Source organism: Peribacillus sp. NPDC097264, assembly GCF_050277925.1.
Taxonomy (GTDB): Bacteria; Bacillota; Bacilli; order Bacillales; family DSM-1321; genus Peribacillus.
Genome location: NZ_JBNNSR010000008.1, coordinates 1 through 57,671, shown reverse-complemented (window position 1 = coordinate 57,671; position 57,671 = coordinate 1). Strand labels below are relative to the sequence as shown.

The 57,671-nt window shown below is 38.8% G+C and carries 60 protein-coding genes and 1 pseudogene (1 of these 61 running past the window's edge); 18 read left to right on the top strand and 43 right to left on the bottom strand.

Features of this window, described 5'->3' with window-relative positions:
• From ACQKL0_RS14190 to ACQKL0_RS14175, 4 genes are all read left to right on the top strand, one after another.
• Positions 1-91, top strand: partial view of a DUF5344 family protein gene (locus tag ACQKL0_RS14190; protein WP_427590717.1) — the final stretch only. It extends 188 nt beyond the left edge of the window; the window shows 91 of its 279 coding nt (coding positions 189-279); its start codon lies beyond the left edge, outside the window; the stop codon is at positions 89-91.
• Positions 92-106: 15 nt separating this feature from the next.
• A complete protein-coding gene (locus tag ACQKL0_RS14185; protein ID WP_427688200.1) occupies positions 107-1,660 on the top strand; it encodes a ribonuclease YeeF family protein in 1,554 nt (517 codons plus the stop codon).
• A 2,198-nt stretch (positions 1,661-3,858) separates the two neighbouring features.
• Positions 3,859-4,668 (top strand): hypothetical protein, encoded by an 810-nt coding sequence (locus ACQKL0_RS14180; protein WP_427688198.1) that lies wholly within the window; start codon positions 3,859-3,861, stop codon positions 4,666-4,668.
• Between the two features lie 77 nt (positions 4,669-4,745).
• Positions 4,746-5,081 carry a hypothetical protein gene (locus ACQKL0_RS14175; protein ID WP_427688197.1) on the top strand — a complete coding sequence of 112 codons (336 nt, stop codon included), beginning with the start codon at positions 4,746-4,748 and terminating at the stop codon, positions 5,079-5,081.
• Between the two features lie 52 nt (positions 5,082-5,133).
• Here ACQKL0_RS14175 and ACQKL0_RS14170 read toward each other — a convergent pair whose 3' ends face one another.
• Positions 5,134-6,408, bottom strand: coding sequence for an Nramp family divalent metal transporter (locus tag ACQKL0_RS14170; protein ID WP_427688195.1), 1,275 nt, complete (start codon positions 6,406-6,408; stop codon positions 5,134-5,136).
• A 247-nt stretch (positions 6,409-6,655) separates the two neighbouring features.
• Here ACQKL0_RS14170 and ACQKL0_RS14165 point away from each other — a divergent pair, with 247 nt between their 5' ends.
• Entirely contained in the window at positions 6,656-7,441 is a 786-nt protein-coding gene (locus ACQKL0_RS14165; RefSeq protein WP_427688193.1) for an IclR family transcriptional regulator domain-containing protein, read from the top strand.
• A gap of 45 nt (positions 7,442-7,486) precedes the next feature.
• Here ACQKL0_RS14165 and ACQKL0_RS14160 read toward each other — a convergent pair whose 3' ends face one another.
• The 14 genes from ACQKL0_RS14160 to ACQKL0_RS14095 all read right to left on the bottom strand — a co-directional run bounded on the left by ACQKL0_RS14160 (position 7,487) and on the right by ACQKL0_RS14095 (position 19,051).
• Entirely contained in the window at positions 7,487-7,675 is a 189-nt protein-coding gene (locus ACQKL0_RS14160) for an IDEAL domain-containing protein (RefSeq protein ID WP_427688191.1), read from the bottom strand.
• 236 nt (positions 7,676-7,911) lie between these two features.
• Positions 7,912-8,199, bottom strand: coding sequence for a hypothetical protein (locus ACQKL0_RS14155; protein WP_427688190.1), 288 nt, complete (start codon positions 8,197-8,199; stop codon positions 7,912-7,914).
• Positions 8,200-8,211: 12 nt separating this feature from the next.
• Positions 8,212-8,577, bottom strand: coding sequence for a hypothetical protein (locus ACQKL0_RS14150; RefSeq protein ID WP_427688188.1), 366 nt, complete (start codon positions 8,575-8,577; stop codon positions 8,212-8,214).
• A 36-nt stretch (positions 8,578-8,613) separates the two neighbouring features.
• Positions 8,614-8,823, bottom strand: a complete 210-nt coding sequence (locus tag ACQKL0_RS14145; RefSeq protein WP_402957981.1) for a DUF4083 family protein — start codon at positions 8,821-8,823, stop codon at positions 8,614-8,616.
• A gap of 298 nt (positions 8,824-9,121) precedes the next feature.
• Positions 9,122-10,765, bottom strand: a complete 1,644-nt coding sequence (locus ACQKL0_RS14140; protein WP_427688373.1) for an AMP-binding protein — start codon at positions 10,763-10,765, stop codon at positions 9,122-9,124.
• Between the two features lie 266 nt (positions 10,766-11,031).
• The gene (locus ACQKL0_RS14135; protein ID WP_427688186.1) at positions 11,032-11,469 is read right to left on the bottom strand and encodes a MaoC/PaaZ C-terminal domain-containing protein; all 438 of its coding nucleotides are present in this window, start codon (positions 11,467-11,469) and stop codon (positions 11,032-11,034) included.
• A 149-nt stretch (positions 11,470-11,618) separates the two neighbouring features.
• Positions 11,619-13,085 (bottom strand): GntP family permease, encoded by a 1,467-nt coding sequence (locus ACQKL0_RS14130; RefSeq protein WP_427688185.1) that lies wholly within the window; start codon positions 13,083-13,085, stop codon positions 11,619-11,621.
• Positions 13,086-13,153: 68 nt separating this feature from the next.
• Complete coding sequence (locus tag ACQKL0_RS14125; protein WP_427688183.1) at positions 13,154-13,942, bottom strand: enoyl-CoA hydratase/isomerase family protein; 789 nt, start codon at positions 13,940-13,942, stop codon at positions 13,154-13,156.
• A 134-nt stretch (positions 13,943-14,076) separates the two neighbouring features.
• Entirely contained in the window at positions 14,077-15,630 is a 1,554-nt protein-coding gene (locus tag ACQKL0_RS14120) for a long-chain-fatty-acid--CoA ligase (protein WP_427688182.1), read from the bottom strand.
• A gap of 305 nt (positions 15,631-15,935) precedes the next feature.
• A complete protein-coding gene (locus ACQKL0_RS14115; protein ID WP_427688180.1) occupies positions 15,936-17,303 on the bottom strand; it encodes a sigma-54 interaction domain-containing protein in 1,368 nt (455 codons plus the stop codon).
• 243 nt (positions 17,304-17,546) lie between these two features.
• Positions 17,547-18,059 carry a GNAT family N-acetyltransferase gene (locus ACQKL0_RS14110; RefSeq protein ID WP_427688178.1) on the bottom strand — a complete coding sequence of 171 codons (513 nt, stop codon included), beginning with the start codon at positions 18,057-18,059 and terminating at the stop codon, positions 17,547-17,549.
• 147 nt (positions 18,060-18,206) lie between these two features.
• On the bottom strand, positions 18,207-18,368 hold the full coding sequence (locus ACQKL0_RS14105; RefSeq protein WP_402873704.1) for a YvrJ family protein: 162 nt from the start codon (positions 18,366-18,368) through the stop codon (positions 18,207-18,209).
• Between the two features lie 210 nt (positions 18,369-18,578).
• Positions 18,579-18,797, bottom strand: coding sequence for a DUF2922 domain-containing protein (locus ACQKL0_RS14100; protein WP_402873702.1), 219 nt, complete (start codon positions 18,795-18,797; stop codon positions 18,579-18,581).
• 35 nt (positions 18,798-18,832) lie between these two features.
• Positions 18,833-19,051, bottom strand: a complete 219-nt coding sequence (locus tag ACQKL0_RS14095) for a DUF1659 domain-containing protein (protein WP_427688176.1) — start codon at positions 19,049-19,051, stop codon at positions 18,833-18,835.
• Between the two features lie 209 nt (positions 19,052-19,260).
• Between ACQKL0_RS14095 and ACQKL0_RS14090 the strand changes: the two genes are divergently transcribed.
• Both ACQKL0_RS14090 and ACQKL0_RS14085 read left to right on the top strand, forming a co-directional pair.
• Complete coding sequence (locus ACQKL0_RS14090; protein ID WP_402873700.1) at positions 19,261-19,653, top strand: thiol-disulfide oxidoreductase DCC family protein; 393 nt, start codon at positions 19,261-19,263, stop codon at positions 19,651-19,653.
• 98 nt (positions 19,654-19,751) lie between these two features.
• Positions 19,752-20,171 (top strand): hypothetical protein, encoded by a 420-nt coding sequence (locus tag ACQKL0_RS14085; protein ID WP_402958015.1) that lies wholly within the window; start codon positions 19,752-19,754, stop codon positions 20,169-20,171.
• Positions 20,172-20,266: 95 nt separating this feature from the next.
• Here the strand turns inward: ACQKL0_RS14085 and ACQKL0_RS14080 are convergent, their stop codons facing one another.
• Positions 20,267-20,773, bottom strand: coding sequence for a hypothetical protein (locus ACQKL0_RS14080; protein WP_402958017.1), 507 nt, complete (start codon positions 20,771-20,773; stop codon positions 20,267-20,269).
• Positions 20,774-20,966: 193 nt separating this feature from the next.
• Here ACQKL0_RS14080 and ACQKL0_RS14075 point away from each other — a divergent pair, with 193 nt between their 5' ends.
• The 3 genes from ACQKL0_RS14075 (at position 20,967) to ACQKL0_RS14065 (ending at position 23,675) form a co-directional block, all read left to right on the top strand.
• Positions 20,967-21,617 (top strand): DUF4247 domain-containing protein, encoded by a 651-nt coding sequence (locus ACQKL0_RS14075; RefSeq protein WP_427688175.1) that lies wholly within the window; start codon positions 20,967-20,969, stop codon positions 21,615-21,617.
• 17 nt (positions 21,618-21,634) lie between these two features.
• On the top strand, positions 21,635-22,048 hold the full coding sequence (locus ACQKL0_RS14070; RefSeq protein WP_402958021.1) for a DUF350 domain-containing protein: 414 nt from the start codon (positions 21,635-21,637) through the stop codon (positions 22,046-22,048).
• Positions 22,049-22,127: 79 nt separating this feature from the next.
• The gene (locus tag ACQKL0_RS14065; RefSeq protein WP_427688173.1) at positions 22,128-23,675 is read left to right on the top strand and encodes a polyamine aminopropyltransferase; all 1,548 of its coding nucleotides are present in this window, start codon (positions 22,128-22,130) and stop codon (positions 23,673-23,675) included.
• A gap of 506 nt (positions 23,676-24,181) precedes the next feature.
• Here the strand turns inward: ACQKL0_RS14065 and ACQKL0_RS14060 are convergent.
• The 3 genes from ACQKL0_RS14060 to ACQKL0_RS14050 all read right to left on the bottom strand — a co-directional run bounded on the left by ACQKL0_RS14060 (position 24,182) and on the right by ACQKL0_RS14050 (position 25,469).
• Positions 24,182-24,400: a DUF2922 domain-containing protein gene (locus ACQKL0_RS14060; protein WP_402873702.1), complete on the bottom strand. Its 219-nt coding sequence runs from the start codon at positions 24,398-24,400 to the stop codon at positions 24,182-24,184.
• Between the two features lie 35 nt (positions 24,401-24,435).
• Complete coding sequence (locus ACQKL0_RS14055; RefSeq protein WP_402873680.1) at positions 24,436-24,654, bottom strand: DUF1659 domain-containing protein; 219 nt, start codon at positions 24,652-24,654, stop codon at positions 24,436-24,438.
• Between the two features lie 278 nt (positions 24,655-24,932).
• Positions 24,933-25,469: a PadR family transcriptional regulator gene (locus ACQKL0_RS14050; protein ID WP_427688171.1), complete on the bottom strand. Its 537-nt coding sequence runs from the start codon at positions 25,467-25,469 to the stop codon at positions 24,933-24,935.
• Positions 25,470-25,780: 311 nt separating this feature from the next.
• Here ACQKL0_RS14050 and ACQKL0_RS14045 point away from each other — a divergent pair, with 311 nt between their 5' ends.
• Positions 25,781-26,455 (top strand): hypothetical protein, encoded by a 675-nt coding sequence (locus ACQKL0_RS14045; protein WP_402873672.1) that lies wholly within the window; start codon positions 25,781-25,783, stop codon positions 26,453-26,455.
• Positions 26,456-26,503: 48 nt separating this feature from the next.
• Here the strand turns inward: ACQKL0_RS14045 and ACQKL0_RS14040 are convergent, their stop codons facing one another.
• From ACQKL0_RS14040 to ACQKL0_RS14030, 3 genes are all read right to left on the bottom strand, one after another.
• Positions 26,504-26,758, bottom strand: coding sequence for a sigma-G-dependent sporulation-specific acid-soluble spore protein CsgA (locus ACQKL0_RS14040; RefSeq protein ID WP_427688170.1), 255 nt, complete (start codon positions 26,756-26,758; stop codon positions 26,504-26,506).
• Positions 26,759-26,965: 207 nt separating this feature from the next.
• The gene (locus tag ACQKL0_RS14035) at positions 26,966-28,135 is read right to left on the bottom strand and encodes an acyl-CoA dehydrogenase family protein (RefSeq protein WP_427688168.1); all 1,170 of its coding nucleotides are present in this window, start codon (positions 28,133-28,135) and stop codon (positions 26,966-26,968) included.
• A gap of 1 nt (position 28,136) precedes the next feature.
• A complete protein-coding gene (locus tag ACQKL0_RS14030; RefSeq protein ID WP_402986850.1) occupies positions 28,137-29,048 on the bottom strand; it encodes an alpha/beta fold hydrolase in 912 nt (303 codons plus the stop codon).
• Positions 29,049-29,391: 343 nt separating this feature from the next.
• Here ACQKL0_RS14030 and ACQKL0_RS14025 point away from each other — a divergent pair, with 343 nt between their 5' ends.
• Positions 29,392-31,188, top strand: a complete 1,797-nt coding sequence (locus ACQKL0_RS14025) for a V4R domain-containing protein (RefSeq protein WP_427688166.1) — start codon at positions 29,392-29,394, stop codon at positions 31,186-31,188.
• 94 nt (positions 31,189-31,282) lie between these two features.
• Here the strand turns inward: ACQKL0_RS14025 and ACQKL0_RS14020 are convergent, their stop codons facing one another.
• From ACQKL0_RS14020 to ACQKL0_RS13960, 13 genes are all read right to left on the bottom strand, one after another.
• Complete coding sequence (locus tag ACQKL0_RS14020; protein ID WP_402986854.1) at positions 31,283-32,266, bottom strand: VOC family protein; 984 nt, start codon at positions 32,264-32,266, stop codon at positions 31,283-31,285.
• A 443-nt stretch (positions 32,267-32,709) separates the two neighbouring features.
• Entirely contained in the window at positions 32,710-34,185 is a 1,476-nt protein-coding gene (locus ACQKL0_RS14015) for an MFS transporter (protein ID WP_427688165.1), read from the bottom strand.
• Positions 34,186-34,700: 515 nt separating this feature from the next.
• Complete coding sequence (locus ACQKL0_RS14010) at positions 34,701-35,996, bottom strand: MFS transporter (RefSeq protein WP_427688163.1); 1,296 nt, start codon at positions 35,994-35,996, stop codon at positions 34,701-34,703.
• Positions 35,997-36,322: 326 nt separating this feature from the next.
• On the bottom strand, positions 36,323-37,723 hold the full coding sequence (locus tag ACQKL0_RS14005) for an MmgE/PrpD family protein (protein ID WP_402986859.1): 1,401 nt from the start codon (positions 37,721-37,723) through the stop codon (positions 36,323-36,325).
• Positions 37,724-38,338: 615 nt separating this feature from the next.
• Positions 38,339-38,542 carry a suppressor of fused domain protein gene (locus ACQKL0_RS14000; protein WP_427688161.1) on the bottom strand — a complete coding sequence of 68 codons (204 nt, stop codon included), beginning with the start codon at positions 38,540-38,542 and terminating at the stop codon, positions 38,339-38,341.
• Between the two features lie 300 nt (positions 38,543-38,842).
• A complete protein-coding gene (locus tag ACQKL0_RS13995) occupies positions 38,843-39,118 on the bottom strand; it encodes a hypothetical protein (protein WP_427688160.1) in 276 nt (91 codons plus the stop codon).
• 14 nt (positions 39,119-39,132) lie between these two features.
• Positions 39,133-40,758, bottom strand: a complete 1,626-nt coding sequence (locus ACQKL0_RS13990) for an RNase A-like domain-containing protein (protein WP_427688158.1) — start codon at positions 40,756-40,758, stop codon at positions 39,133-39,135.
• A gap of 50 nt (positions 40,759-40,808) precedes the next feature.
• Positions 40,809-41,006 carry a T7SS effector LXG polymorphic toxin gene (locus ACQKL0_RS13985; protein WP_427688156.1) on the bottom strand — a complete coding sequence of 66 codons (198 nt, stop codon included), beginning with the start codon at positions 41,004-41,006 and terminating at the stop codon, positions 40,809-40,811.
• Positions 41,007-41,351: 345 nt separating this feature from the next.
• On the bottom strand, positions 41,352-41,957 hold the full coding sequence (locus ACQKL0_RS13980; RefSeq protein ID WP_427688154.1) for an alpha/beta hydrolase: 606 nt from the start codon (positions 41,955-41,957) through the stop codon (positions 41,352-41,354).
• Positions 41,958-41,979: 22 nt separating this feature from the next.
• Positions 41,980-42,924 (bottom strand): ring-cleaving dioxygenase, encoded by a 945-nt coding sequence (locus tag ACQKL0_RS13975; protein WP_427688153.1) that lies wholly within the window; start codon positions 42,922-42,924, stop codon positions 41,980-41,982.
• A 137-nt stretch (positions 42,925-43,061) separates the two neighbouring features.
• Positions 43,062-44,045, bottom strand: a complete 984-nt coding sequence (locus tag ACQKL0_RS13970) for a ring-cleaving dioxygenase (protein ID WP_427688151.1) — start codon at positions 44,043-44,045, stop codon at positions 43,062-43,064.
• Positions 44,046-44,278: 233 nt separating this feature from the next.
• Positions 44,279-44,932 carry a 3-oxoacid CoA-transferase subunit B gene (locus ACQKL0_RS13965; protein WP_427688149.1) on the bottom strand — a complete coding sequence of 218 codons (654 nt, stop codon included), beginning with the start codon at positions 44,930-44,932 and terminating at the stop codon, positions 44,279-44,281.
• A 27-nt stretch (positions 44,933-44,959) separates the two neighbouring features.
• The gene (locus tag ACQKL0_RS13960) at positions 44,960-45,661 is read right to left on the bottom strand and encodes a CoA transferase subunit A (RefSeq protein ID WP_402986869.1); all 702 of its coding nucleotides are present in this window, start codon (positions 45,659-45,661) and stop codon (positions 44,960-44,962) included.
• 135 nt (positions 45,662-45,796) lie between these two features.
• On the opposite strand from ACQKL0_RS13960, the gene ACQKL0_RS13955 reads away from it, so the two are divergent.
• Positions 45,797-46,687, top strand: coding sequence for a LysR family transcriptional regulator (locus ACQKL0_RS13955; RefSeq protein WP_427688147.1), 891 nt, complete (start codon positions 45,797-45,799; stop codon positions 46,685-46,687).
• Positions 46,688-46,791: 104 nt separating this feature from the next.
• On the opposite strand, the gene ACQKL0_RS13950 is transcribed toward ACQKL0_RS13955, so the two are convergent.
• Positions 46,792-47,466 (bottom strand): nitroreductase, encoded by a 675-nt coding sequence (locus ACQKL0_RS13950; protein ID WP_402873635.1) that lies wholly within the window; start codon positions 47,464-47,466, stop codon positions 46,792-46,794.
• A gap of 981 nt (positions 47,467-48,447) precedes the next feature.
• On the opposite strand from ACQKL0_RS13950, the gene ACQKL0_RS13945 reads away from it, so the two are divergent.
• A complete protein-coding gene (locus tag ACQKL0_RS13945) occupies positions 48,448-48,825 on the top strand; it encodes an FAS1-like dehydratase domain-containing protein (RefSeq protein ID WP_427688145.1) in 378 nt (125 codons plus the stop codon).
• A 201-nt stretch (positions 48,826-49,026) separates the two neighbouring features.
• On the opposite strand, the gene sfnG is transcribed toward ACQKL0_RS13945, so the two are convergent.
• The 4 genes from sfnG to ACQKL0_RS13925 form a co-directional block, all read right to left on the bottom strand.
• Positions 49,027-50,091: a dimethylsulfone monooxygenase SfnG gene (gene sfnG / locus ACQKL0_RS13940; protein ID WP_427688143.1), complete on the bottom strand. Its 1,065-nt coding sequence runs from the start codon at positions 50,089-50,091 to the stop codon at positions 49,027-49,029.
• A 163-nt stretch (positions 50,092-50,254) separates the two neighbouring features.
• A complete protein-coding gene (gene ssuD, locus ACQKL0_RS13935; protein ID WP_427688141.1) occupies positions 50,255-51,382 on the bottom strand; it encodes an FMNH2-dependent alkanesulfonate monooxygenase in 1,128 nt (375 codons plus the stop codon).
• Positions 51,383-51,490: 108 nt separating this feature from the next.
• Positions 51,491-52,678: an acyl-CoA dehydrogenase family protein gene (locus ACQKL0_RS13930; protein WP_427688139.1), complete on the bottom strand. Its 1,188-nt coding sequence runs from the start codon at positions 52,676-52,678 to the stop codon at positions 51,491-51,493.
• 31 nt (positions 52,679-52,709) lie between these two features.
• Complete coding sequence (locus tag ACQKL0_RS13925; protein WP_427688138.1) at positions 52,710-53,060, bottom strand: hypothetical protein; 351 nt, start codon at positions 53,058-53,060, stop codon at positions 52,710-52,712.
• Between the two features lie 776 nt (positions 53,061-53,836).
• On the opposite strand from ACQKL0_RS13925, the gene ACQKL0_RS13920 reads away from it, so the two are divergent.
• The gene (locus ACQKL0_RS13920) at positions 53,837-54,448 is read left to right on the top strand and encodes a TetR/AcrR family transcriptional regulator (RefSeq protein WP_427688136.1); all 612 of its coding nucleotides are present in this window, start codon (positions 53,837-53,839) and stop codon (positions 54,446-54,448) included.
• Positions 54,449-54,615: 167 nt separating this feature from the next.
• Here the strand turns inward: ACQKL0_RS13920 and ACQKL0_RS13915 are convergent, their stop codons facing one another.
• Complete coding sequence (locus ACQKL0_RS13915; RefSeq protein ID WP_402873610.1) at positions 54,616-54,819, bottom strand: zinc ribbon domain-containing protein; 204 nt, start codon at positions 54,817-54,819, stop codon at positions 54,616-54,618.
• Positions 54,820-54,847: 28 nt separating this feature from the next.
• Positions 54,848-55,249, bottom strand: coding sequence for a DUF2500 domain-containing protein (locus ACQKL0_RS13910; protein WP_427688134.1), 402 nt, complete (start codon positions 55,247-55,249; stop codon positions 54,848-54,850).
• Between the two features lie 244 nt (positions 55,250-55,493).
• Here ACQKL0_RS13910 and ACQKL0_RS13905 point away from each other — a divergent pair, with 244 nt between their 5' ends.
• Together ACQKL0_RS13905 and ACQKL0_RS13900 are read left to right on the top strand one after the other, a co-directional pair.
• Entirely contained in the window at positions 55,494-55,733 is a 240-nt protein-coding gene (locus ACQKL0_RS13905; protein ID WP_427688132.1) for a helix-turn-helix transcriptional regulator, read from the top strand.
• Positions 55,723-56,067: a DUF2178 domain-containing protein gene (locus ACQKL0_RS13900; protein WP_427688130.1), complete on the top strand. Its 345-nt coding sequence runs from the start codon at positions 55,723-55,725 to the stop codon at positions 56,065-56,067. Before ACQKL0_RS13905 ends, ACQKL0_RS13900 begins: the two co-directional genes overlap by 11 nt.
• 189 nt (positions 56,068-56,256) lie before the next feature.
• Here the strand turns inward: ACQKL0_RS13900 and ACQKL0_RS13895 are convergent, their stop codons facing one another.
• Positions 56,257-56,982 (bottom strand): ZIP family metal transporter, encoded by a 726-nt coding sequence (locus ACQKL0_RS13895; protein ID WP_427688128.1) that lies wholly within the window; start codon positions 56,980-56,982, stop codon positions 56,257-56,259.
• Positions 56,983-57,162: 180 nt separating this feature from the next.
• Here ACQKL0_RS13895 and ACQKL0_RS13890 point away from each other — a divergent pair.
• A pseudogene (locus ACQKL0_RS13890) lies at positions 57,163-57,671 on the top strand (hypothetical protein); the annotation flags it as partial.

The following is a 57,671-nucleotide window of genomic DNA, read 5'->3' as shown; positions in this document are numbered from 1 at the left end:
CTTAAAAGCTAATAACCAATCCGTACGAACGGCCATACAAGAGGTAGAACAGGTTGACCAACAGCTTTCAACTTCTATAAACGCACATTAGAATATGGAGGATACAATGAGGACACTTCATTCTCAATCTTTACATAGTGGAATAGATGGATTACTAAGCAAAGTAAAAGCCCAAAGGAAACAGGCGAATGAATTGGAGAAGGTTATTCATGAATTTTCCAATCTCGATGATTCCTTAAAAGGAAAAGGTGGTTCAGCGATACGCGCCTTTTATCAAGATTGGCATATCCCTTTCCTTTCATTCTATGACTCTTCTCTTAAAAACTATGAAGTAGTCCTGACGGCTCTTAAAGAGGCTTCTACTCAACTGGAGTCTGACTCAAGCGGTTTTATCCGCCAAAGCTTTCTTGAAGGCGAACTCACGACAGGATTAAAAAATGCACATAATGTCACGATTGATTTAGTCGATGAAGCCAACACTACCCTGGATAAGGTAAGTGATATCGTTGCCATCGAAAAGCTCAATGACCAGACATTTCTCACCCATTATCAAAGGGCTACTTCTAGAATAAAGGAAACGATTGATAACTTGGGTACGTTCGATACAAGCCAAACAAAAGAACTAGCATCCGTAGAGGATGATATACAATTGATGCACAACTATCTTAACGAAATTCAAGGTATGTTCAGTAGCGGTAATTTCAGCATCGAAAACTATGATGTGAATCAATTAAAGGACAAGCCGACATTTTCAGAGGTAAAAAAGCAAGTAGCTTCAGAAGATAAGATGACATTTGGACAAATGCTTACCTCTCCTTTTGCCTATATTAACGGGAAAATGAGTTTTGGCGATAATGTCTTAGTAGGGTATCAAGCGGCTTCCTCTATATCTACCATGTATTTGTCAAAAAAATTAAGTATCCATTACTTTGGTAGTAAACCGACACTATGGCAAAAACTAAAAGGAAACTATGAGTTTTCTGTAAAGTCAGATCCATCTTGGACATCAAAAGGAAAACATAGTTCAAAGGTTTCTAAATGGCTCTTGGACTTTTCTAGATCCACACCTACTAATCCAGTGATGCAGAAACTACAGAAATTTGCTGCTTCTTACACAAGTCCTTCCCATATGTTAAAACACCTGGCCGGTTTCCCGAAAAACTTCGAACGATCAACCGGTAAAGACTTAGTGAAGGGAACAACTGAAAGAATCAAATCCAATGGTACAACAGGTCTATTGAGTAAAGCAGCAGGTGCTAGAGGATTAACATCTGTGGCAAAAAGAATTCCATTGGTTGGTACTGCAGTATCTTTTACTTCTAATCTTGGTGAATTTTCAGATCCAGCAAACTCAAAAAAGTCAATCTCTGAAAAAACAGGAAGGTGGGCATTTGGATTTGGAGCAGATCTGGCGGCAATTGGGGTAGGAGCAAAAATGGGCGCAACAATAGGAAGTATCGGCGGACCTGTTGGTATCGTTGTAGGCGGAGCAGTAGGAGGCTTAGTTGGTGGAATAGTAAGCTCTACATTTGGTAATCAAATCAAAGATGTTGGCGAAAAAGTCGGAGAAGTTGCTGATAAAGTCATCAATAAATCAGGTGAATTAATAGATAATATTGGTAGTAATATTAAAAAGTCAGTATCGAGTTGGTTTAATTAAAACTATGTTCAAGGTACAGATTTTATCATTCAATAGGAAAATCGCAAAAAACATAAGCATATTTAATTGCCAATTGCATCGAAAACAACAGTTTTTAAATAGTTCTTTAATGTACGCTCTGTAAACCAAATGACCAAGACTATTTAAAACCAACCTAATTTTCAAAAGCAAAACTTAATAATTGAAAAGAGGATTTTAATGATAATAGACATGATTCAAGGGATAAGAATTTTATTATTATGTATACTTTCAGGACAACTTATGTATGGATTCTTAATTTTCTTATTGGAAGGAACTATGACAAATTTTTACGCTTTAGGTGTCTATGAAAAACCTCGTACAATCTATCAAAAATTAGTTAATTTTTTCATGTTCATTACTATAGGTACTGGTTTTCATATTTATCTTAAACTCAGGAAACATAATTGGTTTGTTAGGAAACTTCTATTCCTAATAGCTCTTATTTTACAAGCAATTGCTTCCGTAATTATTTATAAAATCATTTATGGGACGTTGAAAGCTATTTTTCTATAACTTAGAAAGAGGAATAAAATGTCGACAGGAACTTCTGAGATAATTAGCAATTTAATTGGATACATACTCTCGATACAACTCATGTTTGGGTTTTTAATCTTTTTATTAGGAAGTACTATGACAAATTATTATGCTCTAGCCACCTATGAAAAACCTAATAATTTCTTCCATAAGTTCGCAAACCTTTTTATGCTTGTTACCGTGGGTACCGGTTATCACATTTATCTTAAACTTAGAAATCATAATTGGTTTGTAGGAAAGTTTTTATTTCTTATTGCACTTGTTTTACAAGCAATGGTGTCCGTGATTATTTATATAGCCGTGCTACGTATTCTAGAAGCAATAATCCTCATATAACTATATTTCATTACACTATTTATGAAATGTAATTTCCTATACACTTACTTTTTAAAATGAAGTTTGTATAGTAAAACCTCCTAAATTCAGGGGTAAGCAACTGCTTTAGTATTATGTAAATATATATTTTATTTACCTTTTATTTATTTCAGAAAGAGGAAAACCATGATATATAGCATAATAGAAGGTTTAAGACTTTTATTATTATGTGTACTAATAACCCAATTTGCTTACAGTCTCTCTATTTTTTTATTAGAAAGAGCGATGATTAATTTTTACACTATAGGGACTTACAAAGAACCTTCTACCCTTTTTCAAAAGTCCATTAATTTTATTATGTTCACTTTAACCGGGGTAGGATACAACATTTTTCTTAAAATCAGCAAATACAATTGGGTTGTTCGGAAATTTATATTTCTTATCGCCCTTATTTCACAAGGAATTGCTTCTATCATTATTTATCTCATCATTTATGGGACGTTGAAAGCTATTTTTCTATAAAGGCTATTTATTCGTGTGTCTTAGAAGAAATATTATATGTACCTTTTATTCACTCATGAAAGAGGAAAACCATGATATACAGCATAATAGAAGGCATAAGAATTTTATTATTATATTTACTTTTAACACAATTTGCGTATGGCTTCTTAATTTTTTTATTAGAAAGTACCATGATCAGCTTTTACGCCTTAGCCATCTACGAAAAACCCAGTAATCTATATCAAAAATCCGTCAATATTTTCATGACCCTTGTAAACGGTTCGGGGTTCCATATTTATCTTAAACTCAGGAAACATAATTGGTTTGTTAGGAAAGTTCTATTCCTACTAGCTCTTCTATTACAAGCAATTGCTTCCGTAATTATTTATAAAATCATTTATGGGACGTTGAAAGCTATTTTTCTATAACTTAGAAAGAGGAATATGATGGTAGACGATATAATTCAAGGCATCAGGATTTTTATAACATGTATACTCTCAACACAATTTGTTTTTGGCTGTACTATTTTCTTTTTCGAAAGTGCGATGATCAACTATTATGCTATGGGAACTTATGAGAAACCCAGTACTCGGTATCAAAAATTCGTAAATTCTTTCATGTTCACTTTAATTGGTACTGGATTTCACATTTATCTTAAACTCAGGAAATATAACTGGTTTGTTAGGAAACTTCTATTTCTACTAACTCTTATTTTACAAGGCGTTGCTTCCATTATTATTTATAAAATCCTATATGGGACAGTGAAAGCTATCTTTCTATAACTTATCAAAAAGTAGGTACATATATTCTAAAGAGGACGTGACAAAATGAATCATTTGTTAACCTGTACGACTGAAGAATTAGCCTTGATGGTGAGTGTTGCCGGTCATCATGAGATCGCAAAAGGGATTGCGGAAACGGCTATTGGGAATAAGTCCGAAAAAGAGTGGTTGGCTATTCTTGAAGTGACGAAAAATCAATTGATGATGAAAGACATGTGGAGTGAGGAGCAAGAATCTCGGGACGAAGTACCATTAACGCAAGAAACTCAGCGTTTCATCGAGAAGTATATTGGCTCAAAACGAATGATTCGCTGCTCAAATTTCCCTCAAAAGTCCGTTTTAATGCTACATCACTTTGAAGGGGAAGAATGGCTTTTCCACTTGATCGATCGAGATATCATTCATGAATTCGCGATTATCCCCTCTTCTGAAATCCAGATGATTATTAGAGAATATTATGGAATCTCCTTTGACAAATATCAAGGTGAGGAAGCTTTCTCTCTGACCGAGCAAGCATTTGATTGGTTAAGTAATCCTAAAAAAATTGATAAAGTACGAAAGAAGTCCAAGTTTACCCAGCAAGAAGAAGACAGTTTCTACTTATTCTCTGATGACCTGCGCACTTACGAATGGACTTTGTTCAACATTTCCAATTTTAGTATAACGAGTTATGAAGAAGAAACATACTTAGAGAACATTCTATTCTTTTTACCTTCCAATCGCGGAATATGGCTTGCAGAATATACGGAAGATCCAAAAACCCCTGTACATATCCATTTGGCCAACGATACTGAATGGGAAGCCACTTTAGCTGGTATTGGTGACTTAGCTGCCTATCAGGGACAAACAATATAATGGAAGTTAATAGATTTATAAAGCGAAGGGCCCTTTCAATTGAGAATGGCCTTTCGTTTTGAAAAGAGGCAGATTTTGTGGACGACATAATTCAAGGTATAAGAGTTTTATTAACAGGTTTTCTATTAACACAACTTTCGTATGGTTTCACCATTTTTTTGCTGGAAGGAACGATGACCAGCTTTTACGCTTTAGTCATCTATGAAAAACCTAGCAGCTCTTATCAGAAATTTGTCAACTTGTTCATGTTCCTTCTCGTTGGTTCCGGTTACTATATTTATCTAAGACTCAGAAAATACAATTGGTTTGTTAGGAAATTTCTATTCCTAATAGCTCTTGTTTTACAAGGAATTGCTTCCGTCATTATTTATTACAGCATTTACGGGAGCTTGAAAGCCATCTTTCATACATAGGTTTTCGTGTAATTTAAGAGGCTGCCGGAAAATTCCGGCAGCCTCTTGTTTACTACTTTGTGAAAATCCCTATAAGTTCATTCAGCCCAAGATAGGCAAACATGATGAGGCAAGCTGTTAATACCACATTAGGGACGGATTTATTCCGATACTCTTTATCTACCTTTTTTGAGTTTAATAATAGCAACAAGGAGATTGCCAGAAATGGCATGAATAATGCACCTAATGCTCCATAAATGATGATTAACTCGACTGGTTTTCCGAAATAAAACAGCATCATCGGAGGAAAAGTCAACCAGGCTAGATAGGCGCGATAGGCCGGTTCTGTTTCGGATACAGCCTGTTTGCCTGCTGTTTTTTTCTTTCGTATCGTTTTAATAAAATCAGCAAAAAGGTACGGGACCCCGTTCCAAACGCCAAGTAAAGATGAGAAAGCCGCGGACCAAAAAGCAACTAAGAATAACCAGCGCATCGGCGTTCCAAACTCCGCGCCAAGCATTTCAGCAAGTTTGATGAGGCCTTCATCATCGCGGATACTGACCCCTGTACCCATGAGGAACTGGGCACCAATTACCAATGCGGCCAATGTGAAGATGGCCGTTAAAGTATAGGCGACCTTCGTATCCGTCCGCATCATGGAAATCCAACCCTTCCCACTCCACTCTTTTTCACTTAACCAATATCCATAGGAAGCCATCGTGATCGTGCCACCCACTCCACCAATCAAACCGAGCATTAGCAAAAAGGAACCTTCGGGAACTCGGGGGACAAACCCACCTGCGAACTCCCCTAAGTTGGGTAGGAAAAGAAGTGCTGTACCGATAATCGTTACAAACATCACCCCGATCAATGCCGTCATGACCCGTTCAAACAGAAGATAGCGGCCGGTCCATACGAGGCCGAACCCTGCAACCGAATGGATAATGGCCCAAGCCCAAAGAGGCATGATGGGAAACATGGCGTGCATGGCCAATGCAGAAGTCGACGCTGCAGCCGCTCCATAAATAAAGCCCCAAATGACTGAATAGACTCCAAAATAACCCGTTGCCCATTTCCCCAATGAATGCCAACCGTCAATCATCGTTTGTCCGGTTGCCAAATACCATCGTCCCACTCCTTCATTTAAAAAGTATTTCAGAATCGCACCAACGATGATGGCCCATACAAACGTCATCCCAAACGAAGTTCCGATGACGATGGATGTGATCAAATCGGCAGTTCCAACACCTGTCGCAGCAACGACTATCCCTGGACCAACCTGCCTAAGCTTTTCTCCCATGGTGGTGGGTGGGAGTTTGATTTGTGCATGGTTAAGCTCTGTCTTCATATAAAACCTCCTAGAATAAATTTTCTGAAACCAAACCTTTAAATGTAACCCCTTACATTATTAAAGATATATAATGAATAAAAGTAGTTCACGTTTCACCAAATAATTTCACTATCCGTACGAAGTGTACACATAGTGAAACATATAACAATCATAGTTTTCTTTTGAATAGAAGTCAATATAGTTATTTTATTTTTCTGACAACTTTGTCATATACTATTGGGATTATTTTTGGGAGGTCGTTATTATGGATCAAACCACGAGTCATTCAGACTATTTTGTACACTCGGTAGCTAAAGGATTTGAAGTGTTACAAGCATTCGATTCTACCTCAATTAGCCTTTCACTTCGGGAGCTTTCTGAGCGCACAGGCATTAATAAAGCGACAGTCCGACGTTTTGCTTTAACCCTTGTCGATCTTGGATACTTGAAGATCATCCAGGAAAAAAATTTTCAGCTCAGTCCAAAGATTTTAGACATCGCTCATCACTTTTTACAATCATTGAATTTACCGGATCTCACCCAACCCATCTTGGAAACCATTTCTACTACTGTTCAAGAATCTACCAACCTGGCCATTCTTGATGGAAATGAGATTGTCTATGTATCTAGAGTGAATACAGCTAAACGAATTGTCGGAGCAAACTTGTCGGTCGGTTCAAGATTACCTTATTATGCAACCTCATTAGGTAAAGCCCTTGTTGCTTGGCTACCTGAAAACGAGAGGAAGGAAATATGGGAAAGCACGATAATCGAACCCTTTACTCAACAAACACTCACCACTTTCGATACATTCGAAGAAGACCTTGCCAAGAGTAGAATGCGCGGTTATACAATAGGAGACGAAGAACTCGAACAAGGGCTATGCTCCATATCCATGCCCATTATCAACCATCAAGGTGCAACCATTGCCGCAATTAATATTTCCACCCAGGTAATCCGGACAGATAAGAAGAAACTAATCGAAATCTACTTACCAGTCCTTCAAGAAGGAGTCAAAAAAATAAATCAACAAACCGGAGTTAAAATGTAAAAATCCACACCCTATTAAAGTGTGGATTTTTATCATCTATTTCATTTAACAGAGACTCTTCAATTCATTGGTTAATCTGATAAATTCCTTCTTATCACGGGTTTCCAACGAATGATCGATTTCTTTTTCGATTTGATTTTTCCGGTAATCATTAAGGGCCTTGATAAGTACCATTTCTGCCAACGTTTCCATCATCTCAGGTTCTAGTGGTGTTATAGGCAATTGCTTCTCCATTCGAAACCAACTCCTTCACCTTTTTTCTATTATATTGGACAACTTGAAAATTAGTATCATTCTTTATGTTTTCTTAAAAATATACATTAGTAGTAGGATATCGTCTTTTGTGAACCGTTCCCCTCTCCCTTCTCTTACTCTCATGATTAACTGGATGGGACTTTTCTATACATGAAAATAAAAAAAATCCTACCCTTCTATTATTAAATAGGAAGAGTAAGATTTTATGATATGAGCTATTTTCCCCTGACTTTCAGTAACCCCCAAGATAACAAGCCTGTAATTCTTACAAAGATTAAGTCAATAAGTACCCATTCAGAATCAATCCTATTATAATGGTAATCCTCTTCATGAAAATAAGTGAAATTCCACCAATAGAAAAGCACTGTGATGATTACATGAATGATGGGTCCTACTATACACTTCTTTGTAACCAACGCTGATCCTGTTCCTATTACAAAAGCAATCGGGAGGATAAGCACTTCTAAGACGTAAGGATTAAACCAAGTCGATGCACTTATCATTCTAATCCTCCTCTAATGAGCAGTTTGTTCCTGTTTCAATTTCTTCCACCGGGAATAGATATCCAAACACGACATCAATAGAATCAGCCATAGGAAAGGACTATCAAATGCAATTCCCGCAGTCGATTGGCCTCCGAGAATGGTCAACAAAGCTAGTAATGAGAGTAAATAAAAGAGGGAAAGCACTTGCCACTGGAGCCATTCCCTAGGATTCCCATCACTGAATCTCTTAAACAAAAAACTGATCACATATATGACGAACATCAGCCATAGGAAAATACCATCTGGAATCACCCGTACCAGCGATAGATTTGGGAAATAATCCAGCACAATGACTGGTGTAAAAATAACAAGCGTGATTACTTGTAATGACTTCATTTTGCCCTCCGCTATTTCGGTTACACCCTCTTTCAATCAACTATCCCGGTGATCCATTTTCTTATTAATGGACCGGAGTTCATCTTCAATCCGAGTGAGCCTACTATCTATATCTGGTTGATTACGATTCTTGCCTGAATTCTTAAGTAGCCTACTGATAAACGCAGTGAATGAAACAAAGAATAAAGCGAAAAGTGCAAATACGATGATCATCAAAATGATTCCTGGTACCCCAATATTACTCATTAAAACAGCTCCTTCTACCATCCATTTTATATCAATAAATGGAAAATTAATACTTGATTATGCTCATAGGAATTTATATGGAGAACCAATGGTATGCCGATCTCGCATGTAAAGAAATGAATGGGGTCCTCTGCTTTTAATCGTTCACGTTCTTCGTAATTCGTCCCTCCTTGCCATTAATTCGACGCTCACACTCATTAATTCAACATTCACGGAAATAATTCGACGCTCACCATCCATAATTCAACCGTCGGCTACAAAACAAAGCCGATAGCCACTTGCCGCTATCGGCTTTCTCTCACTCTTTTAATAATCTCCGTAATACCTTGCCTGAACTGGTTGTTGGCAAGCTGTCCCGGAATTCAACGTAGCGGGGATATTTATAGGACGCCATCCTGTTTCTTGACCAATCGATGATTTCCTCCTCACTGATTTCCCCTTTGTACTCCGATTTCAATACGATGAAGGCCTTCACGCTTTCGCCTCTGTTCGTATCTGGCACACCCACTGCGGCAACTTGTAAAATCGCTTCATGGTCTTTCATCAACACTTCCACATCTTCCGGAAAAATGCTGTATCCGGAGGATTTGATCATCTCTTTCGTACGGCCGAGGAAATGCAGATAGCCTTCCTCATCCAGCATTCCAATGTCACCTGTATAAACCCAGCCATTTTTTAATGTCTCGGCTGTCGCCTCTGGCCTATTCAAATATCCTTTGAATACGCCTGGATTCTTCAACACGATTTCCCCTCGTTTACCCGGCCGTAAGTCTTCTCCTGTTTCAAGGTCAACGATGCATATCTCGGTATCAAATGTAGGAATGCCACAAGTACCAAACTTGATTTTATCAATCGGCATGAATGTATCACATGTATGCGTTTCACTTAACCCATACGATGCTTCATACAAAAGACAACCATCGGTCAATTCCCCCCATGCCTTTGCAAGTTTTTCATCGACCGGAATGCCAAAACTAGTCGCGAAATTCAATTCAAGTGAAGTTAAGTCTCTTCCTTCGATACCGTGAGTATTCAAGATTGCTACATTCATAGGGGCGACCGTATATAATTTATTCACTTTATATGTTTCAATTGCGCTGATTGCAGCCTCTGGCTCAAACCTTGTCAATGCCACACACATGCAGGCACTGTATACAGGAATATTGACGCCCATCACCATCCCGGCAATATGACAAAATGGAGCGGGTGCCAGCATATTGTCGTTGTGTGTGATGAAAAAACTTTGAGCAGTCGCTGCCGTTTTGAACAACGCGTTCCCATATGTAAGCATTGCCGCTTTCGGCCTCCCCGTCGTACCCGAAGTGAAGACCATCAGGCCCACATCTTCCCATATATTCACTTCTTCCACTTCTTTTAGAACTTCATTTGTATAGAGAATTTCAAGAAGATCAAAAGTTTGTTCCATTGTCACTTTCTCCGCCAAAAACTCGACTGGCAACGGCAAAGTGGGAGATTCCGAAAGAAAGTCAGCGTAATGGGTGGTGATGATAAATTGTAAAGATTTTGCCTTACCTTTCACCGCTTCCATAGTTGGATATAACTCCTGGCCGGCAATCACGGCCTTTATATCTGCCTCATTGATCAAATATTCCAGTTCCGCTTCTTTATACATCGGATTCAAAGGTACCACTATAGCACCAAGCATTTGGATGGCGTAATGTCCAATGAGATATTGCGGACAATTCTGCATGAACAAAGCGATCCGGTCACCCTTACCCACACCTTGGTCTTTGAGAAACTGGGCAAGCCTCCCCGTGTCATCCTGAAGCTGGCTCCAAGTCAGATTGTTCCCATAGTACACATACGCCGTTTCCTCCGGACGTTCCTTCGCATTATCCATCAAGTACTCATGAAGCGGCTTTTCCCCTAAGCGGTAATGCAAGGTTTCCAAAACACCTTTTGGCCAGCTTTTCTTAGTCATTGATTTCACGATCCATTCCTCCTATTAAAAGAATCACAAATGGTTGGAAGCGTTATCATATTTTTGCAATGGACCTAGTTGAGGAAAAAACGGATGAGATGTAGAGAAGCGTCTTGATGTGGAATCGAAGGGGTTTATTATTAGAATATTCTAATAATAATTATATTTCATCTTATCTTTAAAATCTAGGATAGTATAGATAAAATCTCTCTATATAGAGGGAGAGTAGTCTTAAGTACGTGAATTACATACATTTACATGAGCTCCTACGAATCACCATTACAATTGACCATAATTTTCATATTTGCTATGGCCACAGTTTCTCCGTCTTGTTTTTTTATTTCTTGGTTAACGGTTACAATCCCTTGGTAGCCCTTTTCAACTAGTTCAATTACCTTTAATTTTACGTGTATCGTATCCCCTATAAAGGTAGGGGAAGTAAATCGAACTTTCTCCATACCATAAAATGCAACCACGATCCCTGGTTCAAATTGAAATAAGCCAGTAGCCGCCGAAAGTATAAGCATTCCGTGTGCTATCCGTTGGTTAAATTGTGAATTGGCCGCATATTCCTTATCAGTATGGAGTGGAAACCAGTCACCGCTAAATCCAGAAAACATTACTAAATCTGTTTCGGTTATAGTACGTCCTTTCGATACCCATGTTTCTCCTAATTCATATTGGTGGAAATATTTATTAAACATTATTTCATCCTCCTCTTTTTAGGATTTATTCACCAGACGAAAATTCAGACTTCCCAATTTATATAATTATTAGGAATATAAAGACAGATTCAGAATAAAAGTTCTTCATTAAGAATGATGGATGTTCCCTCACACTCAGCAACACACTTTTAAACAATAGCAAACATACTGAATATGCCAATTATAAAGAATACAGCAAGTGTCTTTATAATAGTAATAACAAAAATATCCTTATATGCCTGGCGGTGAGTGAGTCCTGTAACAGCTAGAAGAGTTATTATCGCTCCGTTATGCGGCAAAGTATCAAACCCTCCTGCTGACATTGCAATAACACGATGCAAAACTTCTAACGGGATATCATAATTAGCAGCCGATTGTATATATGTGTCCGCCATTAAACTCAACGTAATACTCATCCCACCAGATCCAGAACCAGTAATTCCACATAATACATTTGTCATAATTGCTCCATTAATTAAAGGATTTGAAAACATCCCTGTGAGATAGTCTTGTACCACAGTAAAACCAGGTAAAGCTGCAATTACACCCCCAAAACCATATTCTGTTGCGGTATTCATGGTTGCAAGCAGTGCCCCATTAATGCCTACGTTCATACTAGATTTGAAATTTAATTTGACTGCTTTAAAATTCAATATGATGACTGCTATTATCCCAAGAATAAGAGCCATCTCTACGGACCAAACACCGATAACTTTAGACATATCAACATTTCCATAATCTTTTAACCCAATATTAGCAAAGTCAAATCCTTTATCATACCATTGTGGAAAAGACTCAGTAAAATATTTATTCATTACTCCCACTAACACCAATGGAATAAAAGCAAGCCAGTCTTTTCTACTTATATTTTTTTGAGAATTCATACCTACCTTATTACTCACTTCTACCGGCATAGCAGAACTAGCAGCCATTTCCTCTTCAGCAGCTTCCCTATCAATAGCTTTATCGCCTACTCCAAAATACCCTTCTCCATCTCTAGCTGCCTTATGTCGACAATAATTTAAATATAATAGACTCAAGGAAATGATAAATATTGCCCCAATAATCCCCAGTACTGGTGCAGCATAGATATCAGTATTAAAGAAAGCTGTTGGAATGACATTCTGAATTTGGGGAGACCCTGGAAGCGAATCCATAGAAAAGGTAAAAGCACTAACTGCAATTGTCGCCGGAATTAAACGCTTAGGGATATTCGCCTCCCTAAATAGCTGGGCAGCAAATGGATAGATGGCAAACACTGCAACAAACAAACTAACTCCGCTATAAGTCAGAATTGCACCCATTATTACAATTGCAAGAATGGCTTGCTTTGCCCCGATAAAACGGACAATAATTTTGGCTATACTCTTTGCAATACCGCTTATTTCAACCAATTTCCCAAAAATAGCACCTAATAAAAAAACCGGAAAGTACAATTTTACAAATTCAACTAACTTAACCATAAAAATGTTAGAGAAGAAGGGTAAAACATGACTAGGATCTGTTAAAAATACAGCAAATAATGCACACAATGGTGCAAAAAGAATAACAGAAAATCCTCGATATGCTAGAAACATTAGTAAACCTAGTGATATAAAAATTATCATTACATCCATTAAACTTTCCCCCTTTTTCTCAAAGCCTTATATATAAACATTTTTGGCCGGTTTAAGGTCGTATAGGATTACTGATCAACGAAATTCGGTTCTCTTTTATTAATAAAGGCTTCAACGCCTTCCTTAACATCCTTCGTCTGAAAAACATGACCAAAATTTTCTGCTTCAGTCACGAGTCCATCTTCAAGCGTTTGTTCAAAACCATAATCGATAGAATGTTTTGCAAAAGTTAAAGATTGTAAAGAATAATTACAGATACATTTTGCAAGTTCCATTGCTTTTTCTAAAGATTTCCCCTTTGGAACCACATGATTTACAAGCCCTATTTGCTTGGCCTCTTCTGCGTTCAATGGCTCGCCAGTATAAATCATTTCTTTTGCTTTGGCTTTACCAATCAATCTAGGAAGTCTTTGAGTTCCCCCTGCACCTGGAAACAAACCTAATTTAATTTCAGGAAGCCCAATTCTCGTCTGTTCCTCTGCAATTCGAATATCACAACATAGGGCAAGTTCACATCCTCCACCTAATGCTAATCCGTTGATAGCAGCAATAGTTGGTCGAGTTAAGCGTTCAACTTTATTAAGGGGTTCCTGAAGCCAGAGTGATTTCCCCTTTCCTTCTTCCACTCCTTTTCCAATCCATGCTGGAAATTCTTTTATATTCCCTCCAGCAACAAAAGCTCTTTCACCTTCTCCAGTAAGTATAATTACTTTCACACTGAAATCGCTTTCAATTTCACTGACCACAAGATTCAACTGTTCTAAAACATCTGCACTTAATACATTAACAGGTGGATTATCAATAATAATTGTTGCAATATTATTCTGTTTTGACCACGAAACAACTTTATTCTTCATTGACTTTCCTCCTTCAATTCCGATGTTTTGGCATTATTAAAAGCTTCAGTCGGTAACTTTCGATACCCATAAAAACAAAGTGAAACAATGATTTAATAGAAAAAGGATTATATTAACCTCATAAAAGTCACCATTTATTCCATACCACTATATTGTTTTCTAAGTATGAACTTTTGAACCTTACCAGATGGGGTGCGTGGTATTTGATCAACAAATGTGACCTTTCTAGGTTTTTTGTAGCTAGCAAGATGTTTTTTGCAGTATTTAATAACATCTTCCTCCGTAAGTTTAGCCCCTTCTTTTTTTACAATTACAGCACATACAGCCTCAATATATTTCGGGTCTGGTATACCGATTATAGAGACTTCCTTCACTGCCTCATGCCGGTATAATACATCTTCAATTTCCGCTGAGTAAATATTTTCACCACCGCTTCGAATCATGTCTTTTTTTCTACCCGAAATTGTTAGATACCCATCGTGATCGAATTTTCCCATATCTCCAGTTTTACACCAACCATTCTCAAACGTTTCCATTGTAGCATCACGTTTTCTCCAATAACCCTCAGAAACCGCTGGACTTTTAATTGAAATTTCACCGATTTCACCAACAGGCAAAGATTTCCCATCTTCATCGATAATATTAATTTCTGTAAGTGGCATTGGCTTACCAACAGTATGACCTTTTGTAAAAGCATCATGTGGTTCAAGTGAAGCCGCAATTGGTTGTCCTTCAGTTAACCCGTAAACTTGAACAACTCCAATATGAGGAAATCTCTTTTTTAATTGTTCTAAAGCCCACGGCATTAGAGGGTCACCACCTGTATAAATGGTCTTTAAAGATTTTAACTGATACTCATTAATTTTAAGCGAATTTAGCATTTCATAAATCATAAAAGGAAATAAAAAAGAATCGGTCACGTTTTCCTGTTCAATAACGGAAAGAATTCTTTCAATCTCAAACTCTTGGCTTTTTGTAATGATTACGCTCCCCCCCATCATAAGAATGGGAAGTGCGATATCTTCCAATGCCCCAACATGGTATAGTGGGCCTGTTGTCATCGCAACTTCTCGCCCAGTAAATTTCCATTTGAGTGCTTGAATCGTAGAAAACCAAAAAGTTGTATCATGAGTCCAAATCGCACCTTTAGGTCTTCCCGTTGTGCCTGAGGTGTACATAAGCATGACGGGATCATTTAATCTAATGTTATCGACTTTGACCTCATCTACTGAACCACTCTCTAAGACACTCCATGAATTGGACCACTTTGGGATTGAGCCCTGTTTATGAGGAAGGCAAAAATAACTCTCAACAGAAACATGACTACAAATTGGTTCCAGATGATTGGCTAAGTTCGAATGGAAGCACAATATTTTTGTCTGTGAATCATTTAGTGCATACTCAAGCTCAGAACTTGAAAGCCTAAAATTAAGCCGAACAGCTATTGCACCTATTTTTGCAATGGCAAAATATAAACTAAAATATTCAAGACAGTTGTAAAGCAAAATACCAACACGATCCCCTTTTCTTACTCCATACTCGGAAAGCTTATTTGCATACGCATTTGATTTTAAGTGGAGATCCATGTATGTCCATGACTTTCCTACTTCTTCTTTTATCGCTATCTTTCTAGGATTTATATTATTTAAATCAGTAGCCATTTTTCTTGTAATAAAACCGATATCCAATGAAATTCCCCCTTTATAAAATTTGAGATGCAGGTTAATACAAAACGCTCCAATCAATAGCAAAAGTCTTTATTGATTGATCTTCTCCTTTCTTCTAATGGATTACTAACTATCAATGCAAGATTCATACCAAAAAAAAAGCCCTATAATGACTTAGTTCTTTAAATATATACGGGAAATATTTTCTTGCTTTTCAGAAAATTTTTTTTGAAAAAGAAGCTGAGGTAGGATTAAAGTGGAGGAATACAGGGGTAAAAATAAATCCGAAATATCGGAATGAATTCCGAAATCTCGGATTTATTTTTTTATTGATTGATTTTATATTTTTTAATTTTATCGTAAAGGGTAGAATTTCCTATTTCAAGAGCTTCAGCAACCCTTTTTTTATCGAACTTAAACCTCCTTAAAGCACTTTCGATTGTCTTCTTTTCAACCTCCTCCACACTGTCCTTTAAACTTGCTTCTTTTATTTTTGCCTTATAACACTTTAGATAATCAGGTAAAGAGTCTTTTCTCATTACCTCATCATCTGATAGGTGAACACCTGCATCTATCACATTTTCTAATTCTCTTACATTTCCTGGCCAGTTATATTGCTCTATTAATGATAGTACCTCAGGGTGAATAGAGGTTACTCGTTTCCCTATTCTAGCGGTAACTTTTTTTAAAAAATACTCAACAAGTAAAGGGATATCCTCCGTTCTATCGCATAAGGGAGGAACAAATAATTGGACAGCATTAATTCTATAAAATAGGTCTTCACGAAATTCCTTTTCTTCTACCAATTTTTCTAAAGGACGATTTGTTGCTGCAACCACTCGAACGTTTAGTTTTTTAGGGTAAAGCGAACCTACAGGCTCAATTTCTTTCTCCTGAAGGACTCTTAATAACTTGACTTGCATTTGCTGAGGCATATCACCAATTTCGTCAAGGAAAACAGTTCCCCCATCGGCAAGTTGAAACTTTCCTATTTTACCTCCCTTCTTTGCCCCTGTAAAAGCACCTTCTTCATACCCAAAAAGTTCAGATTCTAATAAATGTTCTGGGATTGAACTACAATTTATTTTCACAAGTGGTTTGTCGCTTCTCTCACTTAACTGATGAATGCTATGTGCTATAATTTCTTTGCCTGTACCACTTTCCCCTCTAACTAGTACAGAGATATCACCTCTAGCCACACTTTTCACACGTTCTTTTAACTGTTGTATTTGTTTAGATTTTCCAATTAAATTGTGCAAAGAATACTTTACTCCATTTGTAACAACCTTTTCACTTCTGTAAAAATTATGTTTTGTCAGTATCTCCTTAATGTGACTATTCGTTTTATTCCAATCATCAATATCACGAAACATGATTGTCCCAATTGCACCTATTATTTTCTTGTTTTCGATGATAGGAATACGGTTAGCGATAACAAAATCACCACGAATAAAATGTATATCTGCGATTTCTGATTTGCCTATTTGCACTACTAAGTGTAGCCTAGTATTTTCAATTACGTTTGTAACATGTTCACCAATCACTGTACTGCGTTCAACATTTAAAAATTCACAATATTTATTGCTAATATATTGTATTTTCCCATTACTATCGACAATTACAGTTCCATAATATGCACTTTCAAAAACCATATCTAATAGTTTATTAGTTGAGAATTGGCCAGTATTCATCATAGGTCTCCTTTAACCGGAATGTTTAAACATAAAAACCTATACCATAGAAGGCTATATCGGAGGGTGAAACGAGAATTGTATTTCATCCTATTTCTTGGGTTCTATAGTGAATATAAATGAGAAAGACTGAGTTCACATTGATAACTATTAGTAATTATTTATGGACAAATGAGAATTTAGAAATATATATAAGACTGAACTGATCCACACCGTCTTGGGTATAATCAAAAAAACACAGTCTTTCTACAAGATGGTCAACGTATAATAAACGAAACGGAGATTCTGTCCATTCATTTCGAAGCCTTCTTCACTGGTAGCCACCTTCTTGAAGCCGTTTTTCTCCAAAACTCTTTGGGAGGGAATATTAGTAGTGGTCGTCTTTGCATGGATTTGTTTGATATCTTTATTGACGATTTTCTTTAGTAATAATTGCAGGGCCCTATTAGCAATCCCTCTTCTCGTGTGCATTTGCCCCACTCGATAACCAAGATGCCCTATTCTTTGATCATCTTCGATATCTACCACATTTATTCTTCCTAAAATGGAATGGCGGTTATCCTTGATTAAATAGAAAAAGGAGGCTCCTCGTGTTTGTTCATCGAGTAACGCTTTATGGCTTTCGTTGAAATGAGCAGGGGTATAATAGTCATCTCCACGAGAAGGGACCATTTCTTCAAAAAAAGCTCTGTTTTCCAGTTCGAATGCTAACAACTCTTCCATATCTGAATCTTGTAACTCCTCTATGAATATATCCATTTATGCCGCCACCCCTTTTTGTCTAAGTATAATGGAAAATTAAGGATGAGTAACGTTTTTTCTTGGTGATGGATATTCGTTTATATGGCATTTCCAATGAACAATTATAAAAACACCGTGAATGCAAATCATCCACGGTGTTTCCCTTTATCCTTTGAATTGACTTTGGAATCCTTCTCGCAAGCGTTCTGGCAGCTCGACAATGGTTTCGTTCAATGTATCCAGCTTTGTTTCGATCCGGTGAAGCAAGTACAAGGTTACAATGATGGGAAACCCGATATCGCTGACAAACGGTAGGATTTGGTCCACTTTTATTCACCTGCCTTGAGTAGTTTTAGTCAAAAAGGACAGGCTCACCGCTTCCGGACTTATCCTTCCAAGATGAGCCTGCCTATGAATGTAGTTGAATTACCATGAATTCAACCACATTAGCAAATAATTCGACCATTGTGGGCATTAATTTAACCGTTACGACGGATAATTCGACCGTCAGAAGAGATAATTCAACCGTTACTAATTTTAAAGTACTTCGACGTCCTCAACATTACGCTCGACCACGCGTGCTCCCTTGATGCTAACGAAATCTCCTGAAGAGGTGATGAAAACATTTTGCGCGATGATTTGCTGCATTGCTTGCTTCACTTGATTTACGTCCACCGGTTCCTTTGGATTATCCACAGAAATCGTCGACGACTTTCCTTCTTCTGTTACGAAGATCATTTCCAATGCTTTAGCCATACCTGTCACCTCCCCGTTTTCCGACCTCACATCACTTACCCGATGATAGCGTTCGTATCGACGCGGTTCACTTCACCCATCGGATAATTCTGCACACTCGCAATGGCCTTGGCTGTCGCTGATAACTGATCGACTAGTGCATCCGTTTTAATGTTAGTAAAGGATTTACGCTTAAAAACGATCTCCCCTTTTTCATTGAGGCCCGTTTCAAAATCCAATCGTAACGTTGTCGATAATTTGATTTGGTTTGCCATGTCGCTCACCCCCTTTCATACTCTATATAAACTTTTTAGCGGGAAAAGTAGCATGGCGGGTAAAACTTTTTCATAAAATGCGTAAATATGGAATAAATCATGTAAAATAAAAGAAAGAACATCGAAAACCAAAGACGTTTCCATCACAGTAATGTGGGTAGAGAAAGGATGAGGCATTCTCTACACGTCTCTTTTGAGGAGGAAAGTTCATGAATCCTGTCATCTTATTTGATGGTGAATGTAACTTTTGCGATTCGAGTGTCCAATTCATCATAAAGCGCGATCCGAAGGGGCTGTTTCGTTTTGCTTCCCTTCAAAGTCCAACTGGACAAGAGTTTCAGAAGAAGTATCAGGTTCCCGGGAATATCGATAGCATCGTCTTGCTTGAGAATGGCAAGGCCTACTATAAATCGACTGCAGCACTAAGGATATGTAGCCATTTGAAAGGCGCTTGGAAGCTGTTTTATGGCTTGGTCATTGTCCCACGTTTCATTCGGAACACCGCTTATGATTTCATTGCCAAAAACCGTTATAAATGGTTCGGGAAAAAGGAAGAAAGCTGCATGTTGCCTTCACCAAGTATCAGGAAGCGTTTCTTATAAATGAAAAAAAAGACGAAAAGCAAAGGTGCTTTTTCGTCTTTTTTATATATTCAATGATTTCCCACAAAAATAATAGTTCCTTGAAGGAGTGATTTCCCTTGTATCCACAAACAGTATTAGAAATTATAGGGTCTACTATTTTTGTAGTTATGCTGTATGCCACTGCCTTATTATTGCCACAAAAGATCAGGAAATTGAGTTTACTAATGGCCTCTTCCATTACCGTATTCGTGCTTGCATTCTTTGTTATTCGCCCCTATTGGGTTGATTATCAAGTATCCAAGAAGACTGAACAACTCAACCACTATCTTGAGGACAAATATCCGAATCAAAGATGGCAATTCAGTAGGGACATTGGGAGAAACTATAATCCGTATCACGTAAATGTAGAATTTGAAAACGAAAAAGGGTGGACGTATTCGTATTCCTTGAGCAATGAGTTGTGCCAAGGCTCTTGGTCGCCACCAGAAGGAAAAAGCCCCAGTGAAGGGAAACATTTCGAGAAGAGTTGTGATTAGGCCGCCTCTTGTCAGTAGAATGATTTCAGACTTTATCTTGTACTTTTTGCACAAAGTCAAGCCAGCCACATTCTATTAAACGTAAAGAAACCTACTTACTCAAACTTAATGTCTTCCCAAATAAAACGAGGGTTAAATTCATGCGGGTCCAGGTCCGTTTCTTTGTACGTAATCGGCTTTTCATTTGGCATCGTAACGGTTAGTTTCCTTTTATCTTCGCTTAATTTCAAAGTGAAAAGGGTAGTGCGATTTCGATTTTCTTCATTATATAAGATACCCGTGATTGTGGAACCAGTCGGATTCACGATTTCAAAATGCCTAAGTGGATCAATCTCGTTTTTTGTGATTCTCTGAAGGGTATACGTACTGATTTCATCCCTCATGATAATAAGGTACGTGTCATTCGATACCCAATAATTGTACAATTGGCTACCAAAATACTTAGGGGTCTTATAAGAAGGCACATCGCTCGTTTCCACTAAGTCTTTCCCCTCTTTTGTTTCTTGCACTTGGAACTTTCCTTCTTGAATGGCTGGTTCTTCACATGCAACAAGGCTACCTATCATCAGCCATCCAATCATTACTCTTTTACACCTATGCACATCTGTATCCCCCTATTCCATTTCTCAACGGGTGTCTTTTTTATCTATTGATTATAATTTCTCTCTCCTTCATTTACCACAAAAAGGAACTAATTCGTAAAACGATCCCTACATCTTCCCATTTATTATTTTTTTTACAATTTTTCACTAAAATATACTATTATATTAAAGACAACAATCAAGGAGGAAAGTCATGAAGAAAATGGCCGTCATACTTACTTCGTTATCCGTATTTTTAGCTGCTTGTGGAAATTCCTTTATTTCTTCTCAATATCAAGAAATTGATACGATTGAAAATGACTTAGGGGATCATGGAACGGTTTATCAGGCTTATAGTAAAAGTGTTTCAGAGGTTGCTAGTGAGATCCGGACGGACACAGAACCCGATCATGCTTCAGTAAGTAGTGAGGAAGAGATGTTTCTCCTCTATCCAGAAGACTCAACAGATGAAGTCATACATATTATGAAAGATGAACTAAACCCAGCTAATACGATCATTGAAGTCGTCGAAGAGGATTTTGCCGAAAATAGCTATGACTTTCCTCTTATGGAAACACTCGGCGTTTTAAGTGTGGCTACCACTTTGTATGGCTGGAATCAAGTAGACTCGAAAACATTAAAGAAACGGCTGGGCTATAAGGGTTATGTTAACGCGTTTAGAAATCATAACTCCACTAGTATCCCCACTAATTCTTTGATGGAGGATGAAGAGGAAGACGAATCCGGATCTTCATACACGGGTAGCGGTTATAGAGGGACAGGCAATGTGAAAAAATCATCAGATCCGGACAGCATTCGAAATGGTGATGTTGTACGTGGTGGCGGTCCGGGGACCGGGAAATGACAAGGGGGATATAAGAAATGTTTGAAAACATTATAGACGTACAGGAAGTGTTACTAACAATCTATTACTTTTTGGTATTGGGTGTAGTATCCATTGTTTGTATGTGGATTTTCGAAAAAATCACACCGTACAATGATTTTGAACTGATCAGAAACGGGAACAGTGCGGTCGCTATTCAGTTTGCGGGGAAAATCTTGGGTATCACCTATATCATGAGTACTGCCGTTGACACAAATAATTCCTTACTGGGTGCCGCAATATGGGGCATCATCGGCTTTATCTTGATGATGATCGGTTATTTTATATTTGAAATCGCTACACCAAAATTAGATGTGAGAAAAGAGATTGAAAAAGGGAAAGTATCGGTTGGAATCATTGCAGCCGCTATATCCCTCGCTATCGCCTTTATCATTTCAGGTGCCATTTCATAAGACGGACTAACATGAAGAATCTGAGTTCTTTCAGGTTCTTTTTTGATGGATCATTATAGATTGTGAAGGAGAGAACAGTATGTCAGAAAGAGCAAGCCACATTCAAAAAAGAAGAATCTTCACGTCTTCCGGGATTGTTTCTATATGTGGGATTGTGTACCAGGTACTATATGGAGCCGCTGGTGGCTATCTTTTCGGGGATTCCACATTATTCTATTGTTTAACCATCGGCTTGTTTTTGAGCGGGATGGGCATTGGGGCCATGCATAGCGGTAAATTCCATCGCCACTTGATGTCGAAATTCGTGATAACGGAATATTTGATTGCCTTAATCGGTGGTTTCTCCATCTTCTCCGTTTTTTACATACAAGCAAATTTCGGGGATGGAACATCCAAGGTCTTTTTATTTGCCATCATCATCATCACCGGTTATCTTACAGGATTGGAAGTGCCCCTACTTATTCGGAAATCCGAAGAAATTGATGCCGACTTAAAGAAATCGACTGCTAATGTACTGGGATGGGACTATGTTGGTAGTCTATTGGGGACCGTGGCTTTTGCTTTTTGGCTAAAACCCACGCTGGGACTGATCAAGACCGGATTTTTTATCGCTTTTATCAATATCATCGTGGCCCTCTGGATAAGCTTTGCATTTAAAAAAGAGATTCAACAAACGTATATCAGACTGACGGGGATCTTATTAACCATCGTGATTGGCTTAGGTTTTTTATATGGGGAACAGTATGCCCATACATTGGAGCAGAAACTTTATAGAGACCCCATCGTTTTTTCCAAAGATACGAAATACCAGAAGATTATCATGACGAAAGATACAGGAGATTTACGTTTATACCAAAATGGACAGCTTCAGTTCGCTGAATCAGATGAACATCGATACCACGAAGCGCTGGTTCATATTCCAATGTCGCTTTCCGACAAGAATACGAATGTACTGGTCCTTGGTGGTGGTGATGGGTTGGCGACAAGGGAATTATTGAAGTATAAAGAGATTCAAAACATTACCCTGGTAGACTTGGATCCTGAAATGACGACCCTTTCCAAAGAGAACCCACTTTTGACGAAATTGAATCAAAACTCCTTTCACTCTAAAAAAGTTCATATTATTAATGAAGATGCCTTTAGTTATTTGAAGAATGCCGATGACGTATATGATGTCATCCTTGTAGATTTACCAGATCCGAATAACGAGTCCTTGAATAAACTCTATACGTGGGAATTCTATAGCTTAGTTAGGAACCACCTGACACCAACTGGCTTTACTTCTATTCAATCGACTTCCCCTGTATTTGCTACAGCGGCTTTCTGGACGATCAGTAACACCGTGAAATCGACAGGGTTATATGTGGATAATTATCATTTAGATATTCCTTCGTTTGGTAATTGGGGTTTCACATTAGCCTCCAGGGAAAAGTTTGATATTGAAACTGCTGAACTAAAAGTGGAAACTACCTATCTTGGGGATGAAATGATTCCATCTCTCTTTTACTTCGGCAAAGATGAAGATCAAGATATAACCATCAAGGGTAAGCATTTTGAGATCCCCATTAATTCATTAAATAGACCCGACCTTCTCGACTTATATGAAAGAGCTTGGGATTATTATTAACAACAAGAAAGTTGAAACTTTTCCTCACTCTTTCCGTACTATCTATTATGAATTATTTACAGAGGAGGTATTTATTGGATAGGCCTAAGTCGGTAAATAAATCCAGTCTTGTTCTTCCTGTTTTCTTTGGAATGGGAATAGGTGCGGTAGTTGGGTTAGTTGCTTATGTTAAAGACTGGCTCTGATTAAAAATGAACGAGACGGAAAGCAGATCATGCCTTCCGTCTTTTTACTGCTAGGACGTGGACTATCGCCATAAATGGTTGATTATCGGGCTCAATTGCAGTGATATATCTCACTTTTAACCTTAATCAAGCTGTTACACTTTGGATTGTGTTAGAAAATAGAGCATGTACGAACAAAAAGCTCATCTTTGAAGGACCATCCCTTCAAAAATGAGCTTAATTCGACCATTGTGGCGATTAATTCAACCATTATGGGCATTAATTCAACCGTTACGACGGATAATTCGACCGTCAGAAGAGATAATTCAACCGTTACTAATTTTAAAGTACTTCGACATCCTCGACATTACGCTCGACCACGCGTGCCCCCTTGATGCTAACGAAATCTCCTGATGAGGTGATGAAAACATTTTGCGCAATGATTTGTTGCATTGCTTGCTTCACTTGATTTACGTCCACCGGTTCCTTTGGATTATCCACAGAAATCGTCGACGACTTTCCTTCTTCTGTTACGAAGATCATTTCCAATGCTTTAGCCATACCTGTCACCTCCCCGTTTTCCGACCTCACATCACTTACCCGATGATAGCGTTCGTATCGACGCGGTTCACTTCACCCATCGGATAATTCTGCACACTCGCAATGGCCTTGGCTGTCGCTGATAACTGATCGACTAGTGCATCCGTTTTAATGTTAGAAAAGGACTTACGTTTAAAAACGATCTCCCCTTTTTCATTGAGGCCCGTTTCAAAATCCAATCGTAACGTTGTCGATAATTTGATTTGGTTTGCCATGTCGCTCACCACCTTTCACACTCTATATAAACTTTTTCGGGGGAAAAGTAGCATCGCAGTGGAAATATATTTTAGAAAATCTCAATAAAAAAGGAGACAGCATTTACACTGTCTCCACTAGCATTCAACTATGAACCTTTAAACAGGGGCACTAAATGGCATGCATCCACTGCTTATGAAAGGTGCCAAATGATCATCCTACATGTTAAATGGATAATTTTCGAAGTCTTGTATGGGTAGGAATTTTTTCCAAAACAAAGAGTGAGCTATTCATGAAATCATGCCCGTTCTTTTATCCGTGCTCTAAGTTCTTCTAGCCATTCGGCGTTGTGTTGTGCCCGGCTGTATGCATGCTCTTGAATAAACTTAACACCCCAATAGTTCTCAGCGTTTTCATCAATTTCAAGGCTGAAGCTTGTGTATGTTTCCCAAGCCTTACGCTGTTTTTCAATTTTCTCCTCTAATATCGTGAGTACTTTCTCTACCTTCACGTGCTTGATATAGGAAAGGGCAATATACATTTCATTTATTTCAGTGGCTTTTTCAAACGTTTGGTAAATCCGCTTTTTTAATTCTTCTCGTCCTGGATCTGTAATTTGGTAGACATGTTTGTCTGGCCTGTTCTCTTCCTTGATGGTTTCAACCGCACGGATATACCCCATATCCGCTAATTTGACAAAATGATAATATAATTTACTTTCGCTTATCCCCGTAAATTTATCAATAGGAATTGGTTCGGATAATTGCTTTTTTAACTTATATGGATAACTATTGTCTTCAGCCAATTTCCCTAAGATATAAATTTGAATCGACACGTCAAAACTCCCCTTCAGTCGTCACTTGTCTATAGTTTAACAAATTTGCGCTGTATATTCTGTAGGGATTTCGACTTTCCCTTTTAAGATCGTCGGAAACGGCTTATTCCTCAAATCCCCATTCGTAAGTAGGATTAAATTCGTTTGGCTCCATCACGGTTTGTTTGTAAGCTGACATAGCAACCCCTCCTGTCGGGTCATTTCAAATAGTATTCGTCATGGTAGAGTTATCCCCCTTTAAAATACATATTTTGGACGAGAGTGTATTTCGTATTTTGGTAAACAATAAGGAGCGAAAGGATGTGGATGAAATGTCATTAGAATGGTTTGACAGAGTATGTGGGGAATTGCAGGACCATCTTCAATCGATTTGTGACAAATACGATCGGATTGGCAGCATGACCGTGGAGCGAGGAGCAAAACATCCACGCATCGAATTTTATACAGAATTAGATGAAGATGAGCAGGAGAATTTTTGCGCCCTGTTTTTCGATCCGAAAAGTGAAGAATTTTATATGGAATCCTTCGACATCGATTTTGGGCAAATAAGCAAGGTGCTATTACCTGATATTGAAGATATCGTGGAGGCCGTCCATGAAACCTTCCATGCTTACATAGAAGGGGACGACGACGAATACGACTATGAACTCGATGACGACAATAATGGGTTGGAAATCGTGTCAGGCTCCATGTCCTATCCTTCAACAGGAAACGATGATTCTGAGGTATTCGAAATCGATGTTGAATGGGAAACGCCAGAAGTAACGGCTTATATAAAAGAAAACGAAGTAGAGGTCACCTATCAATTCGGAATCGTCCAGGAAACAGGTGATGGACTGCTGAGACGGGTCAATCGGATTTGGACAGAAGAAGACGACATTATTTTAAGAGATGAAACGAACTTCATGTTCAGTAAAGAAGAGGCTGGTACCATCATCTCGATGATTGCCAGTCATATGGATTCTCTGACTAGCATGGATGAATAAGCTAATAAGAAAACCTTGTCCGGTGAGAACATGGACAAGGTTTTTTTCTCACATAATCAGTTGTTCATACACTTCATTTAATTGCGTATAACGTTCGGAATCCATCGCTTCTTTTGCATGCTCCATTTCCTTAGGAAGAATTCGGTTAAGAAGTTCTGATTCCTTTCCAGTAAGCTCACGAACGAGCTCCTTCTCCGAATGGAACTGACCATGTTTAATCTTATCGTAAATGTGCTGTGCCTCCGGGTGTTGATCCGTATAATTAGACAAGATCTCACGTAAGTAACCAATCGTGCGGTCCATCCAAACCACTCCTCTCCTGGATTAGTAATCTAAACTAGATTGTCCCGGAGCCGGGATATCTATACAGGGATTTGGAGGGTGAAGGAAGCAATAAAAATTTCGATAAAAAACGAATTCCTATAACTTCTCGGAATTCGCTTTTTAGTATTATTAATCAAGGCTATTAACTTAACTGAGTGATTCATTTGCTAATAAATACTGAACTAGTCAACCTCGAGTAACTACTGGGAATCCAAATAGTTTCTTACCGTAGATATTTACTGCATCTTCATACAAAGAACTTAAGTGTGTACCGACTGTTAATAAATCACGCGTGAATAATTCAAGCGGATGACCTTTCAGAATAGCATGTCCCCCTAATGTTAATAAACTACGAACTGCAATATCTACGCATTTTCTAATCAACGATGCACGCATTGCTTTGTATTCAGCTTCATTATATGGCTGATCTTTATCTCTGTACATTTGAGCAATATATTCATTTAAAAGGGCTTGTGCAGCTTTTAATTCCATACTAATTTCGGCAAGTACACGTTGACTGGTCGGGGACTCATGTTCATTAGTACCGTTCATACGAACACGTCCAGCTGTATGTTTCTTAAATTCTTCTACTACACGCTCTGCCCCACCAACAGCCATTGATGCGAAGCCTATATAGAATCCTGGGAACCACGGCATATCATAGTATAGATAATCTTTATCATAGGCAGCTTCTGGTGGTCGGCTTTGTTCCTGCATATTGCTCATACGCAGAATAGCTTCCCTTTTAACGAAAACTTTATCTGCAATAACAGTATGGCTTCCACTACCTCGCATCCCCAAAGAATCCCAATTTTCTTTAATTGTTAAGTCAGCTACTCGAACACAAACACCAGCACCTTCTTTTACAGCTGAATCATCAAAATGCATTAAAGCACCTAAGGCTACCCATTCTGAGTGTAAAATACCACTCACGAAGTTCCATTGACCTGAAATTAAATATCCACCTTCGCACTCTTCAATTTGACCAACAGGTGCAAACACATCTGCTACAAAACCATCTGATGCAACGACTTCGTCTCGGAAGCTTTTCGGTAAATACGATACCCATGCATTATGCAATGAGTAAAAGCATGTCAACCAACCCGCTGACAAGTTATAATAGCTAACCTTTTTAATTAAGTCTGCATAAGTCCAAAAGTCAATTTGTGGAAAGTTGTAATCTTTAGGTAGTAATAAACGATGGATTTTTTCTTCACGAATCGCATTAATTACATTTTTTGATACTGTTGCATTCTTATCTGCCTCTAATGCTTCAGCCTCTGCAATTTCCCCTATTCTTGTTGCACTTGCCATAAGTTCATCATATAAGTTTGTTTCAACTAACGTACTAGCCATTTTACATCATCCTTTCCATTTCAACTTCGGAATGTACTTCTTCATTAAAAAATTGAATGACACTCTCGTTCACAATTTCTGGCTGGTCAGTTTGACATTGATGTCCACATTCATCCAAATACTCAAAAGAAATGTTTGGCAATTTCGATTCCAATTCATATGCCATTTCAACTTTTGCAATTTTATCTTGCTTGCCCCAAATGAATTTGGCAGGGATTTTTAAATTAGGCAAAGAATCTTTCAAAGAGAAACGATCCCATAGTTTCGGTTCACGGTTCATTCTGTCTTGATAGTCTCTAGAAGCTTGTAATGCCTCTTTTGCACCTGACAAGTTAGCTGTTTCATGACGGAATTGAATTAATTCTTCTGTGACTTTTGACTCGTTATAGGTATTTGATGTAACGAATTTACGCATTGCCTCCAGCGTATAATCATACTTTATGACGTCTAAAAGCTTCTTATTGTTTTCTGGTTCCGGCATTGTATCTCGCATTGATCTAGCAACTAATGCACTAGCAATGAGTACAACTCTTTTCACCCGCTCGGGATGATCAATTGCATACTTCGCTGCTACATATGCCCCTTGTGAATTACCTACGATAAATACTTCATCTAAACAAAGTGCTTCAACAAAGTCTGCTACATGATCTACGAGGCTTTGATGACCTCTAGTAGGCCATGCATGCGGGCGTTTATCCGTATAACCCATTGATATTTGATCAATTGCATACGCACGGAACCCTGCTTTTGCTAAGGCAGGTAACATATATCGCCAACCTGCCTCACCAGAAACACCTGGTCCAGCCCCATGTAATAAAATTACAGCCGGACCTTCTGTTCCAGCCCAACAATAATGCGTTTTCACACCATTTGCTAACACCCATCCATCATAATAATCGTTACCTAGACGCATACCATTGTCAGCCCCTCATTATTTATTATTTATAATTTATAAGTTTTTTTAGCAATCCAGAAATCGTTTATAGTTATATAAAAGTTTTAGGTAACATGTAAATTATAATTAAACCCCATTCACTGATACCGCTTTCATAATTATTGATGTCCTCCCCTCTAAAATAATCTTCCTTACTTCTAACAACAGCTTATAATTTCTCAGACGAGAATATAATATGGTTTTTCATTAAAAATCAGTTTCTAAAAATGTTTATTTATTGTTTTGAATATTGAAAATTATCAAGCTATCAATTAGAATTAATTTACTATGGCACTATAGATACAACAACGGAGGCGTATATATGGGATTAAACACCACTTCAAATTTATTACTAGATTCAAATAATCTGTTAGTATCTACAAGTTCTTTTGTCACTTTAAAAAAAACATTATTAGAAAATATCGGTTCATATAAAACCAAGGGGTTCTTATTCCGTTTTAGTTATGAAATCGGGGTCTCTGCTGCGAATGCCAAAGAATTACAAAAAGATCAATCTTCCCACCGCGGCTCTAAAAGTATGCATGCCATGTATGGTCATGTTAGAGATGTAATCATCGATCCTAACTTTAATAAACTATTAAATGGAAGTGCTAAGCACATTAAAGGACAATGGATTGATTCATTTGAGGCTAGCTTACATAAAAAATACTTTGAACCTTCTACCCAATGTGAATGTTTCACATTATGTGGATACGTTAGTGGATTTTTATCGACAAAATACAATCATCCGCTCGTTGCTGTTGAGACAAAGTGTGTGGCTAAGGGGGATTCATGTTGTGAATTTGAGGTTCGCCTAGAAGAAAATTGGAGTCCAGACAATATCAAAGTTTATAAATCTGCGAATATTATCAATGAATTAGAGACAACATATGATGCATTACTACATCACAAACAGTTACTAGATAAAATTTCAACATTTCATAATAACCTCACACAAAGTGTAACCGAAAAACTATCTTTACAAGAAATTATCCAATCAGCTTATGATGTTTTACACATTCCTATCCTCATTGAAAACCTACATGGTGATGAAATTTTACAAATAGGTCTTTCTGAAAAGCAGCTCCAACTAATTAAGGATAAGCAACATAGTTTAAGATATACTCAAAAATATTCGAATAACTCTTTTTACCAGTCCCCTATCCATTCAAAACTAATTTCACCCGTACTAATCAATAAAAAGCACTATGCTAATTGTTCATTTATATACTTATCTTCTCAATCCATGGAGGAAAATGACCATCTATACCTTGACCGTTTATCTAATGTCGTATCACTCTGCTTGTTATATGAAAATGCAAAAATCGAAGAACAAGAGCATCTTACACATACTCTTTTCGATCGATTAATTCATAAAAAATTCGATAGTATGAATGACCTTGAATCATATTTGAAATTCTTCCCTTTTAAAATTAAATCACCATTTTCCACCACTGTAATTCAGATTTCTCAAAAGCAAAAATCCGATTTGTTAATCGATTTGCATGAGCAACTATTACTCTTTTCAAAACATTTTAATACATACTCTGTACCGTCTCTTTTTTCAATTCTTGGAGAAAATATTGTCATCTTAAATACGCAATATACTGACAAAAAACGCTTTGCAAAGTCTCTAAAATCTATTATTCAATATATAGAAAAACGAAATTCGAATTACCTTTATTCCATTGGCATTAGTAACTCTTATAAGGACCTAATGGAATTTGAAGAATCACTTAAAGAAGCAACCATCTCTGCAAGGATATCCAATCAAGATCAAATTAAATATTACGAAGATTTGGGCTTCCTCGGCAACTTTATAGCCAACATGAATGCCACCCAATTGCATGCCACCGCTAAAGAATTGCTAAAGGAATTATATGATTTCAATGATATCAAAAAGAAAGATTTGCTCTACACACTATACAAATATTTATCAAATGGACAAAAATTAAAAGAAACTATGGAAGCACTGTCCATTTCAATGGGTGGGTTGCAATATCGTATTAAACGCATTGAAAGCTTACTCCAAAAAAGCTTAAAAGATTCTTCTTTCTCAGCGTATTTGCTCCTTATTTTAGAATCACTAATTCTATTAGATGAGCTACAATTCTCGTGATAAGTAATCAAATATGTCCATACATACATTCGTAACTTGGCTCAAGAAAAAAGACCACTCTGACGTTCAGAGTGGTCTTACTATACTATCTAAATTATCGAGATTGAATAAGTTCACGCAACTGTTTTTCACGATCCACATCATCACGGCGGTGGTCACCCCAGTAAGTAGAACCATGTTTAATGAATTCTTCGTAATTCCACGCGATTGGCTCCCAATCTGGCTCGAAAATCAAGTAACCGTTTGTGAAGATTTCTAATCGTAAGCCACTACCTGGATCGATTACGTAAATAAACATTGCTTGTGAAACACCATGCTTTCCAGGACCTGTGAATTTCATTTCTGTTTCGCATAAAATATCAGCTGCACGTAATATGTCTTGAGAGTTGTCTAACCAATAAGCAATGTGGTGCATTTGGTTTGGGGCCGTTGAACGCTCAGTTGAAACAACTGCAATATCATGCACTAAGTTTGTTACCGATAACCAGCTAGCTGTTTGCACGTCATTTGGATTCATAAAGTATTCACGTAGTTTAAACCCTAGTTTTTCTTTTAAGTATTGAACAATCTCAGAGTTCTCCATACTTGTTTGTAAGTTTACATGGTCGATACGACGTGGTGAAATGCCTTTGCGCCATGCTTTATATGTTTGGTTTTTAAGAACCGATTTACGTGCATCATCTGCTGGCGTTTTTTCCATATCATAATAAATTTCGAATCGGTGGCCAGACGGTAATTCAAAGCGAATTGCTTCACCCTGTGCAGTTTCTTCACCTGCTGCAACCCAACGTACTTCTGTATCAGCTTCTTGTAAAAGTGTAGCAAACGTATTAACATCTTCACGGCGCTTTGCTTTCCAACCAATGTGATCGATATACGATGTTTCACCCGCAGTAATCGATAGCGTGTGGTGCTCAAAATCACCCCATGCACGTAAATAATGGGTACCGTTTACTTCTTCAGTTTCTTCAAGACCAATAACATCTCTAAAGAACCACAGTGATTTTTCAAGGTTTTCAGAAACTAAAGCCACGTGCCCTAATTTTGCAATTTCTGGAGCATATAAAAATTTTTCCATTTAAAACCCACCTCATTTTTTTGTAATAACAAGATCCTTTACTAACCCTTCACAAAGAAGCCCCATTCCACAGTTTTCAATAAATAATAAATCAATTAATTGATACCGCTTACAAATCATCAGTGCTATTCAACTACTATTACGCCTCAACTTACAATTTAGCGCTAAATAAGAAATACCTTTGACCTTTATTGATTGTAGTTAGATCTTCAGGTGAAGCATAATTACATTTCTTGTTTAGAGTATAAAGGCTAAAAAGTTCAAATATCATATCACTTTTCATTAAAAAAATATTTATAATTATTTAGAATTATTAAAAAGGAAAGAACATTAAAAAATTAAGGTATTATGTGCTAGCAAACTATAAATGTAGTCTGGTTAAATTCCTAAACAAAAAGAGATGTCCCTAATCAATTTCCAGACATCTCTTTTGCTATTCTATATTATCTCTGTAATATCGGTTTTGAATCCTTTTCTACAAATAGTTCATCTTCAATTAAAGAACTATAGGTAACTTGCTCTTTATATTTTTTACAAATCAGCCAAACAACAGGAAGCATTAATAGTAAGAACCCTCCAAGGAATAAATAAACGTCTTGGATAGCTGCCATGCCAGCTTGGCCTTCTGCATAATTCCCTGCTAAATAATGTACTTTACGGCCATCGTAAATAAAGGCAACAACTACGACAATAATTACTTTACCGATGTGTTTCACAATATTAACCATCGAAGCACCTTCACGTAACTGGTTTTGATTCACTTTACTTAAAGCAGTTGCTACTGTAGTCGTGCTTAGCATACCATTACCAACACCGATCATACCTATACATACGATAATTGCCCAAATTGGTAATGTATCCAATGTGAAGAAAATGAAGAATGCTGCACCTAATAAAACCAACAAGCCTGGGTAGATAGCTGTTTTCGGGCCATATTTGTCCAATAATGTACCACCCACAATACCAAACACACCAACCATCAGGGCATGTGGAAGTGTTGCCATTCCAGAAAGCGTTGGACCTACACCTAATACTTGTTGCATTAAAATGGGGACGATAAATGTAAGACTTGTCATGGTAAACGAACAGCACGCTACGATAATAAGACTTGACGTAAATAGGGTATTTTTTAAAATACGTACATTTAATAACGGTTGCTTACCTTTTAACGAATGGAATACAAATGATGTTAGGCATATAATAGCTACCGTAAACAGTACGTATGGCATGTACGGCTGTACTGGTTTTTGTACTTGCTCAATAGCGAAAACTAACGAAACTAACCCTATTGAGATTAAAATGAAGCCTAACCAGTCGAAAATATTTACTTCTGTTGACTTTTTATTATAACCTCTAAGAAAAATTAATACTGAAATAAAACAAAGTACGATAGCTGGAATATTCGCAAAGAATAAGTAATTCCAAGAACTATTTTCTAAAATTAAACCACCTACTATCGGAGCAATGGCTGGGGCAAGCATATTTGAAAATGACCATAATCCCATTGCAAAACCTTGCTTTTCAATTCCAAAATTTTCACGGATGAGTACCAAACAAATCGGCGTAATTAAACCACCACCCAACCCTTGGAATATACGAGCTAATAACATAATTTCAAACGTTGGAGCAAAACCGCCAACAAACGCGCCTCCTGTTAAAAATACAATACCACCTAAGAAAATGTTCCGATAACCATATTTTTTAGCAAAATACGGTGCTACCGTCATTGCAATTAAAAAACATAATGAGAAAAGCGATATAATCCATTGTGCTTTTACAGTGGTAATGTCAAACGTCTTAATATATTGTGGTACTGCAACATTTTGTAATGACGCATTCATAATAACCGTGACAGAAGCAACTAACGTTGTAAGAAGTACACCCCATTTTTGAAAATCTTTACTTTTTTGAGTAGACATTCAATTCCTCCTTATCCTTTAAAGAAAGATAGATTTGATGGAAACTTACTTATTTAGATAACCTCTGTAAAGAATAGATACGACAATAAATGTTACCGCTTTCATTTCTTGTACAAAGTATTCCCTTCAATCTACTATTGTCAATAAAATCGGTCCCTTCTTATATTTTTAAACAAGCAAGAATAAATCTTCAATTTACTCTCCACACTTTTCTAAATCAACTCGCAAATACCTTAAATCAAATATATTTTTTAGGGATCCCTCTATTTTGATTAAAGTATTGTGTGTTAATATACAAATTTTAAATATATTCTTTGAAAAATATAATGTATATTTTCATTAAAAATATTCATTAAAAAATTAGTTTCATTGTTTTCTATATTTAAGATTAAAAGAATTCAAGTCGCCAAAAACCAGATATTCCAAAGAAGGGGCTGTCTAAATTTTTTTCCTTTTCTTATAATTATTCATTGAAAGCAGCTGAAGCAAACCAGCTATCTTCGGTAGAACAAGGACTATTTATTTAGTGCAACATTTATTTGTAAATTCTCTTCCTCGTTTACACGACGGGCATCTTCTTTTTCACTTGTTGTAATCTTAAACTTACGCGTGCTTAATAAAATAAGCGCAGCCAAAATATATAAAACAACGACTACTAATACACCCGAATTAAATCCTGCACGAATATCTTCACCTGAGATTTTAAGCAAGTAACCCGTCATCCATGGGCTAATAACGCCTGCCATACTTGAAATTGGCAATGCGATACCTAATACACTACCTACTAAGTTTTTTGGAATTACCATGGATTTAATGGCCGTATTTAATGGTAATAAACTTGCATTCATTACTAATCCCAGTCCTAAGAAAATACATGCTAAAACTGGTGAGGATACAATTGTTGTCATTAAATACGATACCGATCCGATAAGCAATATCCTTATTAATACTCGATCATAAGATTTAATGAGACTCCTATTCTTCTTAAATAAAGAGTCCGTAAACTTACCTATACAAATGGCAAAGATTGCACCTGTAATCCCCATTGTTGCAAAGATTAGACTCATTTGTTGAGGTTCAAGCCCAACAATTTGTATTAAATATGTTGGTGCCCATGTCAAAACCCAAGTAGCTATCCACATTGATACAAAACTAATCACTAAAGTTGATAACACATATGGATTAAGGAATACCTTTAAAACATCTTTAAAGGGCACTTCTTTGTTTGACGCTAAAGATTTTACATCTTCAATTAATGGTCTTTGGGGTTCATCCTTCATAAAGAAGAACATCGTTGCCCATACTAAGCTTGCGAGCCCTAATAAAGCAAAAGTATGTTGCCAGCCTAAATTGATAATCCCCAGTACAATCAATGGGGCAGCTACATACGTACCCACTACTGTACCAGAAGTCATAATGGCTGAAGTAAAGCCCCGTTCTGAACTAGTAAACCATCGTGCAAGATGCACTACGCACAAACTGTAAGTTCCACCTTCAAAGAATCCCAAAATAGCACGAAGGAATATCAAATGCGCTAATGTCTCTACAAAATAAGCAGTTACCAATGAAGCTGTCCAACCTAATGCAATTATTATTAATAAATACTTAGTATTAAAACGATATGTTAATATACCTATAATCACGCCTCCACAAGCGTATGTAACAAAGAAGCTACTCCCTATTAAACCAAATTGATCATATGATAAATTAAGTTCATCCATAATTGGTTGTGCCGCTATTCCTAATACAGACTTATCTGTGTAGTTTAAAACTGACAGCAAGAAAAGGAATCCCAATACAATCCATCTCATAATAACGTCCCCTTTGTATTAAAGCATTTACTTATTCCCACTTATCTCATTTTATTAATGGTTTGTTAACGCTTACAAAACGTTGTTTAATTTACTTTATTTCTTTCATTTTTAAAGCTAATGCCCTATTATTCTTAGCTGCTATATTAATGAAATCCACCATTTAAAAGTAAACGAAAAATAGACCCAAAGTTTTTTACACATTGATTTTAGGTCTATTTCCATTTATCCTGTATCTCCTGTAAGTTATAGAAAGATAACATATTATACTATTGTCTATTAATGCCTAAAAGCACTTTTACGCATTAAAGTTCACTAATCTAATCTTAGGGAACTAATAATTTAGCAAGTCTTTGCATGCTATCAAGCTGCTCAAAATTCATGCAAATATCCCAAATCTCCTCAGCGCGAGACAATGGTATCCTCGCACCAAACTTCATGTTTCGTAAATACTTGCCATAGATGTAATCTAAAGATAAAGAATCACGATCTAACATATTCCCAGGACGTACTTCATCACATTTACCAGAAAGAATTGTACCATCTAATAATTCTATCTCAACATGTGCAACAAAGTCGTCTGTTTCTTGTAAATCCGGTATCTGTTTATATTTTTTTAGCATCGTTTGGAACGGCTCATCTGAAAGCGCCTCTGGTGTTTGATGCTCTGGATACACTCCTCCATGTAAAACTGCATTACAAACAGTTGCCTGTACACTAAATGATGCAAATGGTTGCGAAGCTTCTCCAGGCTCCCACAAACCACCTACGATAGGAACCTTGGATTCAAGCATATGCACACGAATTTCTTTAACTTCGTCTGGAGCATACCCACGCTCACCTGTAGCAATTAGAGCAGCTTTGATAGAGTGATGAGTCGCACAACAACTAGAATAAGGCTTAATTAAAACTTCTCCATAGCGAATCCTCCCAATATCTTCAAATAAGGAATCTATATCAGGCGTAACTGAAAACATATCAACAAAGCATTTTTTTCCGAGAATTGGATCCTCAATTCCAGTAAAGCCATGGCGTGCCATATCAGCAGCGAAAATAGCGTTACGCGCTGAATTCGCATTTGGGAATTTAAACAACCAAGAGTGTTCCATAGTTGAAGCCATGGGACCACCTAATGTATTAAATGCGATACCTAAAGTATTATGGATTTTTTCATTGTCTAGCCCCGATACTTTCGCTACGGAAGCTGCCGAAGCCATCCCATTAACGGTACCATTACTATCAAAAAGGGCATTTGTATTAAAGCCAATAGCAGCACTAAGGCGTGAACCAAGGTCCTCACCGACAGCGATTGCAGCCATTATATCCTTACCTGATGCTTTTTCACGTTCACCTACAGCAAAAACCGCTGGGAAGAGGCTACTTGTAATATGCGCAGGACGTCCTTTTCCACTTTTATCATCTGCATGACAAGGTTCAAAATCATTTGACCGCAATTGTAAACTATTTAAAAATGCAGCATTAGCTGCAGGCATTTTACCACCTAGATTATAAACAGAAGCTTCTTCTCTCCCTCCATATTCCGAAAGCATAGCGTAAGTCATATCTACACCTACACCATGCACTCCCGCAGCGGTTACGCCAATACTATCCGCCATACGAATCTTCATACGCTCGATTAAAGATTTATCTAAATCCTCATATTTAGTATCAAACATAACTTGACTAAATAATCTGCTAGCGTTAGTGTATTGCTTTGTAGAACTCATAACCATTTCCTCCTCTCGGTAATTAACAAAAGTCTCAGTACTTTTTTATAAACCCTATCGATATCTTTTTGGAACTTTTAGACTTCAGATATTGTAAGCCCTTTCATGAAAATTGTGAAAAACCACAAAGTCATAGGGACACAAATTTATAAAGCCTATAATTCTCTCTCGATTAAAAAAAATTTTTTACTATGCAAATCTTAATATGTTTTCATCAGAAATATAATAGGTTTTTTCATTAAAATATCTATCCAAAACATTTTTTTTCATTGTTTCATGTAGCATTTCCTCCTGCAAAACACATTCTAATTTAAAATTTGATTCTCATCGCTCAATTAAATTCCTATATTTTCAGATTATGTAGTAAACTAGCCATGGTTCTGGAACCACAATATCTATACAACTCAATTCACCATTACTTCCATTTCCTTTTCGAGTTTCCGCGCTTCCTCTTCTTGCTTCTTGAAGTCCCGTGTCCTTGCATGTTCTCGGCCACTTCATCCTTCACTTGATAAGCTTGACTCGCTTGAAAGGCGCTTTGGTTGAAGTTTCATTGAAGAAATTGGTACCCTTCCAGACTTGTCACTTTAAATAAGGATGGCAAGTGTAGCCCTCTCATAATATAGAATTTATTTCCAAATATAAGATATCTATGTCTTCATTCTCGAACAAAGTTTCAAGAGCTTCTGATCCTTCTTTCTCGGCAAATAAGAACTCTTTTATCGATATCGGTACCGCAAGTAACCACGCAACTTTTTTATCTGGGAAATCTACAATCTTAAGCTTTTCCCATAAAAAAAGGTGACGTAAATAGAACATGTCCCATTTCACTATCTGGATAGTACATCTTTATGACCTATTTGAATATTTCTCCATGAGAAATAGGTAACTTTGTATATTAAACAGAAATTAGAATTTAAAAATTTTCTATTTTGTCATACGAAAAACTGCACCTCCAGTTGTTAGATTGAGTCTAACAATTGAGGTGCAGTTCAAAGACGAGGCACTTTTTTATTCGTGTTCGTTATCTGGGATATAGTTCAATCGTATAGGCAGTTTTTTTTACAGGCCTAAAATGGAGTACAGTTCAATATACTGTATACAAAACTTAAATTAATTTTATATTAAATTTTCAGAAATACTGTGAATTAACCATTTTAGTCTCTCTTCATTCATTTTCCTCATGCCATATCTTTTAACGAATTCCTGTACAAGTTCCCAATTGTTTAGTTGCTCTATTAAGTTTAGCTCATCTCTAAGTTTTTGGTGATATTTAGTATTTTCGAACGAATTAAAGTGTTTTATTTGGTCAGTTAACTCATCATAGTTAACACTTACGTTGAAATAGCATTCAAGAAAATACTTAAAGGTTTCAAGTTTTAATTCATCATTCAAAGTCATCACAACCTTTATTTGATAATCGGGAAACTAGTTAATATTTTAAACCCTAACTCTTGTGTCGAATCTCTTACTAATACAACTCTAGAGTCCGTTAAATTGTTTATAACTTGCTTATTATCTTCAAGTGCACCTTTCCCTACAGGATTTTTATGTGATACATCAAAAATCTTTCTACCTGCATCTGCTTCATTCAACCATTGGACAATATCATCTGCATTCTTGCGTAAATTCTCCTGAACTGCTTTAATTGCCGTACCTTTATCCTTGAATGAAGTTGCATCGACATCCTCTTTTATTGCTCTCTTAATCAAATCCTCATTTGTCTTTGATACATGCCTTTCTAATGTATGACCCCCAGCATTTTCCATCTTATCAAGAATATTTTGATCCACATTTCGTACTGTATTAGGACTAACTCCACCCGTACCCTTACTACCTTCACTTTTCGCCGTAATCTTCTGCGCAAGATCCTTTATCGTTGTCTTATCCACTTCAATAATTTTGTGAGTACTTCCAGTCGTATCGGCTACTTCCCTGACCTTGAATCCAGTTGGCACTTCCGTTTTACCGATGGCCTTACCCATATCCTTGATCGAGCCTTGAGCTTTCTGGACTTGTTTTTGCACATATTCTTTGCTGTAGGGGATGAATTTTGTTCCACTTGCCATTTTATCTGCGACCTTAGCTGCCCCGGCAACTCCGGCGATACCAAGGGCGTTCATCAGGCTGGTTTGGCGCTGTTCATCCGTGAGCTCATTACCAAACATATCTTTGCCTGTGACTGCTTCGCCGAGACCGTTGGCGGCGGTTAATCCGTATAGACCGTATTCGGTTTGCTTGAGGACATCAAGCCCTTTACTAGATTTATAGGCGTCCAATGCATGCTCTGCAGCATTCATTGTTTTGGCTGTTTTATAAATCGCACTTCCGCCTTTGACAGCACGCCCAGCCCAGCCGACGATGGGGATGAATCCGGCAGCAGCCATCGCGCCCGCGGCGATTCGTTCGGCTTCGGAAAGTTTACGGCCTGTGACGGGATCGACTCCCGTTGTCGCTCTTACTGAATCATAATACCCCGTGATTTCCCCTGTAAAGGTTTTTGTCGCATCCCAGGCTTTTTCATACCAAGGGCGGTTCTCGAGTTCTTCCATTTCCTTTTCAAGTTTCCGCGCTTCCTCTTCTTGCTTCTTGAAGTCCCGGTATCCTTGCATGTTCTCGGCCACTTCATCCTTCACTTGATAAGCTTGACTCGCTTGAAAGGCACTTTGGTTGAAGTTCATCGGGGAAACGGTGCCATCCTGACTGGTGGCTTCAAGTAAGGCCTGGAAAAGGCTAATGGCTACACTTTCCTGGGCTTCGGTCACTTGGTATTCTTCTACTAATTTATTATCTACTTCGTGCACTTTCTTGATGGTATCGTTCTTTTCTTTTTCGGCCTTTTCCATTTTCTCATGGAAATCGCCTTGGTCGAACACCTGTAGTGGAAGGATATCATCAATGTTCTGGAAAATCTTTTGGAGATCGGTGGACTGCTGGTTCACCATCGATTTGGCATTGGTGAGGCCATGGGTCACTTCTCCTTCTAAAAAGGGCACCTCGACCACAGTTTCACCGGATAAGTCTGCATCTTCCAAAATCGCCGGAATGCCTTTTAAAAAGCTGATTTGTGTCGTGAATAGTTCGTTCAGGCATCGGCAACGATGACTTGTGCTCGATAAAAGTTCTTGATGGCCGTCGCCCCGGCTCCGGCCAGCTCTTCATCCAAATCGACGATTCCCTGAAATTCCTTTTTCAGTGTCTCTACTTGCCCCAATAGGTCTTCATATTGCTTGGCCCGTGACTTGACTGCCGACTTCAATGGCTTTGCTTCAAAAATCGTCATAATGGCTCATCCCTCTGTAGGGAAAGGGGGACGGTGCTTTGCAAAAAATAAATCTGAGCTTTCTCCTGTCCTATATCCAAAAGAAACACCTCATTATTATTGGTATATTTTTCATATTATATAATTATAAGGAAGATAGTCAGGGAGATAAATAGGGATAAATATGCTAATTACCCGATTGACCAGGATATAATCCTCATCTATCCACGAATACCACTAAGACTTTATACCCTCTCCGCATATAATTTCAGATAGTAATAGAGGGTAATGAATGGGCCAAAATGATTTGATAACAAAAAAAATCCGCCATACAAATTGTAGGTGGATTTCTGGATTGATTCTTGATTAGTATTTTTCTTGATACCACTGTTTCGCGGCATTCACTTCATTCATCGTTAATTGATGTCCATGGTTCTCCCATTGTACATCAACCGAGGCATGGGCCGCTTCTAATAATTCTTTAAGGTCGATGGATTCTTGCTGTGGACAAATTGGGTCATTGACTCCGGCTGCTATGAACACGTTCGTACCTGTTAAATCAGGTAAAGCGATTCCACGTCTTGGCACCATTGGATGATGTAAAATCGCACCCTTCAAGGCATCCGTAAAGTGGAATAAGAGGCTCGCTACGATGTTCGCACCATTTGAATACCCGATTGCGATGATATTTTGACGATCAAAAGCATAGGTACTTGCCGCTTCATCCAGGAAGCTATTCAGTTCATTCGTACGGAAAATCAAATCCTCTTCGTCAAATATCCCCTCCGCCAAACGTCTAAAGAATCGGGGCATCCCATTCTCCGATACATTCCCTCTTACACTAAGGACAGAAGCTTCTGGATCGACGATGTCAGCTAGCGGAAGCAAATCATTTTCATTCCCGCCCGTTCCATGTAAAAGCAATAAGACTGGTTTATTCGGATTCGTTCCTGGTTTAAAGATATGTTTCATTCTATATTCTCCCCTTGCTTAGTTATCTCACTTTATTGGATGGTACTTGAATGGGAATCAATGATTGAACGAGATGCTCACGTTGCTGCTCGAATTGGGGCGGCAACATAAGTTTCATCCCCATCGTTTCCACACTTTCGTCAATCGCAAATCCTGGTGGGTCTGTCGCGATTTCGAATAAGATCTTTCCTGATTCACGGAAATAAATCGCATCGAAGTAGTTACGATCCTTCACTTCGGTCACGTGATGTCCATGATTCATTGCATACTCTTGCCACTCCAAGTGGTCGGCTTTGTCGTTCGCACGCCATGCGATATGGTGCACCGTACCGGCACCTATTGTGCCCCGAACGCCTGTGACCATTTTTAAATCGATGATATTGCCGATGTCAGCTAGAGCTCTGAACCGTGTGTAATCGCCTTCTACACCCATCATTTCCAGACCTAACACATCCGTTAATGTAGCGGCCGTTTCATCTGGTGCGCTTGAATAAAGGGTGGCGCCTCCAAATCCTATTATCGCCACTTCCCTTGTCACATCGTCCACTGCCCAAGCATTCTCTTCACCCGCCCCACGAGCGACAAGTTCAAGGTGAAGGCCATGCGGATCGTCAAATTGTAAATACGTTTCACCGAAGCGCTTCACTTTTTCAAACTCCACATCATATTTCCGTAACCGTTTTTCCCAAAAATCAAGTGCTCCTGTTGGCACGACATATGATGTCACACCCACTTGTCCATCGCCAATCCGCCCCTGACGAGCGTTTGGCCAAGGGAAAAAGGTAATGATGGTCCCCGGATTTCCCCCTTCGTCACCGAAGTATAAATGATATGTGCCAGGGTCATCGAAGTTCACCGTTTGCTTCACCAAGCGTAAACCCAGTACACCTGAATAAAAATCGATGTTTTCCTGCGGATGGCCGACAATGGCACTGATATGGTGATTCCCTGCCGTCTGTTTTTTCATCTTCGTTTCCTCCCTATTTTAGATGAATGCTGAGCACATAGTTCAAACAAATTGATTTAACCCATTTGCTCAACATTCTTCTTTTTTAAAACACACCATGTACACGTACTCCGTGCACATGGTGTGAACGGAACTGCTTACAAGTATTCTTTCTCAATCTTCATCGTACTGCGAACCGTATCGATTGGGCGGACCATCTTCTCGATTTGTTCCCGTTTTGGTTCTAAAAATGGCGGCAATGAAAGAATTTCACCCACCGTTTCATATGGCTCATCGCCCATGAATCCTGGACCGTCTGTTGCCCATTCAAACAGGATGCCAGGTGCGACGCGTGCATAAAGCGATTCAAAGAAGAAACGGTCCACATAGCCGGAAGTACTGAATCCGAAACTTTCCATACGGTCGATCCATTCCTTCAATACACTTGTATCTTCCACGCGGAAGGCTGCATGGTGCACCGTACCGAAGCCTTGGCGTCCACGTGGCAAGACCGTATTATGTTCGACGATGACTTGTGCCCCATTCCCGCCTTCACCAACTTCAAATAAATGAAAGGAACCTTCTTTGGCAATTTCACGGAATGCCATGACTTTCTCCAGCACTTCTTTAAAATAGTCAAATTGGTCAACCCGGACATGAATCGGTCCCAATCCTGTAATCGCAAATTCAAGTGGAATCGGGCCCTTTTGCCATGGTGTACCTGAAGCCACGCCCTCATTCAACTCGTCTGAGACTAATTGATAGTGTTGATCGTCGAAATCAACGAATGATAAAGACTTTTTCCCGAAAAGATCTTGAATGCCTGTATGTTTCACTTGTAGCTTGTCAAAACGTTTGACCCAATATTCGAGAGCGGCATCTGTCGGTACTCGGAATCTCGTTTTGAAAATCTCATTCGTACCATGCGTTCCTTTTGGAATGCCTGGAAAATCGAAGAATGTCATGTCCGTCCCGGCACTTCCTTTGTCATCCGCAAAGAATAAGTGATAGGTTTGAATATCATCTTGGTTTACCGTCTTCTTGACCAAACGCATGCCCAATACGAATGTGAAAAACTCATAATTTTTTTCTGCACTGCTTGTTATAGCTGTTACATGGTGAATTCCTTTAATGTGATTCATCAACTTTCTCCCCTTTTCATTGTGCTTCCTGTTTCAAATTATCTCGAATTCGAGATATTATATAAAAAATAAATGAGATCTATCGACCCATTGTTCTTAATTGAAATATATTTAATTCGAGATAATAATATCACATATCTATATCTTCTGCAAATAATTCTTGCCTTACACACAATCCTAATTCCCCTTTAACGGGCAAAGAGAAAATTAGGATTGAACACAAGTCCACACTTTTAGTTGTTAGCTAAACATTCAGGTGCTACAGAAAATTGGGCTTCCGTCTTTTCTTTCACTTCTTCTATGGAAACATCTCCTTGCGTCTCAATTAGAACCATTCCTTCAGGGGTAAAATCAAACACGGCTAGATCGGTGATTAAACGATGCACAACTTTTTGACCAGTCAATGGCAGCGAACATGTTTTTTTGATTTTCGATTCTCCATGTTTGTTCACATGTTCCATAATCACGACCACCCGCTTGGCCCCATTAACGAGGTCCATCGCACCGCCCATCCCTTTCACCATTTTCCCGGGAATCATCCAGTTGGCCAAATCCCCTGTTTCAGATACTTCCATTCCCCCAAGGATGGCAAGATCGATATGGCCGCCACGAATCATGGCGAACGATTCTGCGCTGTCAAAAAAGGCCGATCCCGGAACGGCCGTGACCGTTTCTTTTCCTGCATTGATCAAATCCGGATCTATCTCCTCTTCCCGTGGATATGGACCAATGCCAAGCAAGCCATTCTCTGATTGAAGTAAAACATTGAAATCATCCGGGATCTCATTGGCAATAAGTGTCGGCATCCCAATGCCCAGATTGACATTCATGCCGTCTTCAATTTCCACAACCGCCCTTTTTACGATGACCATACGTGTATCCTTCATCATCAGACACCCCATTCCCTTTAAATTTTATCCTTGTGCAACCGTCCGTCGTTCGATTCGTTTTTGATAATTGGATCCAAGCAAGATCCGCTGTACATAAATGCCTGGTGTATGAATTTCATCGGGATCCAATTCACCTGGTTCGACGATTTCTTCTACCTCCGCAATCGTGATTTTCCCGGCCATCGCCGCAAGTGGATTAAAATTCCTTGCTGTCTTACGGTATACAAGATTCCCAAGCGTATCGGCTTTCCACGCTTTTACAAGGGCAAAGTCCCCAACAATTCCTCTTTCCAATAGATACTTCTTGCCGTCGAACACCTTCGTTTCCTTTCCTTCTTCTATAGGTGTACCGACGCCCGTCGCTGTATAAAAACCAGGGATTCCTGCCCCACCAGCCCGGATTCGCTCCGCCAGTGTACCTTGAGGCGTTAATTCGACTTCGAGTTCCTTACTCAAGTATTGCTGTTCAAATATTTTATTTTCCCCCACGTAAGATGACACCATCTTTTTTATCTGCTTATTCTGAAGCAACAGGCCCAGACCCCAGTCATCGACGCCACAATTGTTACTGACAACCGTCAAATCTTTGGTACCTTGTTCCTTTAGCGCCTGTATGGCATACTCCGGGATGCCTGACAACCCAAAACCGCCAACGATTATAGTGGAACCGTCCTTAATATCTGAAACCGCTTCCAAAAATGAATGCATCACTTTTCCTTTTTTCATATGTTCGCCCCCTTTAGTATCATAAATATTCTGAATAGTATTATTGTTTAAAGTTTACATTTATATCTCCTATAAGTAAAATACATAAATAGAATATATTGTATGAAAATAAAGAATAAATAGGAGATAAAACGCATGGAACTACGAGACTTACAATCTTTTATCGAGGTTGCGAACCATAACAGTTTTACAAAAGCTGCCGCCCATTCCTACTTGTCACAACCCTCACTTAGCAAAGCCATCAAAAAGCTTGAACAGGAGCTTCATGTTGAACTGTTCGATCGATCTACAAGGCACCTCCGCTTGACCGATGCTGGACGGATCGTCTATCAGCAAGGTCAAAAAGCGCTACAGGCCTTGTCAGAATTGGATATCCTTTTAGGTGACCTCAAAGACATTGCGACAGGGGAAATTAAAATCGGGATGCCTCCTTTGATTGGCACCCTTTTTTTTCCGGAGATTGCCCGTCGTTTTCACCAACAACATCCGAATGTCTCAATTGAATTAGTTGAACTTGGCGCCAAGTTGATTGGTCAGCTTGTCGAAGATGGACGGATTGATCTTGGGCTCGTGGTCATGCCAGCGAATGAGGCAAAATTCGACATCTACCCGTTCATTCAGGATGAATTCGTTTTATTTGTCCACGACGACCATCCGCTCGCACATCAATCATCCGTCTCCTTGACCGAACTAAAAGAAGAAAAGTTCATCTTATTTACGAAGGACTTCACTTTGCACGACTATGTGATACAAGCATGCGAAGAAAATGGCTTCAGTCCCATCATCTCGTACCAAAGTTCACAGTGGGATTTAATCGTCGAACTGGTCTCATCCAAGCTGGGCATTGCGCTATTACCCAAATTGATATATGAAAAACAAACGAACAGTGATGTTAAAATCATCCCGATTGAAAACGCCACACTCCTATGGAAACTCGGAATCATTACAAAAAAAGGCTCCTATCACTCGTTTGCAGTGAAAGAGTTATTGAAGGTGTTGGAGATGAAAAAGGATGGGGTTATGTAGGGAAAGGGAGCTAAGTTCTCCTTCTTCAAGAAACGATTAATTTCCTACTCACTATAAAAAGGGCGTAATCCACTTAATCGTTGATTACGCCCTTTCTCGTTAGTCTAGTTATGCAAGGTTACATTGGATTCGATGGGGTCACGTCCCACACGAAAACTATTTACCTTTGCTTCTTGATCAGGATAACCAAAGGAAATGCCAAACAATAACTTCATGTCATCGGAAATGCCAAGTACTTGGCGTACCGTATCAGCGTGAAAGCCCAAGATTGTCTGAGGAACACTTCCTATCCCGCGTGCAGTCAGTGATAAAAGGAACGACTGGGCATACATGCCAATATCAGAAGCGACACGCACATTATCTCCAAATGAAGGCATGAATAGGAACGCAACATGCGGTGCATCGAAGAATGATAGATTTCGCATGACTTCCTTTTGACGGGCTTCGTGATCCTCCCTAGCTATCTGCAATTCCCCATAGAATGTTTGGGCCTGTTCTATTTGTCGTTCAGCATAACGTCCATAATAGTGATGTAAATCAAATGTAAAATCGGGCGTGGCTTGCCCTTGTTCGCTCGTATTTAAGAGGGCCTTCTTCAATTCCTCTTTCTTTGCACCTGAAACGATATGAACATCCCAAGGCTGAGTATTGCAATTCGATGGGGTAGCTTGAGCATCCTCTAGAATTTCACGAAGAACTTCTTCTTCAACAGGTGTAGAAAGAAATTGACGTATAGATCTTCGACTGCGTATAACTTCTTGAAAAGAATGATTATCCAACAAACACCTCTCCTTTAGTATGAACTTCCAAAGCCGTTAATTATTACAAGAGAACACTGTATATTCATACTAAATGAGAATTCATTTATTCTCAAACATCCTGTTTGATGGGCTATCGCTTAAAGTCCATTCTTTCTATTAAGAAATGGATAGATACATATGTACTAGGTTTCCTATTATACAATTAGTAAAAATGTTTATCTTAATACTTGTATATCCTCTACTAATTCCTTATGAATTCTTCTAAATAATAGATTCCATGTGCACATACCATACCTATTATTAGATGTCTAAATTTAAAGTCTTCTTTTTCCGATGCTCTCAGTCTATTCATTAAAATAATTAATATGGATATTGTTAAAATCATTAATGAAAAAATATGTGTATCCGTATATTTAGCATCAGTATTTAAAAGAAACAACATGATTAAAAAGTAATAAAAAGTCGGTTTGCCCTTCACCTTTTTCCTTCCTTCCCATTCAATTAAACTCTTAACCTTCTCTTCCTAAACAAAAAGAAGACTGCTCATTAACAGCCTTGATTTGAAGCTATTCCCCGTAAGACCTATTAGACAGTTTCCTTTTATTCATAAAGCTTCTTGGCTATTTCATCAAGAGTTCTGGATATGTTTGAAAGTACTATTAGAATATGGACAGGAAATCCGATTGCAAGTCCTACTAATGGAGAAAAAGGTCCAGCAAAAAAGAGTGCGATAAGAGTAGGTATTAAATACACAGAAATAATTAGTACTTTCAAAATACATCACCTTTTTAGTTAATTATAACATGGTATTTCGCTACAGAACTCGTTTAGTAAGCTGATACCTCCTTCCTTACTACCTTCATCGTACTGGTCATGAACGGCAAGGCAGTGGAAGAAGGATTTGTATTTTTCATCCCGAATATATTCCTTAGCGATCTAACAAGAAAGGAAGTTCAAAAAGAGATATTCTATCAAAAAAACTTTCCGGGGGAGATTTATATGTCTTTAAAAGCAGGAGATATCATTACGTTTGAACGGACGTTTACAGTGAGGGATGTTGAATTATTCACGGAGATTTCGGGGGATGAAGGGAATCATCACATAACCCCAGATGAACAGGGGAGGCTTGTCATTCAAGGGTTATTGACGGCTACCTTACCAACAAAAGTAGGTGGGGACCATAACGTACTGGCTCGCACCATGAATTTTGAGTTTATACGACCTGTATTTACGGGGGATACAATAATGTGTGAAGTTCAAATCGATCAATATGAAAGGCAAGAAAATAATCGAACAGCCCTTATGGCCTTGTTCTCATGTAAGAATCAACATGAAAAAGAAGTGTTAAAAGGAGCTTTTTCAGGTATCATCCTTTGAATCTTTCTTAAACTAGGGGCTTAGTAAAATGGTAAATAAAATGAATCCATTTCGATTAATCGAAATGGATTCATTTTATTTACCAATTAATTCGACCACGAATCGGTTTAATTCAACCATGCAAGCTGATTATTCAACCACGCCCAGCCACTAATTCGACCACTCGACTTAATTTTGAAGAGCAGAATAGTCTAGCTATTCTCAAGCAAATACCAATTCTTTTTCTCTGACCATTGGAATGACCTTTTCACCGAACGCTCTCAAGTCTTCTTCATAGTGAAGAAATCCTGTCAGCACGATATCCACACCGATTTTTTTCAGTTCCATAATCCGGTCCGCGACTTGTTCAGCCGTTCCGATGAGTCCTGTCTTAAATCCGTCATTATATTGGACAATGTCTTCAAAGGTGGAATCAGCCCACATTCCTTTTCCATCAGGAGAAGAGGCCCCTGCGGTTTTGACTGATTTTTTAAACCCTTCCACCGCTTCTCGATCCGCATTTTCGACAATATCCCGCAACACTTGTTTTGCCTCTTCTTCTGTATCGCGGACAATGACGAAACCATTCACGCCAAACTGGATGTCGCCTTCACCATTCGCCTTCCTTAGCGCCTTTACTTCCTCAATTTGTTCCTTTATTTTTTCAAGGGTCCCGCCATTCATGAAATAGACATCCGATACGCGTCCGGCCATTTCTTTGGCAGCTCGAGAATTTCCTCCTTGAAAGATTTTCGGGGGGTTAATAGGCTTTGGTTTCAAGGGTGTGTCGTTCAATCGGTAAAAGTCGCCTCGATAATTAGACTTTTCTTGTGTCCACATTTCCTTAAGAACCTCGATAAATTCTTCAGAACGACGATACCGTTCGTCATGATCCAACCATGGTTCTCCGTAGCCATGGAATTCCCCTTTAAACCAGCCGCTGACGATATTGACAGACGCACGCCCGTTACTAATATGGTCAATCGTCGAGATGATTTTCGCCATCACACCTGGGTGCCATAGACCAGGCAACACAGCCGTAATGATGTTCAATTTGTTCGTCACAGCGGCAAGGGCGGAAGCGAGGGTAGCTGCTTCTAATTGGTTCTCAGCCCCGTAGCTTGCGAAAAACCTTGTTTGCAATAGCACATAATCAAAACCAATTTCTTCAGCAATTTGAGCGTACCGTTTATTATCTTCAAAAGACCAACCTGTCTGTTGTGGGATCTGAGAAACGACTAAGCCCCCGCTAACATTCGGAGCCCAATAAGCAAATTGTAAACTCATCCTTTTTCCTCCTTTTATTCGGAAATCAAAAGGCCCCTATCAAAATCCCAAAGAAAAGGAATCGATACGGGCCTCTGGTCGTCCAGTGGGCACTATTAAAAAGTGTGTTATGAACCTAGTAAGTACATCAAATGAAGAAGAATGCATCCGTCTATAAAGCTAGTTATTTAACAGCAGCCGGCTTGATGTCACCGCCGAATGGACTTAGGAATGTTTTTTGATTAGAAGAATCCTTCTTTTCAATTGGCAATCTAGGGAATAATAATTCCGATACGGTATAGGCTTCTTCTAAATGTGGGTAGCCAGATAAAATAAAGGTTTCGATGCCCAAATCAGCATATTCCTTGATACGCGCCGCTACCGTATCCGGATCTCCTACAAGAGCCGTGCCGGCACCTGTTCGCACCAATCCCACTCCTGCCCATAGATTAGGGCTTACTTCCAACCGGTCACGGTCGCCTTCATGTAGGCTCGTCATTAAACGCTGACCTTCTGAATCCATCCGCTTAAATACATTTTGTGCTTGTGCAATGGTCTCGTCATCCACGTGTTCAATGAGCTTATTCGCTGCTTCCCATGCTTCCTCTTCTGTTGGACGAACGATCACATGGAGTCTTATCCCGAATTTCAATGTTCTTCCTTGCTTAGCTGCAAGCTCACGCATTTTAGTGATTTTTTTCTCCACTTGGGCTGGTGGCTCTCCCCAAGTTAAATAGACATCAACATGTTCTGCCGCCACGTCCATGGCAACGGGTGAAGATCCTCCAAAGTAAAGGGGCGGATATGGTTTTTGCACCGTAGGGTATGGTAATTGTCCCCCTTCAATTCGTAAATGGTCACCTTTGAAGCCTACCTCTTCTTCTTCTGCAAGTAATTGTCGCCAAATGGTTAAAAACTCATCTGTTAGCTCATACCGTTCATCATGATCTAAAAAGACACCTTCTCCTGCCATTTCTACAGGATCGCCCCCGGCTACCACATTAATTAACAACCGACCTTCAGAAAATCGATCTAATGTGGCAGACATACGTGCGGCAAAGCTTGGTGACATTAAACCTGGGCGTACGGCTACCAGATATTTTAGATTTTTTGTTACAGGGACAAGTGTAGACGCGACAATGAATCCTTCTTCGCACGTTTTTCCTGTTGGAATTAACACCCCTGTATAGCCTAGATCATCGACCGCTTCTGCAATTTGCTTACAATAGTTATACGTGGCAGGACGAGCGCCTTCACTATTATTTAATTGACGAAAGTCACCATTTGTAGGGATAAACCAAAAGATTTCCATTTATTACTAACCTCTTTCTCTCAAATCAAGTTTTATTTAGCTGGTCTAACTGTTTCTCATTGGTAGAAAATTCAGTAATTTATTTAAAAAGGGATGGTACGTAAATTTTTAAGAATAGGGGGTAATCTCAGGTACCTGGCCATTCAGAGCCCAGTTTCCTAGATCCCGAATTTTGTATTCAATCGGATCATGCAAGGTATGTGTCCTTACATTACGCCAAAATCGGTCAAGTCCATACTGTGCTGAAGTGGCCCTTGCTCCCATAACTTCAAACATGCGACTAGTGACCTCCAATGCCGTTTTTGCAACGGAAGCTTTGGCGGTTGCAATCATGATCCCACATTCACCTCGCTCTTGTTCCGTTAGTGCCCACTCATTGTCCCATGCTTCTTGTAATGCCACTACCGCATTTTGAGCCAATGCTTCAGAAGCTTTTATCTGTACGAAGAAATCCCCATAATGACGAATGGTATAGGGGTCAAGGTTCGCTTGCTCCACACCGGAAGTCAACCAAGGGCGAGAAATGCTTCGGGTGTACGTTTTGGCTTCTTCAAACGCTCCTTCCGTCACACCAAGGAGAACATTCACTAAAATCGTCTGGGCAATATGTGTTCGTAAAGTGGGAAAGAAGCCATCCTGATGTTGTTCGTAAGAATTCAGCACTTCCTCTTCTTCTAGAAGCACATCATGGAACATAACGGTTCCGCTGTCTGTTTGGCGTTGACCGAAGCTATCCCAATCGCCTCCGACAACTATACCGCTTCGCTTAGTCGGAATAACGGCAATGACAGGCTGGTCATGTTCCGGACTTTTGGCTGAGATAAGCAGTCGGTCCGAGTCCGTGGCACCGGAACAAAAGGATTTCTTCCCGTTCAATCGCAATGAATTCCCTTCTTGCTTTACTACCAACCCTTGGTCACGTGGGTTAAAGGCATTGCCCCAGAACCAATCATGTTCGGCTGTTTCTCTATAAAGCCTTTCCTTCTGCTGTTTAGATCCGTATAAATGAACCGACGCCAAGCACAAAAAGTGGTAACCGAACAAATGAGCCAACGAACCATCGACTTTAGCCAGTTCACGGGTAATTCGAAAAATAGTTTCCCAATTCTCGCCATGTCCCCCTAAATGCTTGGGAACATTAAGAGAGAGCAATCCACTTTTGCGAAGTAGATCACGTTCCACTTTTGCCGTTCCACCTTGTTTATCCCGTTGTACGGCAGTTTTTGCGAATTCATTTGCTAACGACTGGGCTATTTCAAGAAAATCCAGTTCTGTTCCTTTTTCAGCTATATTCATGAATGAGGATCCTCCTTCAAATGGACCGTGTTTAAATCATATATTTATTGGTTTCCGTTTCCTTCATAAATTCGTTGAGCTTTTTAGTTAATCCGCCATTCCCGAATCTTATATATTTATGGTGGTTTTCTTTCGCATTCTCTTCTGTGACAAAGTCCAAAAAGGCCAAAAGATAGATTCGACGGTGAATAATATTAACGATTCCATCCTGGTAAAACCATTTATCAATCGTGTTATACACCCCTTTATTCACCCTATATTGCTGCTGACACAAAAGAAAAAACTCTATATCCGGTAAATTAAGATACTCGCTTTTTTCCAGATTCCCCTTTTGGATGGGATGTTTAGAAAGTTCGAATATGCTTACTTTTTCATCAATCATACTGAATGCTCCTTAATCCTTGTTGGTTTAAAACGTTCAATACCAAGGCTATGATCGAAGGGCTCCCCATTCGATCACAGGCCAGTTTGAATAACTGTACTTTTTTCTCCGCACTGACCGTTCTCCCTTCAAGTAAATACGCTACGTTCATCATTCAAGCTTTGAATAAAGCGAGGTCTACTTTGCCCACCACTTACGAACCACTCTTTTCATCCAAATTCAATCAAACCGTAAGCATAAAACAAAAAAAACAGACACCTTTATTGTTAGCTTAAACATCAGGGGATTTAAGCCTACATAAAAGTCTCTGGTAGTCCAGTCGACATATAAAGTTAGTAAAGTTGTATATACCTATAAATCACATGAATAAAATCGGAATTTGATATTTATTATAGCAAGACTTCACACCGTTGCAACAAACAATTAAGGCGGTTCTGACGTTTAGCGGACAGTGAACGAGAAAGTGTTCGATTATATAAAGAAAAACCACATTACGATTTATATTGTTTTGTTCATATTCCCTCCCATATGAAAATGGTCCATCCATAATGCTGAGCCGAATGTCCAGCTTGGAAGAGACTAGGCTATCTTTCTCAAATACCCATCATGAATCTAACAATTCATATTGATTATATATGAATTGATGGTCTATTATTGATACACATGGGCACCCTTTCAGATTTTTCAATCGACGTTCATGATTTAAATAGAAAAGACTGATTGATACGATTAACGCCTTTACGTTTTACTTTCAAGGTTTAGAGGAGGAAAAAAAAATGGAGAGCCATCAACCGATTATAGATCGCCGAATCATCCGGACCCGTGAAGTCATCTATGAAACTTTTATTTCTCTACTATCCGAAACGGAATTTTCACGAATATCCATCAAGGACATCACCAATCAAGCCAATATCAGCCGCTCCACGTTTTATGCACATTATCAAGATAAATATGATTGGTTAGATAAGACGGTCCAAGAAAAATTATCAGAATTAAAAGAATGCTTGAGGGTTTCAAAGCCGAACCTTGGAAATGACCAGTCCAGTCTTGAAATGGCTGATCCCTACTATGAGTCTTTCTTTGAAAATATAGCTACAAATCAAAAGTTCTACCACACCATGTTCACGAAAATCAAATCCGAAGAATTTCTTCAAAAATTGTATAAAGTGATTAGAGAGGACCTTTACCACCGCATTTCAAGCATGAATAAGAAACAAAGTTTACTAGTCCCCTTAGATATATTGCTTGATTCTAGCAGTTCATCCATCATAGGGATCACAAAGGTATGGGTGGAAAAAAACATGATTTACAGCCCTCACTACATGGCCTTGCAACTAACCCGTTTAGCGATTGGCAGCCTTTATAGAGCCATGGGCAAAGTGAATTAATACTTTCTTAAAATAATGACTATCGGATAGCATTCTTAAAAACATACATAATGAAAAAACAAGAAGCCTAAAAAGAGTCCCTTTTCAAGTAAAACAACGCAAAAAAAAGGCAGAAATGTTGTGATCGACATTCCCGCCTTTTGGGACAGCCCCTTCTCTTCCACAAATCAACCAAAGAATAAATCGAGCAGGTTACTTCCTGTTGAAGATTGCCTATTATAAAACTCCGAATACCCGCACTTCTTGCAATACACAACCGTGAATTGATTATTTTGGACATCGAACATCTTCGACAATCCGGTTCCCGTCATTGCCACGTCCTTCTTAGCCGCATCATCACTACCGCATTTTATACACCCTTTTTCACTCATGTTTCCTCATCTCCCGATCCAATTGAATTCAATCAAATTTTTCTTGCGTGTGTTTTTTCCTGGAAAAGTCTATAAATCTTGTTCCCTGGAAGGTTAACGTGCCCATATCTCCTTCAGCAAGCAAACCAAACTCCTTGCCTGAAATACGAAATTCCGTTCGATCACCACTGTCAAATTCCCATGTAATAAAGTAAGAGGAAGATTGCGAATGGACATGGGGATCATGGAGATGATCATGCCTGGTGACATTCGTCCGTTTGCTTATGACATGTGCTGGAACAGATAAACGAGGCGATTCTTCATTTTTCTTCCACTGGCTAAGGCCATTGAATGCATTCACTATGAATAGTATGAGAATGATAACAAAAATAATCCCTATAAATGCTGGAGCCACTGTGAAAAGACCATCCCCACCACCAACATCGTACATATGGTATCCTCCTTGTTTTGATAATAAGTTATACGGATAACCTGAAGGAAAGTTCCAAATAAAATCCAATTAATGTATGTTTGGCATACAAATAAACACTCAAAAAACGCTTGAGATTCCCGAGCGTTTTTCCTTTTTATAGCTTAAATTGCATAATAATATTTATCTTTTGTATAAGTTTACTTTACTTTTTTATAAGTATAATGTACTGTAAGAATATGGTAATAAAAGGAAGGTGACGATCTTGAAGAAAGCAGATGAGGATTATGTTGAAAATAAAGTATATGAACACCGGGTTTTAAAAAGATTGTCTCAAAAAGAATTGGCCGCCGCTGTGGGAGTATCCAAACAAACCATTTATGTAATGGAAAAGAATAATTACTCACCTTCTCTTGTTTTAGCTTTTCGAATAGCTGATTTCTTTAACGTAGATGTTAACGATCTTTTTATTTATGTGAAAGGGAGTGAACAAAATGAAAATTGAAGAACTATCAAATGCAGCCTTCTATCCTTTAAAAGCCTGGACGGATAAATCAACTGGCAATTGGAATATGCTTATTGGCACTAGCTTTGTATTACTTATAGTCGGAGTGATTCTCATCTATGTATTCTATAAAAAAATGGGGGCGGTTGACGAAAGGAACATCCAAATATCCTTAAAAGCGTCCCTCATCATGCTATATGGAGTCGTTTTATGCGACATCATTTTCCCGAAAGAATATATGTGGCAAATCTTCTTCCTATTCAAATATTCTTTTGCTTTCATCGCTTCAGGAATATATTTGGCCTTTCGATATAAAAAGGATTTTTCAAACTAATCATGTGCTGGATGAACTCCGAACATAAATAAGAGAAAGAGAGCACCTTGACCGTTCAACAACTGGGAACAGGGACGTTGCTCCCATAGCAAAACAGCCACTTCCTTTCTGGAGGTGGCTGTTTTGAATAGATTAGGAGGGATACGCTTATCCATTATCCATTTTATTAAATGCTGTATTCTTTTAGACTCACATCGAATCCAGAACCAGTGAAACGAGCAGCCCCGCTGAAGCGAAGATCCCCGTGATGGGACCTGAGTCTTCATACGCTTCAGGCATCATGGTGGACGCAACCATGGCAATGATCCCTCCACCCGCAAAGGCTGCCATGCCTGCCATCATCGCTTCCGATGCTTGATCGAGGAAGAGATAGCCCCCCAGTGACGACATGGCCGAAATCATCAATACGGAAAACCAGAGAGCCATGATTTTCTTCTTCGAATAGTGGCTATTCACTAACCCCGTCGTACTGGAAAGTCCTTCTGGAATGTTGCTGATGAAAATGGCGATGACGAGCAACCAACTGACCGACCCGCCGCTGATCAAGCTGGCCCCGATCATGATTGATTCCGGTATCGCATCCATCACGGTCCCAATGAAGATTGCCAGCCCCGCTTCCTTCGAAGAGGCATGATTGGAGCGTTTCCTTTTAGATGCACCCTTTTTGGAAACAAGAAAATCCAAACCGGTAAATACTGCGGCACCCGCGATGAAACCTATGGACGTTGCCATGATTCCCCCATCCCGAACGGAATCGCCTAAAAGCTCATAGGCCGCTGCCCCGATCAAGACGCCCGTCCCAAATGCCATGATGTAACCAATCGCCTTCTTTTTAATTGGAACAAATAAAGCCATAAGCGCCCCGAGCAAAACGGCGGAACCTGAAACACCACCCCATAAAACTGCGTTCCACATGGATCTTCCTCTTTTCTTTTTATAGGTCAGTACCCAAGATGCCCCTCGGCCAAACGAATATAAGGCTTGGAAGTTTAAAAGACATTTATAAAAATTACCTATTTCGTGTCATGTACCCATCCCAATATTTTATTAGATACATAGTATACCTATGGAATGGTTTCTAGAAGGAGGCTTAAAATGAGTAAAGATAAAAAGAGTTACAAAGATAAAAAATGTCCAAAATGTGGTCATAGTAAATGCAGATGTGACCATAAAGAAAGTACAGAGCGGAAAAGAAAAGAAGAAAAACCAAAGCAAAAAAAATGCCCAAAATGTAACCACGAGCATTGTCGATGTGAATCTACAAAAGGTCAACGAATCATCCAAAAAGTTCTAGTGAAAGTAGAGGGGCCAACGGGTGCTACTGGTGTTACAGGAACAACGGGACCTACTGGGCCGACGGGAACTACTGGCGCCACGGGAGCTGGAGCGACTGGTGCTACCGGGGCTACTGGCGCTACCGGCGCTACTGGACCTACTGGTTCGACGGGAACTACCGGCGCCACGGGGGCTGGGGCAACTGGTGCTACCGGCGCTACCGGTGCCACAGGGGCTACTGGACCTACTGGTTCGACGGGAACTACCGGCGCCACGGGGGCTGGGGCAACTGGTGCTACCGGCGCTACCGGTGCCACAGGGGCTACTGG

What these genes read in the sequence shown, in the direction of transcription:
- ACQKL0_RS14185 (WP_427688200.1), top strand. Translation starts at nt 107, where the DNA reads ATGAGGACACTTCATTCTCAATCTTTACATAGTGGAATAGATGGATTA.
- ACQKL0_RS14180 (WP_427688198.1), top strand. Translation starts at nt 3,859, where the DNA reads ATGAATCATTTGTTAACCTGTACGACTGAAGAATTAGCCTTGATGGTG.
- ACQKL0_RS14170 (WP_427688195.1), bottom strand. Translation starts at nt 6,408, where the DNA reads ATGAAGACAGAGCTTAACCATGCACAAATCAAACTCCCACCCACCACC.
- ACQKL0_RS14165 (WP_427688193.1), top strand. Translation starts at nt 6,656, where the DNA reads ATGGATCAAACCACGAGTCATTCAGACTATTTTGTACACTCGGTAGCT.
- ACQKL0_RS14160 (WP_427688191.1), bottom strand. Translation starts at nt 7,675, where the DNA reads ATGGAGAAGCAATTGCCTATAACACCACTAGAACCTGAGATGATGGAA.
- ACQKL0_RS14155 (WP_427688190.1), bottom strand. Translation starts at nt 8,199, where the DNA reads ATGATAAGTGCATCGACTTGGTTTAATCCTTACGTCTTAGAAGTGCTT.
- ACQKL0_RS14150 (WP_427688188.1), bottom strand. Translation starts at nt 8,577, where the DNA reads ATGAAGTCATTACAAGTAATCACGCTTGTTATTTTTACACCAGTCATT.
- ACQKL0_RS14145 (WP_402957981.1), bottom strand. Translation starts at nt 8,823, where the DNA reads ATGAGTAATATTGGGGTACCAGGAATCATTTTGATGATCATCGTATTT.
- ACQKL0_RS14140 (WP_427688373.1), bottom strand. Translation starts at nt 10,765, where the DNA reads ATGACTAAGAAAAGCTGGCCAAAAGGTGTTTTGGAAACCTTGCATTAC.
- ACQKL0_RS14135 (WP_427688186.1), bottom strand. Translation starts at nt 11,469, where the DNA reads ATGTTTAATAAATATTTCCACCAATATGAATTAGGAGAAACATGGGTA.
- ACQKL0_RS14130 (WP_427688185.1), bottom strand. Translation starts at nt 13,085, where the DNA reads ATGGATGTAATGATAATTTTTATATCACTAGGTTTACTAATGTTTCTA.
- ACQKL0_RS14125 (WP_427688183.1), bottom strand. Translation starts at nt 13,942, where the DNA reads ATGAAGAATAAAGTTGTTTCGTGGTCAAAACAGAATAATATTGCAACA.
- ACQKL0_RS14115 (WP_427688180.1), bottom strand. Translation starts at nt 17,303, where the DNA reads ATGATGAATACTGGCCAATTCTCAACTAATAAACTATTAGATATGGTT.
- ACQKL0_RS14110 (WP_427688178.1), bottom strand. Translation starts at nt 18,059, where the DNA reads ATGGATATATTCATAGAGGAGTTACAAGATTCAGATATGGAAGAGTTG.
- ACQKL0_RS14100 (WP_402873702.1), bottom strand. Translation starts at nt 18,797, where the DNA reads ATGGCTAAAGCATTGGAAATGATCTTCGTAACAGAAGAAGGAAAGTCG.
- ACQKL0_RS14095 (WP_427688176.1), bottom strand. Translation starts at nt 19,051, where the DNA reads ATGGCAAACCAAATCAAATTATCGACAACGTTACGATTGGATTTTGAA.
- ACQKL0_RS14090 (WP_402873700.1), top strand. Translation starts at nt 19,261, where the DNA reads ATGAATCCTGTCATCTTATTTGATGGTGAATGTAACTTTTGCGATTCG.
- ACQKL0_RS14075 (WP_427688175.1), top strand. Translation starts at nt 20,967, where the DNA reads ATGAAGAAAATGGCCGTCATACTTACTTCGTTATCCGTATTTTTAGCT.
- ACQKL0_RS14070 (WP_402958021.1), top strand. Translation starts at nt 21,635, where the DNA reads ATGTTTGAAAACATTATAGACGTACAGGAAGTGTTACTAACAATCTAT.
- ACQKL0_RS14065 (WP_427688173.1), top strand. Translation starts at nt 22,128, where the DNA reads ATGTCAGAAAGAGCAAGCCACATTCAAAAAAGAAGAATCTTCACGTCT.
- ACQKL0_RS14060 (WP_402873702.1), bottom strand. Translation starts at nt 24,400, where the DNA reads ATGGCTAAAGCATTGGAAATGATCTTCGTAACAGAAGAAGGAAAGTCG.
- ACQKL0_RS14055 (WP_402873680.1), bottom strand. Translation starts at nt 24,654, where the DNA reads ATGGCAAACCAAATCAAATTATCGACAACGTTACGATTGGATTTTGAA.
- ACQKL0_RS14045 (WP_402873672.1), top strand. Translation starts at nt 25,781, where the DNA reads ATGTCATTAGAATGGTTTGACAGAGTATGTGGGGAATTGCAGGACCAT.
- ACQKL0_RS14040 (WP_427688170.1), bottom strand. Translation starts at nt 26,758, where the DNA reads ATGGACCGCACGATTGGTTACTTACGTGAGATCTTGTCTAATTATACG.
- ACQKL0_RS14035 (WP_427688168.1), bottom strand. Translation starts at nt 28,135, where the DNA reads ATGGCTAGTACGTTAGTTGAAACAAACTTATATGATGAACTTATGGCA.
- ACQKL0_RS14030 (WP_402986850.1), bottom strand. Translation starts at nt 29,048, where the DNA reads ATGCGTCTAGGTAACGATTATTATGATGGATGGGTGTTAGCAAATGGT.
- ACQKL0_RS14025 (WP_427688166.1), top strand. Translation starts at nt 29,392, where the DNA reads ATGGGATTAAACACCACTTCAAATTTATTACTAGATTCAAATAATCTG.
- ACQKL0_RS14020 (WP_402986854.1), bottom strand. Translation starts at nt 32,266, where the DNA reads ATGGAAAAATTTTTATATGCTCCAGAAATTGCAAAATTAGGGCACGTG.
- ACQKL0_RS14015 (WP_427688165.1), bottom strand. Translation starts at nt 34,185, where the DNA reads ATGTCTACTCAAAAAAGTAAAGATTTTCAAAAATGGGGTGTACTTCTT.
- ACQKL0_RS14010 (WP_427688163.1), bottom strand. Translation starts at nt 35,996, where the DNA reads ATGAGATGGATTGTATTGGGATTCCTTTTCTTGCTGTCAGTTTTAAAC.
- ACQKL0_RS14005 (WP_402986859.1), bottom strand. Translation starts at nt 37,723, where the DNA reads ATGAGTTCTACAAAGCAATACACTAACGCTAGCAGATTATTTAGTCAA.
- ACQKL0_RS14000 (WP_427688161.1), bottom strand. Translation starts at nt 38,542, where the DNA reads ATGTTCTATTTACGTCACCTTTTTTTATGGGAAAAGCTTAAGATTGTA.
- ACQKL0_RS13985 (WP_427688156.1), bottom strand. Translation starts at nt 41,006, where the DNA reads ATGACGATTTTTGAAGCAAAGCCATTGAAGTCGGCAGTCAAGTCACGG.
- ACQKL0_RS13980 (WP_427688154.1), bottom strand. Translation starts at nt 41,957, where the DNA reads ATGAAACATATCTTTAAACCAGGAACGAATCCGAATAAACCAGTCTTA.
- ACQKL0_RS13975 (WP_427688153.1), bottom strand. Translation starts at nt 42,924, where the DNA reads ATGAAAAAACAGACGGCAGGGAATCACCATATCAGTGCCATTGTCGGC.
- ACQKL0_RS13970 (WP_427688151.1), bottom strand. Translation starts at nt 44,045, where the DNA reads ATGAATCACATTAAAGGAATTCACCATGTAACAGCTATAACAAGCAGT.
- ACQKL0_RS13965 (WP_427688149.1), bottom strand. Translation starts at nt 44,932, where the DNA reads ATGAAGGATACACGTATGGTCATCGTAAAAAGGGCGGTTGTGGAAATT.
- ACQKL0_RS13960 (WP_402986869.1), bottom strand. Translation starts at nt 45,661, where the DNA reads ATGAAAAAAGGAAAAGTGATGCATTCATTTTTGGAAGCGGTTTCAGAT.
- ACQKL0_RS13955 (WP_427688147.1), top strand. Translation starts at nt 45,797, where the DNA reads ATGGAACTACGAGACTTACAATCTTTTATCGAGGTTGCGAACCATAAC.
- ACQKL0_RS13945 (WP_427688145.1), top strand. Translation starts at nt 48,448, where the DNA reads ATGTCTTTAAAAGCAGGAGATATCATTACGTTTGAACGGACGTTTACA.
- sfnG (WP_427688143.1), bottom strand. Translation starts at nt 50,091, where the DNA reads ATGAGTTTACAATTTGCTTATTGGGCTCCGAATGTTAGCGGGGGCTTA.
- ssuD (WP_427688141.1), bottom strand. Translation starts at nt 51,382, where the DNA reads ATGGAAATCTTTTGGTTTATCCCTACAAATGGTGACTTTCGTCAATTA.
- ACQKL0_RS13930 (WP_427688139.1), bottom strand. Translation starts at nt 52,678, where the DNA reads ATGAATATAGCTGAAAAAGGAACAGAACTGGATTTTCTTGAAATAGCC.
- ACQKL0_RS13925 (WP_427688138.1), bottom strand. Translation starts at nt 53,060, where the DNA reads ATGATTGATGAAAAAGTAAGCATATTCGAACTTTCTAAACATCCCATC.
- ACQKL0_RS13920 (WP_427688136.1), top strand. Translation starts at nt 53,837, where the DNA reads ATGGAGAGCCATCAACCGATTATAGATCGCCGAATCATCCGGACCCGT.
- ACQKL0_RS13915 (WP_402873610.1), bottom strand. Translation starts at nt 54,819, where the DNA reads ATGAGTGAAAAAGGGTGTATAAAATGCGGTAGTGATGATGCGGCTAAG.
- ACQKL0_RS13910 (WP_427688134.1), bottom strand. Translation starts at nt 55,249, where the DNA reads ATGTACGATGTTGGTGGTGGGGATGGTCTTTTCACAGTGGCTCCAGCA.
- ACQKL0_RS13900 (WP_427688130.1), top strand. Translation starts at nt 55,723, where the DNA reads ATGAAAATTGAAGAACTATCAAATGCAGCCTTCTATCCTTTAAAAGCC.
- ACQKL0_RS13895 (WP_427688128.1), bottom strand. Translation starts at nt 56,982, where the DNA reads ATGTGGAACGCAGTTTTATGGGGTGGTGTTTCAGGTTCCGCCGTTTTG.